The organism is Roseomonas fluvialis (assembly GCF_022846615.1).
GTDB lineage: Bacteria > Pseudomonadota > Alphaproteobacteria > Acetobacterales > Acetobacteraceae > Neoroseomonas > Neoroseomonas fluvialis.
Genome location: NZ_AP025637.1, coordinates 1,109,124 through 1,166,012, shown reverse-complemented (window position 1 = coordinate 1,166,012; position 56,889 = coordinate 1,109,124). Strand labels below are relative to the sequence as shown.

The 56,889-nt window shown below is 69.4% G+C and carries 51 protein-coding genes and 1 tRNA gene (1 of these 52 cut by a window edge); 19 read left to right on the top strand and 33 right to left on the bottom strand.

Annotated features, from left to right (window positions below; genetic code table 11):
* Window positions 1-586: the 5' portion of a serine O-acetyltransferase gene (gene cysE / locus MWM08_RS05695; RefSeq protein ID WP_244458501.1), read on the bottom strand. Its footprint begins 68 nt before the window's first position; the window shows 586 of its 654 coding nt (coding positions 1-586); it begins with the start codon at window positions 584-586; its stop codon lies beyond the left edge, outside the window.
* A gap of 16 nt (window positions 587-602) precedes the next feature.
* The gene (locus MWM08_RS05690; RefSeq protein ID WP_244458500.1) at window positions 603-1,625 is read right to left on the bottom strand and encodes a cysteine synthase A; all 1,023 of its coding nucleotides are present in this window, start codon (window positions 1,623-1,625) and stop codon (window positions 603-605) included.
* A gap of 206 nt (window positions 1,626-1,831) precedes the next feature.
* Between MWM08_RS05690 and MWM08_RS05685 the strand changes: the two genes are divergently transcribed.
* The 4 genes from MWM08_RS05685 (at window position 1,832) to MWM08_RS05670 (ending at window position 8,050) form a co-directional block, all read left to right on the top strand.
* Window positions 1,832-2,566, top strand: a complete 735-nt coding sequence (locus MWM08_RS05685; RefSeq protein ID WP_244458499.1) for an ImuA family protein — start codon at window positions 1,832-1,834, stop codon at window positions 2,564-2,566.
* 266 nt (window positions 2,567-2,832) lie between these two features.
* The gene (locus tag MWM08_RS05680; RefSeq protein WP_244458498.1) at window positions 2,833-4,305 is read left to right on the top strand and encodes a Y-family DNA polymerase; all 1,473 of its coding nucleotides are present in this window, start codon (window positions 2,833-2,835) and stop codon (window positions 4,303-4,305) included.
* Window positions 4,302-7,523 carry an error-prone DNA polymerase gene (locus tag MWM08_RS05675; protein ID WP_244458497.1) on the top strand — a complete coding sequence of 1,074 codons (3,222 nt, stop codon included), beginning with the start codon at window positions 4,302-4,304 and terminating at the stop codon, window positions 7,521-7,523. Before MWM08_RS05680 ends, MWM08_RS05675 begins: the two co-directional genes overlap by 4 nt.
* A 65-nt stretch (window positions 7,524-7,588) precedes the next feature.
* Window positions 7,589-8,050, top strand: coding sequence for a hypothetical protein (locus MWM08_RS05670; RefSeq protein ID WP_244458496.1), 462 nt, complete (start codon window positions 7,589-7,591; stop codon window positions 8,048-8,050).
* Here the strand turns inward: MWM08_RS05670 and MWM08_RS05665 are convergent.
* The 11 genes from MWM08_RS05665 to MWM08_RS05615 form a co-directional block, all read right to left on the bottom strand.
* The gene (locus MWM08_RS05665; RefSeq protein ID WP_244458495.1) at window positions 8,022-9,995 is read right to left on the bottom strand and encodes an acetyl/propionyl/methylcrotonyl-CoA carboxylase subunit alpha; all 1,974 of its coding nucleotides are present in this window, start codon (window positions 9,993-9,995) and stop codon (window positions 8,022-8,024) included. The genes MWM08_RS05670 and MWM08_RS05665 overlap by 29 nt on opposite strands.
* Window positions 9,995-11,539 carry a carboxyl transferase domain-containing protein gene (locus MWM08_RS05660; RefSeq protein ID WP_341482868.1) on the bottom strand — a complete coding sequence of 515 codons (1,545 nt, stop codon included), beginning with the start codon at window positions 11,537-11,539 and terminating at the stop codon, window positions 9,995-9,997. Before MWM08_RS05660 ends, MWM08_RS05665 begins: the two co-directional genes overlap by 1 nt.
* Before the next feature lie 62 nt (window positions 11,540-11,601).
* A complete protein-coding gene (locus tag MWM08_RS05655; RefSeq protein ID WP_244458494.1) occupies window positions 11,602-12,774 on the bottom strand; it encodes an isovaleryl-CoA dehydrogenase in 1,173 nt (390 codons plus the stop codon).
* Window positions 12,771-14,354 (bottom strand): acyl-CoA synthetase, encoded by a 1,584-nt coding sequence (locus MWM08_RS05650; RefSeq protein WP_244458493.1) that lies wholly within the window; start codon window positions 14,352-14,354, stop codon window positions 12,771-12,773. The genes MWM08_RS05655 and MWM08_RS05650 overlap by 4 nt, the downstream gene beginning before the upstream one ends.
* A 74-nt stretch (window positions 14,355-14,428) precedes the next feature.
* Window positions 14,429-15,262: an ABC transporter ATP-binding protein gene (locus MWM08_RS05645; RefSeq protein WP_244458492.1), complete on the bottom strand. Its 834-nt coding sequence runs from the start codon at window positions 15,260-15,262 to the stop codon at window positions 14,429-14,431.
* Entirely contained in the window at window positions 15,262-16,548 is a 1,287-nt protein-coding gene (locus MWM08_RS05640; protein WP_244458491.1) for an ABC transporter substrate-binding protein, read from the bottom strand. Before MWM08_RS05640 ends, MWM08_RS05645 begins: the two co-directional genes overlap by 1 nt.
* A gap of 41 nt (window positions 16,549-16,589) precedes the next feature.
* Window positions 16,590-17,645, bottom strand: a complete 1,056-nt coding sequence (locus MWM08_RS05635; RefSeq protein WP_423816013.1) for a branched-chain amino acid ABC transporter permease — start codon at window positions 17,643-17,645, stop codon at window positions 16,590-16,592.
* Window positions 17,646-17,660: 15 nt separating this feature from the next.
* On the bottom strand, window positions 17,661-18,554 hold the full coding sequence (locus tag MWM08_RS05630) for a branched-chain amino acid ABC transporter permease (protein WP_244458489.1): 894 nt from the start codon (window positions 18,552-18,554) through the stop codon (window positions 17,661-17,663).
* Window positions 18,555-20,459 (bottom strand): AMP-binding protein, encoded by a 1,905-nt coding sequence (locus tag MWM08_RS05625; protein ID WP_244458488.1) that lies wholly within the window; start codon window positions 20,457-20,459, stop codon window positions 18,555-18,557. It lies immediately after the preceding gene.
* On the bottom strand, window positions 20,456-21,271 hold the full coding sequence (locus MWM08_RS05620; RefSeq protein WP_244458487.1) for an ABC transporter ATP-binding protein: 816 nt from the start codon (window positions 21,269-21,271) through the stop codon (window positions 20,456-20,458). The genes MWM08_RS05625 and MWM08_RS05620 overlap by 4 nt, the downstream gene beginning before the upstream one ends.
* Window positions 21,272-21,364: 93 nt before the next feature.
* Complete coding sequence (locus MWM08_RS05615) at window positions 21,365-22,111, bottom strand: glycerophosphodiester phosphodiesterase family protein (protein ID WP_244458486.1); 747 nt, start codon at window positions 22,109-22,111, stop codon at window positions 21,365-21,367.
* Between the two features lie 87 nt (window positions 22,112-22,198).
* Between MWM08_RS05615 and MWM08_RS05610 the strand changes: the two genes are divergently transcribed.
* The 8 genes from MWM08_RS05610 (at window position 22,199) to MWM08_RS05575 (ending at window position 32,539) form a co-directional block, all read left to right on the top strand.
* Window positions 22,199-23,383 carry a TRAP transporter substrate-binding protein gene (locus tag MWM08_RS05610; RefSeq protein ID WP_244458485.1) on the top strand — a complete coding sequence of 395 codons (1,185 nt, stop codon included), beginning with the start codon at window positions 22,199-22,201 and terminating at the stop codon, window positions 23,381-23,383.
* 2 nt (window positions 23,384-23,385) lie between these two features.
* The gene (locus MWM08_RS05605; RefSeq protein WP_244458484.1) at window positions 23,386-26,277 is read left to right on the top strand and encodes an ATP-binding protein; all 2,892 of its coding nucleotides are present in this window, start codon (window positions 23,386-23,388) and stop codon (window positions 26,275-26,277) included.
* 73 nt (window positions 26,278-26,350) lie between these two features.
* Entirely contained in the window at window positions 26,351-27,226 is an 876-nt protein-coding gene (locus tag MWM08_RS05600; RefSeq protein WP_244458483.1) for an alpha/beta fold hydrolase, read from the top strand.
* Window positions 27,223-28,107 carry a DMT family transporter gene (locus MWM08_RS05595; RefSeq protein ID WP_244458482.1) on the top strand — a complete coding sequence of 295 codons (885 nt, stop codon included), beginning with the start codon at window positions 27,223-27,225 and terminating at the stop codon, window positions 28,105-28,107. The genes MWM08_RS05600 and MWM08_RS05595 overlap by 4 nt, the downstream gene beginning before the upstream one ends.
* Before the next feature lie 79 nt (window positions 28,108-28,186).
* Entirely contained in the window at window positions 28,187-29,167 is a 981-nt protein-coding gene (locus tag MWM08_RS05590) for a Bug family tripartite tricarboxylate transporter substrate binding protein (protein ID WP_244458481.1), read from the top strand.
* A gap of 25 nt (window positions 29,168-29,192) precedes the next feature.
* Complete coding sequence (locus tag MWM08_RS05585; RefSeq protein ID WP_244458480.1) at window positions 29,193-30,077, top strand: MBL fold metallo-hydrolase; 885 nt, start codon at window positions 29,193-29,195, stop codon at window positions 30,075-30,077.
* A 64-nt stretch (window positions 30,078-30,141) separates the two neighbouring features.
* Window positions 30,142-31,317, top strand: coding sequence for an acyl-CoA dehydrogenase family protein (locus MWM08_RS05580; RefSeq protein WP_244458479.1), 1,176 nt, complete (start codon window positions 30,142-30,144; stop codon window positions 31,315-31,317).
* Between the two features lie 4 nt (window positions 31,318-31,321).
* Window positions 31,322-32,539, top strand: a complete 1,218-nt coding sequence (locus tag MWM08_RS05575) for a CaiB/BaiF CoA transferase family protein (RefSeq protein WP_244458478.1) — start codon at window positions 31,322-31,324, stop codon at window positions 32,537-32,539.
* Here the strand turns inward: MWM08_RS05575 and MWM08_RS05570 are convergent.
* From MWM08_RS05570 to MWM08_RS05535, 8 genes are all read right to left on the bottom strand, one after another.
* Entirely contained in the window at window positions 32,526-33,338 is an 813-nt protein-coding gene (locus MWM08_RS05570) for an enoyl-CoA hydratase-related protein (protein ID WP_244458477.1), read from the bottom strand. The two genes, MWM08_RS05575 and MWM08_RS05570, sit on opposite strands and share 14 nt — an antisense overlap.
* Window positions 33,339-33,350: 12 nt before the next feature.
* Complete coding sequence (locus tag MWM08_RS05565) at window positions 33,351-34,196, bottom strand: SDR family oxidoreductase (protein ID WP_244458476.1); 846 nt, start codon at window positions 34,194-34,196, stop codon at window positions 33,351-33,353.
* A gap of 1 nt (window position 34,197) precedes the next feature.
* Window positions 34,198-34,998 carry a crotonase/enoyl-CoA hydratase family protein gene (locus MWM08_RS05560; RefSeq protein WP_244458475.1) on the bottom strand — a complete coding sequence of 267 codons (801 nt, stop codon included), beginning with the start codon at window positions 34,996-34,998 and terminating at the stop codon, window positions 34,198-34,200.
* A gap of 63 nt (window positions 34,999-35,061) precedes the next feature.
* Entirely contained in the window at window positions 35,062-36,027 is a 966-nt protein-coding gene (locus MWM08_RS05555) for a Bug family tripartite tricarboxylate transporter substrate binding protein (RefSeq protein ID WP_244458474.1), read from the bottom strand.
* A 16-nt stretch (window positions 36,028-36,043) separates the two neighbouring features.
* On the bottom strand, window positions 36,044-36,544 hold the full coding sequence (locus MWM08_RS05550) for a GAF domain-containing protein (RefSeq protein WP_244458473.1): 501 nt from the start codon (window positions 36,542-36,544) through the stop codon (window positions 36,044-36,046).
* Window positions 36,545-36,575: 31 nt separating this feature from the next.
* Window positions 36,576-38,162 carry a DHA2 family efflux MFS transporter permease subunit gene (locus MWM08_RS05545; protein ID WP_244458472.1) on the bottom strand — a complete coding sequence of 529 codons (1,587 nt, stop codon included), beginning with the start codon at window positions 38,160-38,162 and terminating at the stop codon, window positions 36,576-36,578.
* Window positions 38,155-39,297 (bottom strand): HlyD family secretion protein, encoded by a 1,143-nt coding sequence (locus MWM08_RS05540; protein ID WP_244458471.1) that lies wholly within the window; start codon window positions 39,295-39,297, stop codon window positions 38,155-38,157. Before MWM08_RS05540 ends, MWM08_RS05545 begins: the two co-directional genes overlap by 8 nt.
* Complete coding sequence (locus MWM08_RS05535) at window positions 39,278-39,760, bottom strand: MarR family transcriptional regulator (RefSeq protein WP_244458470.1); 483 nt, start codon at window positions 39,758-39,760, stop codon at window positions 39,278-39,280. The genes MWM08_RS05540 and MWM08_RS05535 overlap by 20 nt, the downstream gene beginning before the upstream one ends.
* Window positions 39,761-39,984: 224 nt before the next feature.
* On the opposite strand from MWM08_RS05535, the gene MWM08_RS05530 reads away from it, so the two are divergent.
* The 3 genes from MWM08_RS05530 (at window position 39,985) to MWM08_RS05520 (ending at window position 42,964) form a co-directional block, all read left to right on the top strand.
* On the top strand, window positions 39,985-41,067 hold the full coding sequence (locus tag MWM08_RS05530; protein WP_244458469.1) for a hypothetical protein: 1,083 nt from the start codon (window positions 39,985-39,987) through the stop codon (window positions 41,065-41,067).
* Window positions 41,068-41,983: 916 nt separating this feature from the next.
* On the top strand, window positions 41,984-42,241 hold the full coding sequence (locus MWM08_RS05525; RefSeq protein ID WP_244458468.1) for a hypothetical protein: 258 nt from the start codon (window positions 41,984-41,986) through the stop codon (window positions 42,239-42,241).
* Between the two features lie 39 nt (window positions 42,242-42,280).
* Window positions 42,281-42,964, top strand: coding sequence for a hypothetical protein (locus MWM08_RS05520; protein WP_244458467.1), 684 nt, complete (start codon window positions 42,281-42,283; stop codon window positions 42,962-42,964).
* Here the strand turns inward: MWM08_RS05520 and MWM08_RS05515 are convergent.
* Window positions 42,955-43,278 (bottom strand): PilZ domain-containing protein, encoded by a 324-nt coding sequence (locus MWM08_RS05515; protein ID WP_255751404.1) that lies wholly within the window; start codon window positions 43,276-43,278, stop codon window positions 42,955-42,957. The two genes, MWM08_RS05520 and MWM08_RS05515, sit on opposite strands and share 10 nt — an antisense overlap.
* A gap of 570 nt (window positions 43,279-43,848) precedes the next feature.
* Between MWM08_RS05515 and MWM08_RS05510 the strand changes: the two genes are divergently transcribed.
* From MWM08_RS05510 to MWM08_RS05500, 3 genes are all read left to right on the top strand, one after another.
* The gene (locus MWM08_RS05510) at window positions 43,849-44,034 is read left to right on the top strand and encodes a hypothetical protein (RefSeq protein ID WP_244458466.1); all 186 of its coding nucleotides are present in this window, start codon (window positions 43,849-43,851) and stop codon (window positions 44,032-44,034) included.
* A 71-nt stretch (window positions 44,035-44,105) separates the two neighbouring features.
* Window positions 44,106-44,390 carry a hypothetical protein gene (locus MWM08_RS05505; RefSeq protein ID WP_244458465.1) on the top strand — a complete coding sequence of 95 codons (285 nt, stop codon included), beginning with the start codon at window positions 44,106-44,108 and terminating at the stop codon, window positions 44,388-44,390.
* 34 nt (window positions 44,391-44,424) lie between these two features.
* The gene (locus tag MWM08_RS05500) at window positions 44,425-44,682 is read left to right on the top strand and encodes a hypothetical protein (RefSeq protein ID WP_244458464.1); all 258 of its coding nucleotides are present in this window, start codon (window positions 44,425-44,427) and stop codon (window positions 44,680-44,682) included.
* A gap of 767 nt (window positions 44,683-45,449) precedes the next feature.
* Here MWM08_RS05500 and MWM08_RS05495 read toward each other — a convergent pair.
* The 8 genes from MWM08_RS05495 to MWM08_RS05460 all read right to left on the bottom strand — a co-directional run bounded on the left by MWM08_RS05495 (window position 45,450) and on the right by MWM08_RS05460 (window position 53,180).
* Window positions 45,450-45,525 (bottom strand) — tRNA-Lys (locus MWM08_RS05495).
* A gap of 86 nt (window positions 45,526-45,611) precedes the next feature.
* Window positions 45,612-46,757 carry a rod shape-determining protein RodA gene (gene rodA, locus MWM08_RS05490; protein WP_244458463.1) on the bottom strand — a complete coding sequence of 382 codons (1,146 nt, stop codon included), beginning with the start codon at window positions 46,755-46,757 and terminating at the stop codon, window positions 45,612-45,614.
* Entirely contained in the window at window positions 46,754-48,655 is a 1,902-nt protein-coding gene (gene mrdA, locus MWM08_RS05485) for a penicillin-binding protein 2 (RefSeq protein ID WP_244458462.1), read from the bottom strand. Before mrdA ends, rodA begins: the two co-directional genes overlap by 4 nt.
* Complete coding sequence (locus MWM08_RS05480; RefSeq protein WP_244458461.1) at window positions 48,652-49,209, bottom strand: rod shape-determining protein MreD; 558 nt, start codon at window positions 49,207-49,209, stop codon at window positions 48,652-48,654. The genes mrdA and MWM08_RS05480 overlap by 4 nt, the downstream gene beginning before the upstream one ends.
* Before the next feature lie 11 nt (window positions 49,210-49,220).
* Complete coding sequence (gene mreC / locus MWM08_RS05475; RefSeq protein WP_244458460.1) at window positions 49,221-50,087, bottom strand: rod shape-determining protein MreC; 867 nt, start codon at window positions 50,085-50,087, stop codon at window positions 49,221-49,223.
* A gap of 67 nt (window positions 50,088-50,154) precedes the next feature.
* On the bottom strand, window positions 50,155-51,198 hold the full coding sequence (locus tag MWM08_RS05470) for a rod shape-determining protein (protein ID WP_244458459.1): 1,044 nt from the start codon (window positions 51,196-51,198) through the stop codon (window positions 50,155-50,157).
* 147 nt (window positions 51,199-51,345) lie between these two features.
* Window positions 51,346-51,600: a hypothetical protein gene (locus tag MWM08_RS05465; RefSeq protein ID WP_244458458.1), complete on the bottom strand. Its 255-nt coding sequence runs from the start codon at window positions 51,598-51,600 to the stop codon at window positions 51,346-51,348.
* Complete coding sequence (locus tag MWM08_RS05460; protein WP_244458457.1) at window positions 51,600-53,180, bottom strand: 2-isopropylmalate synthase; 1,581 nt, start codon at window positions 53,178-53,180, stop codon at window positions 51,600-51,602. The genes MWM08_RS05465 and MWM08_RS05460 overlap by 1 nt, the downstream gene beginning before the upstream one ends.
* A gap of 305 nt (window positions 53,181-53,485) precedes the next feature.
* Between MWM08_RS05460 and MWM08_RS05455 the strand changes: the two genes are divergently transcribed.
* Entirely contained in the window at window positions 53,486-54,454 is a 969-nt protein-coding gene (locus MWM08_RS05455; RefSeq protein WP_244458456.1) for a Bug family tripartite tricarboxylate transporter substrate binding protein, read from the top strand.
* A 27-nt stretch (window positions 54,455-54,481) separates the two neighbouring features.
* Here MWM08_RS05455 and MWM08_RS05450 read toward each other — a convergent pair whose 3' ends face one another.
* Genes MWM08_RS05450 through puuE form a run of 3 tightly spaced genes read right to left on the bottom strand, consistent with a single transcriptional unit; the run spans window position 54,482 to window position 56,696 of the window.
* A complete protein-coding gene (locus MWM08_RS05450; RefSeq protein ID WP_244459908.1) occupies window positions 54,482-55,441 on the bottom strand; it encodes a tripartite tricarboxylate transporter substrate binding protein in 960 nt (319 codons plus the stop codon).
* Window positions 55,441-55,755 (bottom strand): cupin domain-containing protein, encoded by a 315-nt coding sequence (locus MWM08_RS05445; RefSeq protein WP_244458455.1) that lies wholly within the window; start codon window positions 55,753-55,755, stop codon window positions 55,441-55,443. The genes MWM08_RS05450 and MWM08_RS05445 overlap by 1 nt, the downstream gene beginning before the upstream one ends.
* Before the next feature lie 11 nt (window positions 55,756-55,766).
* Window positions 55,767-56,696: an allantoinase PuuE gene (puuE, locus tag MWM08_RS05440; RefSeq protein ID WP_244458454.1), complete on the bottom strand. Its 930-nt coding sequence runs from the start codon at window positions 56,694-56,696 to the stop codon at window positions 55,767-55,769.
* Window positions 56,697-56,889 lie beyond the last annotated feature (193 nt).

Here is a 56,889-nt window from a genome sequence, read left to right as displayed (position 1 = left end):
GCATCACCGCCAGTTGCTCGCCGACCGGGTCCTGGTCGGGGTCGGTCAGGCCGTAGCCCAGCGTCGGGTCGGTACAGATCGACCCTGCCGGCGGGCGGGCCGGGATGCCGACCACGGTGCAATCCCGCGGCACGTCCTTGGTCACCACGGCATTCGCGCCGATGCGCGCGCCATCGCCGATGGTGATCGGCCCTAGCACCTGCGCCCCCGCACCGATCGCGACGTTGTTGCCGATGGTCGGGTGCCGCTTGCCCGGGCTGCCTGACAGCCCGCCCAGCGTCACGCCATGATAGATCAGCACGTCGTCGCCGATCTGCGCCGTCTCGCCGATCACCACGCCCATGCCGTGGTCGATGAACAGCCGCCGGCCGATGGTCGCCCCGGGATGGATCTCGATGCCGGTCAGGAAACGGCCTATATGGGAGACGAAGCGCGCGAGGCCCTTCAGGCCCCTCCGCCACAGCGCATGAGCCATGCGGTGCCACAGCACGGCATGCAGCCCGGCGTAGCATAGCACGGCCTCAGGCCAGGACGGCCGGGCCGGGTCACGGCTTCGGATGGCGCGGGCGAGTTCGGTGATTTCCATCGGTGCCCCCGTCGCGTCAGGCCAGCCACGGCGGCACGGGCAGGCCCTTGCCGCGCAGGAAGTCCGGGTTGAACAGCTTGGACTGGTAGCGCGCGCCGCCATCGCACAGGATGGTCACCACGCGGTGCCCAGGCCCGAGCGCCTTCGCGACCTTGATCGCCGCCGCGACGTTCACGCCCGCCGACCCGCCGATCGAGATGCCCTCATGGATCTGCAGGTCGAAGACCTGCTCGAGCGCTTCCTCGTCCGTCACCTGCACGGCGTCGTCGATCAGCGCGCGGTCGGGTTCGAGGTTGCCGGGGACGCGGGCGGCCTGGCCGATACCCTCGGTGATGGAACTGCCTTCGGGCTTCAATTCGCCGGTCTTCACCCAGGAATAAAGCGAGCTGCCCATCGGGTCGGCGAGCACGATGCGCGCGCCGGGCTTGCGGGCCTTGAGCGCGCGAGCCACGCCGGCCAGCGTGCCGCCGGTCCCGCAGGAGCAGGTGAAGGCGTCGATATGCCCGCCGGTCTGGGTCCAGATCTCGGGCCCCGTCGTCGCCTCATGCGCGCTGCGGTTCGCCAGATTGTCGAACTGGTTGGCGTGGACTGCGCCCATCTCCTCCGCCAGGCGGCGGCTGTAGTGGACGTAGTTGCCGGGGTCGGAATAGGGCTTGGCCGGGATCAGCCGCAGGTCGGCGCCGATCATGCGCAGGAAGTCGATCTTCTCGCGGCTTTGCGTCTCGGGCACCACGATCACGGCGCGATAGCCGCGCGCATTGGCCACCAGCGTGATGCCGATGCCGGTGTTCCCCGCGGTTCCCTCGACGATGGTGCCCGGCTTGCCCGGGGTCAGCAGCCCGCGCTGTTCGGCATCAAGGATGATGCCAAGCCCTGCGCGGTCCTTCACCGACCCGCCGGGATTCATGAATTCCGCCTTGCCCAATATCTCGCAGCCGGTCGCCTCGCTGGCGCGGCGTAGGCGAATGAGGGGCGTGTTGCCGACCGCACCCTCGAAGCCATCCACGATGCTGGTGGAAGGGGGCGGGGTTGCATCCATGGTCGGGCGTCCTTGCGTACCGGTTGATGATGGTCGGTTGCCCGGACGGGCCGGACAAGGGGCGGGAAACCCTTTCTCCTGAGAGCATTATCTGCAGAAACTCTTGGCGAAGTGCGCCCTCACGACGCGAAACCATCCACGGTCCTTGACCTTTGGCCCGGCAATACGAGAACATAAAGCGAACATCAGCGGCCCTCCCCCAGGCCATGTCCAGCCCCCCGAACGCCCCCCCGCTCGACCGCCCTGCCCTGCTCTCGGCGCTCCGTGCCCGCATCGCGCGGCTCGAACGTGCGGGTGCGTCCGAAGCCCTGGCCACGCGGGGGGAGGACGCCATCCCCCTGTCCCCCGCCATCGATTCCGGCCTGCCCTGGGGCGGCCTGCCGCGCGCCGCGCTGCACGAGATCCTGGCCGCCGAACCCGGCGCCGCCGCCGGATTCGCGGCCCTGGTGCTGGGGCGCGCCGGGGGCACGGTGCTCTGGATCGCCCCCGATCCCGATGCCTGGCCACCCGGCCTGGCACGCTTCGGCCTCTCGCCCACCCAACTGGTGCTGGTCCGCGCGCCACGTGCGCAGGACGCGCTCTGGGCCATGGAGGAAACCCTGCGCTGCCCGGCCGTCGGCGCCGCGCTGCTGATGACCGGCGCGCTCGACCTCACCGCCGCCCGTCGGCTGCAACTGGCGGCCGAGGCGGGCGGCGTGCTCGGCCTGCTGCTGCGCCCGGACGAGGACGGCGCCGCCCCGACCGCCGCCCTGACCCGCTGGCGCATCGGCGCCGCCCCGTCCGACAGCACCAGCCAGCACGCCATCGGCGACCCGGCCTGGAACCTCGATCTGCTGCGCTGCCGCGGCGGCCGACCGACCACCTGGCGCGCCACCTGGCACGGCAGCGACCTGGTGACCGAGGACGGGACAGGCACGGTCACCACACGGCGGCGGGCATGAGGCGGCGGTGTTGCAGGCCGCCGCGGTTGGGGAAGGGTGCGACGGGGGGCCAGCCCCCCGCCCCCCCCGCTGGGGGCATACGCGCCCCCAGACCCGCGGGATTCTTGATGGGGGTGGGAGAGGGAGGGGCTCGCGGGCACGCCCTCGATCACGCGCGTACCCTGCCCCTCCCTCTCCCACCCCCATTGATCGCGGGGTCCGGGGAGGCCGCAGCCTCCCCGGCGGGGGTCCAGGGGGCAGCGCCCCCTGGCAGCGCCATCCCCAACGTGGAGCGCCGCACCCTCGCCCTCCTCCTGCCTCACCTGCCGGTCGAGCGCCTGCGTCGTCCCGGCCCTGTCACCGTCTGGGCGCAGCGTGGGGCGCGGCGGGTGGTTGTGTCGGTGAGTGCCGAGGCGGCGTCCGCCGGGCTACGCATCGGCCAGGCGCTGGCCGATGCGCAGGCGATCCTGCCCGGGGTGGTGCTGGTGCCGGAGGATCCGGCCGCGGATGCCGCGGCGCTGGAGCGATTGGCGCTGTGGTGCCTGCGCTTCACGCCGCTCGTAGGGATCGAGGGCACGGATGGGTTGCTGCTCGATATCACTGGCGTGGCGCATCTGTTCGGGGGTGAGAAAGCGTTGCGGGCGGAGGTGCTGGGACGGCTCGCGCGGCTGGGGCTGACGGCGCGGGGGGCGGTGGCGGGGATGCCCGGGGTGGCGTTGGCGCTGGTGCGGGCGGGCCGCGGCGGTGTGGTGGCGCCGGGGCTTGAGGAGGCCGCGGTGAAGCCGCTCTCGCTGGCGGCCTTGCGGCTGGAACCGGCGCTGGTGAGCGCTCTGCAAGGGCTGGGCCTGCGTGATGTGGGCAGCGTCGCGGCGCAGCCGCGCGCGGGGCTGGTGCGGCGCTTCGGCGCCGGCCTGGCGCGGGCGCTGGACGAAGCGCTGGGGCAGGCCGGTCGGCCGATCTCCCCCATTCGCACGCCGCCCGAGATGCAGGTGGCGCAGGATTTCGCCGACCCGGTGGTGACGCGGGCGGGGATCGAGGCGGCGCTGGGCCTGCTGCTGGACGCGCTGTGCCGCGCGCTGCGGGAGGCCGGGCGCGGTGCACGGCGGATGCTGCTGCGCGCGCATCGCGTCGATGGCGCGGTGCAGGAGGTCGCGATCGGCACGGGGCTCGCCACGCGCGACCCGAAGCATCTGGCCCGGCTGTTCCACGGGAAACTGGAACGGCTGGAACCGGACTGCGGCTACGACCGGATCACGCTGGAAGCGCCGGTGGCCGACCCGCTGACCGGCGTGCAGGACGGTCTCGGCACGGCAGCGCGCGCGGGGCGGCAGGCGGAACTGGCGCAGTTGCTCGACCGCTTGGCGCAGCGCCTGCCGGTCTGGCGCCTGGCGCCGCGGGCGAGCCACTGGCCGGAGCGGGCCATGGCGCGGGTGAACCCTTTCGAGCCGGTAGAGGTGCCGGACCCATGGGTGCCGAGGCCGCGTCCGGTGCGCCTGCTGCGCCGCCCGCCCGCGCTGGAGGTGATGGCCGAAGTCCCGGACGGGCCGCCCTTCCGGCTGCGACTCGGCCGCGCCTGGCAGCGGGTGGTGCGTGCCGAGGGGCCCGAGCGGATCGAACCCGAATGGTGGCGGGACCGACCCGACCGGCTGCCGCGCGACTACTATCGGGTCGAGCTGGAATCCGGCGTCCGGCTTTGGGTCTGCCGGGCCGGGCCGATGGGGCCGGACGCGCGCTGGGTCCTCCACGGGCATCTGCCGTGACGGCCTTCGCCGAGCTGGGTGCGCTGACGAATTTTTCCTTCCTCGAAGGCGCATCGCATCCGCACGAGATCGTGGGCACGGCCAAGGCGCTTGGCCATGCGGCGATCGGCGTGACGGACCGCAATTCCTTCGCCGGCGTGGTGCGGGCGCATGTCGCGGCGCGGGACGAAGGGCTGCGTTTCGTGCCCGGCGTAAGGCTGTGTCTGGATGACGGCTTCGACTACCTCGCCTGGCCGACGGACCGCGCGGCCTGGGGGCGGCTGACGCGGCTGCTTTCGGCGGGACGCATGGCGGCACCGAAAGGTGAATGCCGCATCGACCGCGCAGCGCTGGTCGCGCATGCGACGGGCAGCGTCATGGCGCTGGTTGTGCCGGAGGAGATCGGGCCGGATTTCGCGACCAGGCTGCGCGCCGATGCGACTGCGCTGCACCCGCATCTGGCGCTGCCGCTGTTCTGCGCCGCCACGCATCGCTTTCGCGGCGATGACCGCAAGCGGCTGGATGCGCTGGCGCGGATCGGGCCGCCGCTGCTCACCGCGGGCGGGGCGCGCTTCCATGCGCCGGAGCGCCGGCGGCTGGCGGATGTGATGACCGCCATCCGCCTGCGTACCACGATCGATGCGCTTGGTCTGGCGGCGGAAGCGAATGCCGAGGCGCATCTGAAGCCGCCGGCCGAGATGCGGCGCTTGTTCCAGGGGCACGAGGATGCGGTGGCGAACACGCACCGCGTCGTCGAAGCCTGCCACTTCAGCCTGGATGAGTTGAGCTACGAGTATCCGAAGGAGGTCCTGGACGCAGGGCGCACCGCGCAGGAGACGCTGCACGCGCGCGTGGAGCAGGCGCTGGCCGAACGCTGGCCGAACGGGCCATCGGCGAAGCTGCAGCGGTTGCTGGATGAGGAACTCGCGCTCATCCAGCAGCTCGACTACGCGCCGTATTTCCTCACGGTGCACGAGATCGTCCGCTTCGCGCAAAGCAAGGGCATCCTGTTCCAAGGGCGCGGATCAGCGGCGAATTCGGCGGTCTGCTACGTGCTCGGCATAACCGCGGCGGATGTCGAGGCGCATGACCTGCTGTTTGCCCGCTTCCTGTCGACCGCGCGCAACGAACCGCCCGACATCGACGTGGATTTCGAACACGAACGGCGCGAGGAGGTGATCCAGCACATCTACGAACGCTACGGTCGCGACCGTGCAGCACTCTGTGCCACGCTGAACCGCTACCGCCATCGCGGCGCGATCCGCGAGGTCGGCAAGGCGCTCGGCCTGACGGAGGACATCACCGCGGGCTTGGCCAAGGCCGTCTGGGGCCCGCGCGGGGATCGCGACATGACCGAGGTCGCGGCTGAGAAGGGACTCGATGCCGCCGCCGACCCGCGCCTAGCCATGGCGATCGAACTGGCGGAGGAGATTCAGGATTTCCCGCGCCACCTCTCGACCCATGTCGGCGGCTTCGTCATCACCGAGGGACCGCTGGTCGAACTCGCCGTGGTGTCCAACGCATCGATGGCGGATCGCACCACCCTCGAATGGGACAAGGACGACATCGAGGCGCTGCGCATGATGAAGGTCGATGTGCTGGGGCTGGGGATGCTGACCTGCCTCAGGCGCGGCTTCGACCTGATCGCGCAACATCACAGCACGCGCATCGGGCTGCGGGATCTGAAGCCAACCGATCCGCGCGTCTACGACATGCTGTGCAAGGCGGACGCGGTCGGCGTCTTCCAGGTAGAAAGCCGCGCGCAGATGAACATGCTGCCGCGCCTCAAGCCCCGGAAGTTCTACGACCTGGTGGTGGAGGTGGCGATCGTCCGCCCTGGGCCAATCCAGGGCGACATGGTGCATCCGTATCTACGGCGAAGGGACGGGCTGGAACCGGCCGACATCCCCTCCCCCACCACGGGCGATCCGAATGAGCTGAAGGCCGTGCTGCAGAACACCTTCGGCGTACCGCTGTTCCAGGAACAAGCGATGCGCATCGCCATCGTCGCCGCCGGCTTCACGCCGACCGAGGCGGATGCGCTGCGCCGCGCCATGGCGACCTTCCGCAACGAGGGCAAGGTCGCGGCGTTCCGGCAGAAATTCATCGGCGGCATGCTCGCGCGCGGCTACCCGGAGGATTTCGCCGAGCGCTGCTTCCACCAGATCGAGGGCTTCGGCAGCTACGGCTTTCCGGAAAGCCACGCCATGTCCTTCGCCCTGCTGGTCTATGCGAGTGCGTGGGTGAAGTGCCACCACCCCACGGTCTTCGCGGCCGCGCTGCTCAACAGCCAGCCGATGGGCTTCTATGCGCCGGCGCAGATCGTGCGCGATGCGAAGGACCATCGCGTCGCGGTGCGCGCGGCGGATGTGGCAACGAGCGACTGGGACTGCACGCTGGAACCCGAAGCCCGCAGCGCGGAGGGGCTGGCGCTGCGGCTCGGGCTGCGGCTGGTGAGCGGCTTCGGCGAGGAGGCGGCGCGGCGCATCGTCGCGGCGCGGGCGGCGGCACCCTTCTCGTCCATCGCGGACCTGGCGCGGCGCGCGCGGCTCGACCGCGGCGACCTCGAGGCCCTGGCCCAGGCGGATGCCTTCCGCGGCCTGGGGCGCGACCGCCGCGCGGCGCTGTGGGATGCCGCGGCTCTGTCCAGCCCGGCCCCGCCGCTCGCCTCGCATGATGGCACCGAGACCGCGCCCCGCCTGCCGCGCGCGACCGCCGGCGAGCAAACCGTGCTGGACTACGCCGGCACCGGGCTGACGCTGCGCGCGCATCCGATGGCGTTGCTGCGCCCCCAGCTGGATGCGCTGGGACTGGCCGATACGCGCGCGCTGAATGCCGCACCGCAGGGCCGCCGTTTGCGCCTGCCCGGCCTGGTGCTGGTACGCCAGCGTCCCGGCAGTGCGAAGGGCGTGGTGTTCTTCACCGTGGAGGACGAACACGGCATCGCCAACCTGGTGATGTATCCCGACACCGCCGAGCGCTTCCGCGCCGCCGTCGTGGCCTCGCGCCTGATCGTGGCGGAAGGCCGCGTGGAACGGCATGAAGAATCCGCCGTGCCGATCATCCATCTGCTGATCGCACGCGTTGAAGATCGCTCCGACCTGCTGGACGGTCTGCACCTGATGGAGGAGGCGCGCTGGGAAGCGACCATGGCCCGCGCCGACGAGGTGCGCCGGCCCCACCCGCGCGACGATCCACGCGCACGGGTGCGGATGCCGCCGAGCCGGGATTTCCACTGACAGGCCATTATTGCGAATAATTATCACTTGCGCTACGTCTGGGACCCGCAGCGCAAGGAGCCCACATGGCGACGCACGGACTGCCCGACTGGCCCTGGGCTGGCGCACCGACCGACGACCTGCCGCCGCCCGAACACCTGCTGCTCGACGCGTTGCGCGCCTGGCATGCGGCAGCCCGCGCCGGGCTGGCCCCGCTGCCCGCCATGACGATGATCCTGGCGACCGAGGACGCCGCCGCTGCCGTGCCGCCGCTCGATTCGCTGCTGCGCGCCGCGCCGATCGCCGCCGGCTGCGCCCTGTGCCCCCGCGTGGCCCCGCAGGAAGCTGCTCTTCTGCTCGCCTGCGCCCTGGCGCAACGCGGTGCCCGCAGCGAGGCGTTGGCCGCCCTATTGCGCCTGCTGCCGCTGCGCGCGGCGTATGAGGCGATGCCGCCGGCCATCCACCTGGGCTGCGCGCTGCGCCGCGCCGGCGTGCTGCTGCGCCACCCGATCCGGGAGGCTATGCGTCCTCGACCGGCGCGAGGGTGACGATCTCGGTCCCTTCCTCGACGCTGTCGCCTGCTGCGCAGCCGAGATGCGTGACCACGCCATCCGCCGGTGCGCTGATGCGCAGTTCGGTCTTCATCGCCTCCAGGATCGCGACAAGCTGGCCGCGCACGACGCGATCGCCGACCGAGACCAGCATCTGCACGACGCGGCCCGGGATGGGTGCGGACAGACGGCCTTCCGCGGCCGCATCGCCGCCGAGCGGCGCGTGGGGATCGACCAGGCGGAGGTCGTAGTCCTCGCCGCCGAAGGTCAGTGCAATGGCGTCACCATCCACCGTAAAGGGCACACGGTGCCAGACCCCGTCGATCGCGGCGCGAAGGTCGACCGAAAGGTCGGCTCGGACCGAGATGGGCGTACCGCCATCGACAACCACCTGCATCGCGCCGCGCCGCCGGCGCACCAGCACGCGGCGCAGGCGCGCCTCGTCTCGCAGCAGGAGAAGCTGTTCTCCCTCGCCGAACAGGCGGAAACCCAGGCAGACATCCCAGGGGGAGGCGCTTTCGATCCGCAGGCGCAGGCGCTCCAGATAGACCGCAGCGAAGGCGGCGAGCGCCCGTGCGGGGGTCTCGCGCGGCGGCGGGATGAGCTCCGCCGCGTGGCGAGCGATGAAGCCGGTGTCGAGTTCCGCGGCGCGCATGGCCGGATGTGCCGTCAGGCGCCGCAGGAACCCGAGGTTGGTGCTGAGGCCGGCCACCTGCGTTTCGGTCAACGCGGTATGCAGCCGGTCCAGCGCGGAGTCGCGATCCGGCGCGGCGGCGATCACCTTCGCGATCATCGGGTCGTAATGCGGCGTGATGCGGTCGCCATCGCGGACGCCGGTGTCCATGCGCACGCCGGGGCGCTGCGCAGGGCCGAAGAAGCGCGAAAGCCTGCCGATCGAAGGGCGGAAATCGGCGCCGGGGTCCTCGGCATAAAGACGAACCTCGACAGCGTGGCCCATGGCTTCGGGGGCTTCGTCCAGGGGTAGTGGCTCGCCGGCGGCAATACGCAGTTGCCATTCCACCAGGTCGAGGCCGGTGATCATCTCCGTCACCGGGTGTTCGACCTGCAGGCGGGTGTTCATCTCCATGAAGAAGGCGTCGTCGCCCTCGACGATGAATTCGATCGTGCCGGCATTGACGTAGCCGACGGCGCGCGCCGCCGCGATCGCCGCATCGTGCAGACGTTCGCGCAGTGCGGGCGCCAGGTCCGGCGCAGGCGCTTCCTCCAGCACCTTCTGGTGCCGGCGCTGAACCGAGCAATCCCGCGTGTGCAGATGGATGGTGCGGCCCTCGCTGTCAGCGAAGACCTGCACCTCCACGTGGCGCGGCTTCTGGAGGTAGCGTTCGAGCAGCACCCGGTCGTCGCCGAAGGCCGCCTTGGCCTCGCGGCGCGCGCCGGCCAGTTCCTCGCGGAATTCGGCGGGCGAGAGGACAGGGCGCATGCCCTTGCCGCCGCCGCCCGCGCTCGCCTTGATGAGCACGGGAAAGCCGATGCGGGCGGCTTCCGCCGCGAGGTGATCCTCTGACTGGTCCTCGCCATGGTAGCCGGGCACCACGGGCACGCCAGCTGCGACCATCAGCGCCTTCGATTCTGCCTTGCTGCCCATGGCGCGAATGGCGGCAGGCGGAGGTCCGACGAAGGCGATCCCGGCGGCCGCGCAGGCTTCTGCGAAATCGGCGTTCTCGGAGAGGAAGCCGTAGCCGGGGTGGATCGCTTCCGCGCCCGTGGCCTTCGCGACGGCGATGATGCGGTCGGCGCGCAGATAGCTCTCACGCGCCGCGGCCGGACCGATGGGATGCGCCTCGTGGGCCAGCGCGACATGCAGAGCGCCGGCATCGGCTTCGCTGAACACCGCGATGCAGCGAATGCCCATGCGCTGTGCCGTGCGCATGATGCGGCAGGCGATCTCGCCGCGATTGGCGATCAGCAGGCTGCGGAACATCACATGCGGAACACGCCGAAGCGTGTTTCCTCGATCGGGGCGTTCAGAGATGCGGCCATCGCGAGACCAAGCACGTCGCGCGTGTCGGCCGGGTCGATGATGCCGTCGTCCCACAGACGCGCAGTGGCGTAGGTGGGGTCCCCTTCACGTTCGTACTTCTCGCGGATCGGGGCCTTGAAGGCGTCTTCCTCCGTCGCCGGCCAAGTGCCGCCGCGTGCCTCGATGTTGTCGCGCCGCAGCGTGGCGAGAACACTGGCGGCCTGTTCGCCGCCCATGACGGAAATGCGGGAATTCGGCCAGGTGAACAGGAAGCGCGGCGAATAGGCGCGCCCGCACATGCCGTAGTTGCCGGCACCGAAGGATCCGCCGGTGATGACGGTGAACTTCGGCACATTGGCGCAGGCGACGGCGGTGACCAGCTTCGCGCCATCCTTTGCAATGCCGCCGGCCTCGTATTTCCGCCCGACCATGAAGCCTGCGATGTTCTGCAGGAACAGCAGCGGAACGCCGCGCTGGCAGCACAGTTCGACGAAATGCGCGCCCTTCTGCGCGGATTCCGAAAACAGGATGCCATTGTTGGCGAGGATGCCGACCGGCATCCCCCAGATGCGCGCGAAGCCGCAGACCAGCGTGGTGCCGTAGCGATGCTTGAACTCATCGAGTTCGGACCCGTCGACGATGCGAGCGATGATCTCGCGCGCATCGACCGGGGTACGCAGATCAGGGGGAATGATGCCGTGCAGTTCCGCCGGATCGTAGCGCGGCGGTGTCGGAGCGCGCAGGTCGAGCATCGCGCGCGGACCGCGACCAAGATTGCCGATGATGCGCCGGATCATACCGAGCGCGTGCATGTCATCCGCCGCGTAGTGGTCCGCCACGCCGGAAAGCCGCGTGTGCACGTCGGCGCCGCCAAGGTCCTCGGCACTGACGACCTCTCCCGTCGCGGCCTTCACGAGCGGTGGGCCGGCCAGGAAGATCGTGCCCTGATCGCGCACGATCACCGCCTCGTCGCACATCGCGGGAACGTAGGCGCCGCCTGCGGTGCAGGAGCCCATGACCGCCGCAACCTGCGGAACGCCGGCCGCCGACATGCGCGCCTGGTTGAAGAAGATGCGGCCGAAATGGTCGCGGTCCGGAAAGATCTCGTCCTGGTTGGGGAGGTTCGCCCCGCCGGAATCGACCAGGTAGATGCAGGGCAGCCGGTTCTGCTGCGCGATCTCCTGTGCACGAAGGTGTTTCTTCACGGTGATCGGGTAGTAGGTACCGCCCTTCACCGTGGCGTCGTTGGCGACAATGACGCATTCGCGCCCCAAAACGCGGCCAATGCCGGTGATGATCCCGGCACCGGGAACCTCCCCGCCATACATCCCGTGCGCGGCCAGCGGCGATAATTCGAGAAAGGGCGCGCCGGGATCGAGCAGTCGTTCCACGCGTTCGCGCGGCAGCAGCTTCCCCCGCGCGAGGTGCTTCTCCCGCGCGGCGGGCGGTCCGCCCGCGGCCGCCTCGGCGGCGCGCGCGCCGACTGCGTCCAGCAGGCCGCGCATGGTCGCGACATTGGCGCGGAAGGACTCCCCGCGTGTGTCAACGCTGGATGAAAGCACGTGGCTCACGCCGTCTCCTTGAAGAGCTCGCGGCCGATCAGCATGCGGCGGATTTCACTGGTGCCCGCGCCGATCTCGTACAGCTTCGCATCGCGCAGCAGCCGACCCGTCGCGTTGTCGTTGATGTAGCCGTTGCCGCCGAGGATCTGGATGGCATCGAGCGACGCCTTGGTGGCCGCCTCCGCGGCGAACAGGATCGCGCCCGCGGCATCCTTACGCGAGGTCCGCCCCTGGTCGCACGCACGCGCCACAGCATAGACATAGGCGCGGCAGGCGCTGAGCTGCGTGTACATGTCGGCTAGCTTGGCCTGGATCAGCTGGAACTCGCCGATCGCCTGGCCGAACTGCTTGCGTTCATGGACATAGGGCACGACCAAGTCGAGACAGGCCTGCATGATACCGAGCGGCCCGGCAGCGAGCACGGCGCGTTCATAGTCGAGCCCCGACATCAGTACGCGGACGCCGCCGCCGACCTGACCGAGCACGTTCTCCGCCGGAACCTCGCAGTCCTCGAACACCAATTCGCTGGTCGGCGAGCCGCGCATGCCGAGCTTGTCCAATTTCTGCGCAGGCCTGAAGCCCTTGAAGTCGCGCTCGACGATGAAGGCCGTGATACCCTTGGGACCGGCCTCGGGGTCAGTCTTGGCATAGACCACCATCGTCTCCGCGTAGTGCGCGTTGGTGATCCACATCTTGGTCCCGTTCAGCACGTAACGGTCGCCGCGCTTGTCGGCGCGCAGCCGCATCGAGACCACGTCGCTGCCCGCGCCGGGCTCGCTCATTGCAAGTGCGCCAAGGTGTTCGCCGGTGATCAGCTTCGGCAGATAACGGCGCTTCTGTTCCTCGGTGCCGTTGCGGCGGATCTGGTTGACGCAGAGGTTGGAATGCGCGCCGTAGGACAGGCCCACAGAGGCGGAGGCGCGGCTGACCTCCTCCATGGCGACACAATGCGCGACATACCCCATGCCGGCGCCGCCGTATTCCTCCTCGACGGTGATCCCGTGCAGGCCGAGCGCGCCCATCTCCGGCCACAGGTGGCGCGGGAATTCGTCGGTGCGGTCGATCTCGGCGGCGATCGGCGCGATGCGCGCATCGGCGAAGGACCGCACGCTGTCGCGCAGCATGTCGATCTCGTCACCCAGGCCGAAATCCAGCATGGGGATCTGGTTTGCACTCATGTCGGTGTGTCCGCGAGGGATGTGGCTTTCTCGGCGAGTTCACGACGCAACGCGCCGCGCATCACCTTGCCGGTTGCGGTCAGCGGCAGGGACTCCAGGAAGACCACGCGCCGCGGGTACAGATGCGCCGCGAGCCGTGTCCGAACGAAGCCCTGGATCTCGGTGGCGAGCACGTCATCGGCAACCATGCCGTCGCGTAGCACGATCGCGGCAGTGACATGTTCGGTGCGCAACGCGTCAGGCACGCCGACCACGGCGGCGAGCGACACCGCCGGATGGCGCAACAGGCAATCCTCGACCTCTCCGGGGCCGATCCGATAGCCGGCCGAGGTGATGACGTCGTCGGCGCGCGCAACGAAGCGAATGTAGCCTTCATCGTCCGTGACGCCGGTGTCGCCGGTGACCAGCCAATCGCCCTCGAACTTCGCGGCGGTCGCCTCGGGATTGTTCCAGTACCCCAGGAACATCGCCGGATCGGGGCGACGAACCGCGATGCGGCCTTCCTCGCCGGGTGCGCACGCCACGCCCGCGGCGTCGATCACCGCGACGTCATGGCCCGGCACGGGCCGGCCCATGAAGCCGGGCTTCACCGGCATCAGCCCCGCGCAATTGGCGACGACCAGGTTGCATTCAGTCTGGCCGTAGAATTCGTTGATGGTGAGGCCGAAGGCATGGCGCCCCCAATCGAGCGTCTCGGCGCCAAGCGTCTCGCCACCGCTGCCGATGCTGCGCAGGCGATGGCCGAAGCGTCGCGGGTCGGGCACCTGGCGCATCATGCGCAGCGCTGTCGGCGGCATGAAGGCATTGCGCACCTGGTGGCGGGCCATCAGGTCGAAGGCGCGCTCCGGATCAAATTTGGCCATGCGGTGAGCCAGCACAGGGACGCCGTGGAAAAGCGATGGCAGCAGGACGTCCAGAAGCCCGCCGATCCAGGCCCAGTCGGCTGGCGTCCAGAACAGGTCGCCAGGGTGCGGGAACATCTCCTGCGGCATCTCAACGCCCGGAAGGTGGCCGATCAGGGTGCGATGCGGGAGCAACGCGCCCTTCGGCGATCCCGTCGTGCCGGATGTGTAGATGATCATCGCTGGATCATCTGCAGAGGTATTGTGGGGCTCGCATGTGTCGCTGGCGCGCTCGGCCTCTTGCCAAAGCGACAACGCGCCAGGACGCGCGCCATCGGCGTTCAGTAACGTCCGCAGGTCTGGCAGGCTTTCGCGCAGGTGCGCGAGCGCCGTGAGCCCGGTGTCGTCGGTCAGTATCGCGGCCGCACCGCTGTCGCGCAGGCGGTATTCCAGCGCATCCGGTCCGAATAGCTGGAACAGCGGCACGGCGATGGCACCGATCCGGTAGATGGCGAGGTGTGCGGTCGCTGCCTCCGGCCCCTGCGGCAGCAACACCGCGACGCGGTCGCCGACACCGATGCCCCGCGCCCTGAGCACGTTGCCCAGTCGCGCCGAGGCCACGCGCAGCGCATCGAAGGTGATGCGCTCGACGTCACCGCCCGCGCTCTCGTGCACCAGCGCGATCCGACCGCTGCCATCGGCCCAACGGTCGCAACAGGCAACCGCGATGTTAAACATCGACGGCACCGACCAACGGAAACGCGCAACCAGTTCCTCGTAGGTCCTGGCTGCCGGAAGAATAGCCGCTGCAGTCACAGCCAGCGCTTCCGTCGCTTGTAGGATTTCAGGTTGCGAAAGGACTTCCGTTCGGCGCCATGGCCACCAAGGTAGAATTCCTTGACGTCCTCGTTCTCCGCGAGCGAGGCGGCGGTGCCGTCCAGCACCACCTTGCCCTGCTCCATGACGTAGCCGTAGGAGGCGACGGACAGCGCCATGCGCGCATTCTGTTCGACCAGCAGGATGGTGATTCCAAGGTCACGGTTCAGGCGTCGGATGATGCCGAAGACTTCCTTCACCAGCAGCGGCGACAAACCCATCGAGGGTTCATCCATCAGGATCAGCTTCGGGCGTGCCATGAGGGCGCGGCCGATTGCTAGCATCTGCTGCTCGCCGCCCGAGAGGTAGCCCGCGAGCCCGGTGCGCTCACGCAGGCGCGGGAAGTAGTCGAACACCATGTCGATGTCGCGACCCACCTCGCCGTCGCGGCGCGTGAAGGCCCCCAGGCGCAGGTTCTCGATGCAGGTCATGTCGGAAATGATCCTGCGGCCCTCCATCACCTGGAAGATGCCGCGGCGCACGATCCGGTCAGGATCGATGCCGTTCAGGCGCTCACCACCGAACAGGATGTCGCCACGGGTAACCTGGCCTTCCTCAGTCTTGAGCAGGCCCGAGATCGCCTTCAGCGTCGTGGACTTGCCCGCGCCATTGGCGCCGAGCAGGGCAACGATCTCGCCCTGCGGCACAACAAGCGACAGGCCGCGCAGCACGAGTATGACCTCGCTGTAGACCACCTCGATGTTCTTCACCTCGAGGAGCGGCGGGGCGGCCTCGGCCCTCGCCACTGGTTGCTGCGCGGCGTCGCTCATCACCAGCCGAGCCAGTCGGCGCGGCGCGGCAGGTCGATGGTTGCGACCGGCTGCAGCGCCATGGTGCCGGCGGCCATCAGTTCCTGCACGCTGCCTTGGGCCGTGTTGCCCGTCACGCGCGCCCGGTACAGCGCGACGCGCATCGTGCCGCGATGATCCTGCGCAGTGAACGTCGACGGGGTGCAGACACCCTGGAAGCCGGCGGGCACCCAATCGCGCCGCGCGTAAAAGCCGTCGCGGATGCGTTCGCCAGTAACCTGGCCGCCATTGGCGGCAGCGGTCTCCATCGCCTCCACCATCAGCATCGCGGCGCAGGCGCCGGCCAGGTAGTGCACGGGGCGATAGGCGGTGCCAGCCTGGTCGGAGACACGGCTGATGGCGCGCAGCGTCTCCATGCCAGAAGCATTGCCTCCCCAAACCACGCCCGTGCGGACCGGGAACACCACGCCGTCGGCGGCGGTGCCGGCGGCCTTCATGGCGTTCTCATCCATCCCCCAGACGTTCCCGAGGAACTGCACCTGCACGCCGACCGTCTGGCAGGCGCGCAGCACCGAGATGTTCGACCCAGCCGTGTTGCCTAGATACGCGTAGTTTGCACCCTGGTTGCGCAGGGTCAGGCACTGGGCGGTGTAGTCGCCGGGCGTCAGCGCGAACTGGATCGCGGGCAGAACCTCAAACCCAAGTTCACGCGCGAGCGTCTCGCCGGCTTCCTTCGGACTGTTCGGGTAGGGGTGGTTCGCCCCCATGTGGACGTAGCGCGGCCGGCCCTGCTGGCCGCGCGCGCGCCAATCATCCGCCGCCCATTGCAGCATGCCGCGCAGCGCGTCGGAGTAGGACGGGCCGAAGAAGAAGTTGAACGGCGCCGGTTCCACGCCCTGCCGGCGCGACGTCCCTCCGGCATCCGTCAGCGCGGCCGAGTATGACCCAGAGATATACGGGATCCGGTCGCGCGTGACGAAGCGAACCAGCGCTTCCGTATCCGCGGTGCCCCACCCCTGGATGGCGACCACGCGCTCGCGCTGCGCCCAGGACTGGTACTGGCTCACGGCGCGCGGCGCCTGGTAGCCGTAGTCAAAACCGGAAACCGCGAGGCGTCGGCCGGCAACGCCATTGCGCGTCTGGTTCACCCAGGCGAGCGTATCCGCGACACCCTGGCCGTAGGGCACGCCGACATCCGACGTCGCGCCAGAATTGTCCATCAGGTGGCCGACCGGGATCGGTGCTTGGGCGAAGGCCGGCGCCGCGGCGAACAGGGCGCCGGCGAGCAGGGGAAGCGGAAGCCTCATGGTCAGTCTCCTCCTTGGATGTTGTGGGCCGTTGGCCGGCCTCAATGCGAGAACGGGTAGAGTTTCCAATACGCCTTGATCATTTTCCAGCGATGCGCGAGCCCATCGGGCTCGAAGATCAGGAAAAGGATGATCGCCGCACCGATCGCCATCTCCCGCAGGAAGGAAATGGACGCGCCGATCCTGAGTGCGCGGTCGATGGCACTGCCCGCGAGAAGGTCGGCACCGGCCTGCACGATCTCGGGCAGAAGCACCATGAAGGCCGCGCCCATCATGCTGCCCATCACCGATCCCAGCCCGCCGATGATGATCATCGCGAGGAATTGGATCGAGTAGAGGATGTTGAAGGCCTCAACGCTGACAAACAGCAGATAGTGGGCATAGAGCGCCCCGGCCACGCCCGCGTAGAAGGACGCGATTCCGAAGGACAGCGTGCGGTAGTAGGCAAGGTTGATGCCCATCATCTCGGCAGAGAGGTAGTGGTCGCGCACCGCGATCAACGCACGCCCGTCGCGAGTCCGCATTAGGTTGGCGGCGGCGAGGAACAGGATCACGACATGCGCAAGGACGACGTAGAAATACGTCTCCTCCCGATCCAGGCGCAGGCCGAACAGTTCGTAGGGCTCGGTCACGCGCCCGGCCACGCCGCCGGAGAACCAGCGCGCGCGGGCGAAGAAATCCTCAAGGATGAACTGCGCGGCGAGCGTCGCGATCGCGAGGTAGAGCCCCTTCAGCCGCGCCGCCGGCGCCCCGAACACCAAGCCGACCAGGGCGGTCATGATCCCCGCCCCCCAGATCGCAATGGGCACCGGGACATGATATTCAACCAACAACGCTGAGGCGAAGGCGCCGAAGCCGAAGAAGGCGGCGTGGCCGATCGAGATCTGCCCGGTGAAGCCCACCAGGATGTTCAGCCCCAACGCTGCGATGGCGCTGAACCCGATCGTGATCAGCAACCCGAGTTCGTAGCGCCCGAACACGAGCGGCGCCGCGCACAGCAGTCCTACGCCGACGATCGCGGCGATGCGCGAATTGCGCGTCGGAAAGATCGTCGTGTCGGCGCGGTAACTGGTGCGAAAGTCGCTCGCCGGGGTCATCGACGTCATGCTGCGTCAGACCCTCTCGATGTTTTTCGTGCCGAACAGCCCGTAGGGCTTGATCAGCAGGATCAGGATCAGCGCGTAGAATGGCGCGATCTGGTACATGTTCCCCCAGTTGAGCCATTGCGCGTCGACGTACTGCGCGAGGTTTTCGAGCACGCCCACGATCAGCCCGCCCAGCACCGCACCGACGATGGAATCGAGCCCGCCCAGGATCACCGCCGGGAAGACCTTGATGCCGTAAAAGGACAGAGCCGAGGAGACGCCGTTCACCACGCCCACCACCACGCCCGCGACCGTCGAGACCATCGCCGAGATCGCCCAGGACATCGCGAAGACTTTCGGTACGCTGACGCCGAGCGACTGCGCGACCTGCTGGTCGAAGGCCGTCGCGCGCATCGCCAGCCCGTGCTTCGAATAGCTGAAGAACCACCAGAAGCCGAGCATGATCAGGGCCGATACGCCCAGGCTCGCGAGGTAGACGGTCTGAACCTCAAGGCCCATGACGCTCACGCGCTCGGCGGTGAAGATCGGCGGGAACGGCTGCGCAAAGACGCCGAAAATCCACTTCATTAGCGCCTGGAAAAAGATCGACAACCCGACCGTCGCCATGATGACGCTGATGACCGGCTCACCGATCAACGGCCGCAGCACGATGACCTGCAGCAGGATCCCGAACAGCGTCATGAAGGCGAGCGTGACCAGGAACCCTGCCCAGAAGGGCAATTGCCATGTCGTCAGCATCCACCAGCAGACCCAGGCGCCGACCAGCAGGAATTCGCCCTGCGCGAAGTTCACCACCTGGCTCGCCTTGTAGATCAGCACGAAGGACATCGCGACGACGCCATAGAGCGCGCCGACGATGAGGCCGTTCAGCACCAGCTGAAAAAGCAGTGTCGTGTCCATTCAGGCGACCTTCCTGTGGTCCGTCGTGCCATCCATGCGGATCACGCGCAGGACGGTCCGGATGCGCTGCTTCGTGCCGTCCTGGAAGGCGATGGTGGTGTCCACGGGGATGGCGTCCTGTCCCGCGTAGATCGCCTCGATGATGTCGCCGTACTTCGTGTTTATCACGCCGCGGCGGACCTTGCGCGTGCGGGTGAGCTCCTCGTCATCGGCGTCGAGTTCCTTGTACAGTAGGACGACGTCACGAATGCGCTGCGCCTCGGGCAGGGATGCGTTCACCTGCGCCACCTCGGCGCGGATCTTCTCCAGCACCTCGGGCCGCGCGGAGAGGTCCGTGTAGGTGGTGAAGGCGATGCGCTCGCGCTCCGCCCATTTGCTGACAATCGGGAAGCGGATGCAGATCATGGCCGCAAGGTGGGGACGCTGGTCGCCGAGGATCACCGCCTCCGCCACGAAGGGGCTGAACTTCAGCTTGTTCTCGATGAACTGCGGCGAGAAGCGGTTACCGCCGGACGTCGTCGCAATGTCCTTGATGCGGTCGATCACCACGAGCTGGCCACGCTTGTCGAAGTATCCGGCATCGCCGGTATGCATCCAGCCGTCGCGCATGTCGGCCACATCGTCCAAGCCGAGGTAGCCGGCGAACATGTTGGGATGCCGCGTGACGATCTCGCCCACGCCGTTCTGGTCGGGTTCATGGATGCGCAGTTCGATTCCGTCGCCGAAGGGCACACCGACGGTGTCGAAGTCGACCTCCTTCGCCCGATGGATCGTGTAGGCACCGAGCGATTCCGTCTGCCCGTAGATCTGGCGCAGCGGCACGCCCAGCGCCTGGAAGAAGCGGAAGGTATCCGGCCCAAGGGCCGCACCGCCGGTCGCCGCCGAGGTCAGGCGCGTGAAGCCAAGTCTGTCGCGCAGGGCTCGGAACAGCAGCGCGTCGGCAATCGACGACCGCCCGCCGGCCTTCAGCGCATCAAGCCCCATCCGCATCCCGGCCGCGAAGGCGCGCTGCTTGAGCGGCGATGAATCCATCACGCGCGCGCGCACATCCGCCGCGATCGATTCCCACAGGCGTGGTGCGAACAGCACGAAGGTCGGCGCAATCTCCCGGAAATCGGCCATCATCGTCTCGGGTTCCTCGACGAAGTTGACCTTCATGCGCGCGATCAGGCCCCAGCCGAGGACGTAGATCTGTTCCATGATCCAGGGCAGCGGCAGCACCGAGACGTATTCGTCCTGCGGCCCTTTCGGATCTACCGTGAGATACGCCTCGCAGTGCCGGATCAGCGCGCGTGCGCTGAGTTGCGCGAGCTTCGGCCGCGCCGTCGTGCCAGACGTGGTGCACAGGATCGCGACATCCTCCCCATCGGTCGCGTCCACGAGGCTGTCCCACAGGCCCGGTTCCGCGGCGGCGGCGGCCGCACCGCGCTGCAGCAGGTCGGCCATCGAGATCAGGCGCGGGTCCTCGTGCTTGCGCATGCCGCGCGGATCGCAATAGACGATGTGGCGCAGGCTCGGCAGCTGGTCCGACACATTGAGCAGCTTGTCGACCTGCTCCTCATCCTCGGCGATCACCGCAACCGCGCCGCTGAAGGCCAGCAGATAAGACACTTCGTCATCCAACGCGTCGCGATAGATGCCGAGCGACCGTGCACGCACCGCATGCGCTGCGATCTCGCCCATCACCCAATCCGGCCGGTTGTCGCCGATCAAGGCCACGACCTCGTGGCGCTGCAGGCCCAGCGTACGCAGCCCGAGGGCAATGTCCCGCGTTCGCATCGCGACCTGCGACCAAGTCAGCGCCCGCCAGATGCCGAATTCCTTCTCGCGCATCGCGATGTCCTGGCCGTGCTCGCGCGCGTTGCGGCGAAGCAGGCGCGGCAGCGTGAGGTCGGCCGTGGTCATGCCGTGGCAGGCTCGCTCTCGTCGTGCACGACCTCGTCGGCCTCGCCCAGATAGGCGCGCCTCACATGCGGGTCTGCCAACACCTCGGCCGGTGTACCGGCGGCGATCCGCTTGCCGAAATCCAGGACCATGACGCGATGGCTGATGTCCATAACCACGCCCATATCGTGCTCGATCATCAGCACGGTCATGCCCCATTCTTCGTTCAGGTCGACGATGAAGCGGGCCATGTCCTCCTTCTCCTCGAGGTTCATGCCAGCCATGGGTTCGTCCAGCAGGATCAGCTTCGGCTTTACCGCGACCGCCCGCGCGAGTTCGACCCGCTTGCGCAGCCCGTAGGAGAGCGTGCCGGCGATCGCCTTGCGCACGTGCTGGATCTCGAGGAAGTCGATGATCTCCTCGACCTCGCGGCGATGGGTCAGTTCTTCCCGCTGCGCACCGCCCAGCCAATAGGCCATGCCCCGCACGAAGCCGGACCGCAGAAGGTGGTGGCGCCCGACCATGATGTTGTCGAGCACCGTCATGTGCCCGAACAACGCCAGGTTCTGGAAGGTGCGGCCAATGCCAAGGGCCGCGCGGCGGCTGGTGGAGGTGCGCGTTATGTCGCGGCCGTCGAACAGGATGCGCCCTTCGGTCGGGCGATAGCGGCCGGAGACGCAATTCACCATGGAGGTCTTGCCCGCGCCGTTTGGGCCAATGATGGAAAAAATCTCGCCCCGGCGGACATCGAAGGCGACATCGGTCAGCGCCCGGACGCCGCCGAACCTCAGACTGACGCGGTCGGCGACAAGAATCGGCGCCTCGGCCTCCACTCGACGTACCCTCCCAGGGCTTGGTTCTCCGGGGAGGTTATGGGTCGGCGGGCCTTCGTGGCAACTTTCATGCGCAGGGCAGCAGCACCGGGTTCAGCGCGCTCCGCGAAGGGCGATCGCAAGCGGCGGGTCATCGGTCGTCAGGACATCGACCCCAAGGTCCAGCATGCGCCGGATCGACGCCTCGTGGTTCGCGCCCCAGACCGATATGCGCAGACCTGCCGCCCGCAGCGCGGCGCAGGCCTCCGCATCGAGCCGGGACTGGTGCACGCCGATTTCCGGAAACCCGTAAGCCTTCGCGACCGCAATGGTCCCGCGAAGCCCAAGCCCACGCCAGGTGACGTCCTCGAGCAGCCACGCCACGCCGGCGAGCCCGCCGGCCGCGGCTGCCGCGGCTGCCACCTCCGCGTCGAAGGCAATGATCCAGGTTTCGGCGCGCACACCCTTGCGGTCGAGCGCAGCCAGCACGCGCGGCACGAGGCCCGGATAGGCACGCCCCTGCGCGTCCGACTTGATCTCAACCCGCGGCGCGACGGCGGTGCCGGCCAAGGCGTCCAGCATGTCGTCCAGCAAGGGCGGCGCTTCGCCGCCGCCCCCCTTCACGTGAAGGCTGCGCAGTTGCGCGGCGCTGAGCGCGGCCACGGCACCGGCGCCGTTGGTCGTGCGGTCCAACGTTGCATCGTGGAGCACCACGACCTCGCCATCCGCCAGCGCGTGTACGTCGCACTCCGCCTGCTCCAGCGGCAGCCGCGCGGTTTCGCGAAATGCCGTGAGGCTGTTCTCGGGCCAAAGGAATGCGCCGCCGCGATGGCTCGCAATGGCGGTGGGGTGATGCGTCATGAAGCGGACCTCTAGGGGGGATCGGCGTGGGCTGCGTCGCCGGGCCCGCATAGGACCAGCAGCGCCTCGGTCTGCCCACGACAACCTTTGGGGCAGGCGGCCGACCTGCTAAGCTCATTAACGGGATGTGTGACACTTTCCTCGCATAAGTGGCAAGCTTCGCACAGCATTGCACCCCAGGAGGTGTCGATGGCCAGAACAGCGGGATTGCGGCGATGGATCAGGCACACGCTGGCTGCGCTGCTGATGATGTCGCCTTCCGTGGCATGGAGCCAGGCCGCTGGGCCCGCCGACGCGCCTCTTCGCCTGAAAATCGTGGGCGGCCTGGCGGATGTCAGCCAATACCTGCGCTATGAGGAGCCCTTCTGGCGCCGCCGCCTACCCGAGGCCTCTGGTGGGCGCATCCAGGCCGAAATCGCGCCCTTCGACCGCAGCGGCATTCGCGCGCAGGAGATGCTTGCACTCATGCGGCTGGGTGTCGTGCCGTTCGGGACGGCGCTGCTCGCCATCGTCAGCACCGAGGAACCCGAGTTCAATGCGGTCGACCTGCCGACGGTCAATCCGGACATGACGGCGCTGCGCCGCACGGTCGAACTGTATCGTCCGCATCTGGAGGAACTGCTCGCCGAGCGCTACGACGTGGAATTGCTGGCGGTCTATACCTATCCGGCGCAGGTGCTGTTCTGCCGGTCCGCCTTCAGCGGCCTGTCCGACCTTGCCGGGCGGCGCATACGCACGTCCTCGGTCGGTCAGTCCGAGATGTTCGCCGCCCTCGGCGCGACACCCGTGGTGATACCCTTTGGCGAGACGCTGGCCGCGCTGCGTTCCGGCGTCGTGGAATGCGCCGTGACCGGCACGCTTTCCGCCAATGCGATCGGCCTGCACGAGGTCACGTCGCATATGCACGGCATGGCTATCACCTGGGGCTTGTCCATCTTCGGCGCCAACCGCGCCGCCTGGAACGCCCTTCCCGATTGGGCCCGCACCCTGATCCGCACCGAACTGGCAGGGCTCGAGCGTGAAATCTGGGACGCGGCCGAGATCGAGACCGGCGAGGGCTTTGCCTGCAACGCCGGCCAGGCAGCTTGCACCAATGGGCGACGCGGCAATGTCGCCATCGTCCCGGTGACCGAGGCCGACCAGGCACGCCGCCTGCGCCTTCTGACGGAGACCGTGCTGCCCGGCTGGGTGCGCCGCTGCGGCGAGGCCTGCGTCAACGCCTGGAACACGCGCCTCGCGCCGGCGCTCGGCGTGACGGCACAGCCCGACTGACGATGCAGAACACGCGGTTTCTACGCCGCGCCGTTTTCGTCGGCGCGGTGATCCTGCTGCTGGCGCAGACGGCTGCGACGATGATGATCATCGGGCGGGCCCGCGAGGCGCAGATCCGTGGCGCGCAGGAGACCGTCGAACGCATCAGTATCGCGACTGAGGCATCGATCAATCGCGCCTTCGTGCAGGTCGACGCCATGCTGGCCGGGCTGCCGGCCATGCTCGCACCCTTCGCGACGAACGGGCAGATCGACACGGCGTCGGTGAACCGCGTGCTCAGGCAGTTCATCAACCAGAACTTCACCTATCGGGACATCCTGCTGCTTGGCGCCAACGGGCTGCCGGTGGCCACTGCCCTGCCGGTCTCCCGCCGCCGACGCCTGCCGCTGCCCGTGGAGACAGGCTTCTCGGAGCTCGCCGCGGCCAGCGGCGGGGTGTCGATCGGCGGCCCGGTACAGAACCCGAGTACGGGCGAGTGGTCCCTGTTCTTCGCGCGCAACGTCACCATCGTGGGGCTCGGGCCGGTCCGGGCGGTTGCCGAGGTGCCGCTGCCCTCGGTGCGTTCGCTGCTCTCCGCCGCGGGAGAGAGCCCGGGCCTTCGCACGACACTTGAACGTGACGATGGCGTGCTGCTCGCCTCGGTGCCTCATGACGAGTCACGCATCGGCCAGCAGCTCGCCCACGTCTCGGGCCTGCCGAATGGTCGTGCGACGCTCGCGATCAGCCGCTTCAACGGTCAGGAGGTCTTCGTATCGGCGCGTCCGACGCTTTATCCAGCGCTGGTGGTCAGCGCGACCATCGAGGTGGATGCCGCGCTCGCGGGCTGGTATCGCGACCGCGTCCGTGCGCTGGCGGTTTCGTCCATCCTCGGGATCGTCATCATCCTGGTGGCGCTCGCGCTGATGGTCATCTTGCGCCAGCGCGGCAAGGCCGAGGACGAGCGCGCCAAGGCCCGGCAGACGCTGGAAAGCGCGCTCGAAGCCATGTCGGACGGCTTCGTGATGTTCGACGCCTCAGATCGCCTGATCGCGTGCAACAGCCGCTACAAGGATTTCTACCGCATAAGCGCGCCCTTCATCCAGCCCGGCAACACCTTCGACGACATCATGCGCGAAGGCGCGCTGCGCGGTCAGTACCCGCAGGCGGGCGACGACATCGAGGCCTTCCTGGCCGAGAGCAAGGCCTTCCACCTGAGCAACCAGCCGCCGATGGAACGCCTGCTGCCCGATGGCCGCTGGGTGCTCATCACCGAACGTCGCACGCCGGATGGCGGGACGGTCGGCATCCGCACCGACATCACCGCGCTGAAGCGCGCCATGCAGGAGCTGGCCGGGGCACGCGATGCCGCGGCCGCCGCCGGCGAGGCGAAAAGCCGCTTCCTGGCGCGCGTCTCGCATGAGCTTCGCACGCCGCTGAACGGTGTCCTGGGCTTCGCGCAGGTCCTGCTGCACGATCCCCGCCTCGCGCCCGACCAACGCGAGCAGGTGAAGACCCTTCACGAGGCCGGGCGCCATCTGCTGGACCTGGTGAACGGCCTGCTCGACCTGTCGAAGATCGAGGCCGGCCGACTCGACCTGGCGCCGCAGCCGGTCGCGCTGCGCCCCCTGCTGGAAGGCTGCTCGACCCTGCTGGCGCCGGAGATCTCCCGCAAGGCGCTGTCCTTCGAACTGGAACTCGACCCGCAATTGCCGGCCGCGGCATTGCTCGACCCGATGCGGACCCGGCAGCTGCTGCTGAACCTGCTGTCGAATGCGGTGAAGTTCACGCCGGCGGGCGGGCGCGTCGAACTGCGCGTCCGCGGCCTGGGCGACGCGCAGATGCGTATCGAGGTCACCGACACCGGGCCGGGCGTGCCGGCCGACAAACGCAACCTGCTGTTTGAGGATTTCGTGCAACTTTCGCCCAACGGTGGTGCGGATGGCCAGGGGACCGGCCTGGGGCTCGCCATCTCGGCCCGGCTCGTGGCACTCATGGGCGGGTCGATCGGGTGCGACGAGCGTCCGGGCGGCGGAGCGCTATTCTGGATCGAACTCCCACTTCGACCCTGCGCGCTCATCGATGAGGAAGCGCCGCCGATGCCGAACCCCGCAGTCGATCCAGCCCTGCCGACGATGCACGTCCTGGTGGTCGACGATGTTCTCGCGAACCGACAGATCGCACAGGCCATGCTGCGTTCAGCCGGTCACGAGGTCACGCTGGCCGAGGATGGCGCGACGGCACTTCTGGCACTTGAACGTCAGCGGTTCGATGTCGTCCTGATGGACCTCCAGATGCCCGGCATGGATGGCTTCGAGACGACGCGCCGCCTTCGGGCGCTGCCCCCCCCGGCCTGCGACGTCCCCGTCATCGCGCTCACCGCATCGGTACTTCCGGACCAGGTGGAAGCGACGCGTCGTGCCGGCATGGATGGCCACCTGGGTAAGCCGCTCGACCGCCGCGCGCTGCTCGACCTCGTGCAGCAACTGCCGCAACGCAAGACGGTGCCCGCCGCGGCGGCGACCGAACCGGCGGCGCCCTACCTCGATTCCTCTGCGCTCGACATCCTGGAACGCGAACTCGGGCACGCGGCTCATGGGATCCTTGCGGAATTCGTGGGTGAGGTGCGCCGCTCGCTGGCGCTGCTGACCAATGCCTCCGCGTCCGAGAAGGCGGATGCCGGCCATGTCCAGCACGCGGCCCATCGCCTCGTGGGCGCGGCACGGACGCTGGGCGCGAGCCGCCTTGCGATCGAGGCCGAGGCGCTGCAAAAGGCCGCGCGTGGCGGCGACCCCTCTCCCGACCTGCAGGTCGCCGTCATCGCCGTAGCGCGCGAGACGCTGCCGAGCCTCGAACGCCGGCTCGGCGTCGAGGATGTCGCGGCGGGCCCGCCGGTGAAGACCGTCACCGCGGCCTGACCGCCGGCGCCAGCCTGGACTGCCGCCACGCCTGTCCTAGGATGCCGGCGAACGCTACGGGAACGTCCTGCGCATGGCCTTGCTCGCCTGGTCCACGAACTCTGCGCGCGAGGAGCCGCATGCTGCCCTGCGCGCCATGGCCGAGCTGGCGCGGCGCACCGAGACCCCCTGCGCGGACGGCGCCCTGGTGTGGCGCGCCTGGGGCCAGGGGCGTCCACTCGTGATGCTGCATGGCGGGTCCGGGTCATGGCGGCACTGGCTTCGCAACATCGCTGCCTTCGCCACCCAGCGGATGGTGATCTGCCCCGACCTGCCGGGCCTGGGCGACAGCGACATGCCCCCGCCGGGGGCCGGCCCCGAGGCCATCGCGGCCATCCTGCGCGAGGGCCTGCGAACCGTGCTCGGCGCGCAGGACTACGACCTGGTGGGATTCTCCTTCGGGGCGCTGTGCTCCGGGCACCTGGCCGCGATCGATCCAGACCACTGTGCGTCCTTGACCATCGTGGGCGCCGGCGCGCTCGGCTTCGTGCGCAGTCCGACGGAACTCGTGAAGGTCCGTCAGCTGGAAGGCGCCGACCGCGAAGCGGCCAATCGCCATAACCTGGCCGCGCTGATGTTCGCCGACGCCGCGCGCATCGACGAGGTCGCGCTGGCGATGCAGGACCTTCACACCCGCCGCGCAAGGTTCAAGAGCCGCGGCTGGGCCAGCACCGATTCGCTGAAGCAGGCGATCCTGCGCAGCCGCGCGCCGCTGGGCGCGATCTATGGCGACCAGGACGCCATCGCCCGCCCGCATGTGCAGTTGCGCCTCGACCTGGTTCACGAGATGCGGCGCGGGGCTCGGACGGAAGCGATCGCGGGCGCGGGGCACTGGGTCGCCTACGAGGCGGCCGAGGCCTTCAACGCCGCGCTCGCGCGCATCCTTGCCCGCGAGACGAGCGCGGCGTGACGGCGCCCCCGGCGCGCCCCGGCCGCGCCGCCACGTTGCGCGGCATGGCCTGGATGGTGCTGGCGGGCTTCTTGTTCTGCCTCCTGAACGCAATAGCTCGGCGCCTCGCACAGGAACTCGATCCGTTCCAGACGCAGTTCCTGCGCTACCTGGCGGGTCTCCTCGTGTTGCTTCCGTTCATGCTGCGCACCGGGCTGCTTGCATGGCGGCCGCACAGTATCAGCGGCCAGGCGTGGCGCGGCGCGGTGCATACCGCCGGGCTTCTCCTGTGGTTCTGGGCGCTACCGCACGTGCCGCTGGCGGACATGACCGCGATCGGCTTCACCGGTCCGATCTTTATCATGGCGGGCGCCGTGGTCTTTCTCGGCGAGCCCATGGTGCGCGCGCGATGGATCGCGGCTGCGATCGGCTTCCTGGGCGTGCTGATCGTCGTGGCGCCGCAGTTCACGGGCAGCGGGGATGGATTCTGGTCGCTGGTCATGCTGGCCTCGGCACCGCTTTTCGCGGCGTCCTTCCTCATCACGAAGGCGCTGACGCGACGCGACCGGCCGGAGGTGATCGTCGCCTGGCAGGCCATCACGGTCGCGGTCTTCACCCTGCCCTTCGCCGTGCCGGGCTGGACCTGGCCGACGGCGGAGCAGTGGGGCTGGTTCCTGCTGACCGGGCTGCTCGGCAGTGCCGGGCATTGGTGCCTGACGGAAGCCTTCCGCATCGCCGACATGTCGGCCACGCAGCCGGTGAAGTTCGTCGACATGATCTGGGCGGCCGCGCTCGGCTGGCTGGTGTTCTCCGACGTGCCGGCAACGACGACCTTCGCGGGCGCCGCCGTCATCTTCGTCGCGACCACCTGGATTGCCCGGCGCGAGGCGCGCAGGCGCTGACGCGGCACCTTGCGCGCGCGCCGCGTCCGGCGGATCGTCGGACAGGGCCGCGGCAGTCAGGACGGCCCGGGAGGAGCGGATGACGTTCACCAACCGACCGGCACTTGCGCGGCGCACCCTGGCCGGCGCCCTGGTCGCCATGGCCAGCCCGGCCCTGGCGCAGGACGCGTGGCCCAACCGGCCGGTCCGCCTGGTCATTCCCTTTGCGCCGGGCGGGCCGATCGACACGGTGGGCCGGATGGTGGGCGAGAGGCTGCGAGAGAAGCTCGGCCAACCCTTCGTGATCGACAACCGCGCCGGTGCCGGCGGGTCGATTGGCCTGCGCGCCACGGTGCAGGCGCCGCCCGATGGCGCGACCTTCGTCCTGACGTCCTCCTCACTTGCGATCCTGCCGGCGATCTACGCCAACCTGGGTTTCGACCCGCGAACGGACCTCACGCCGGTTTCGCTGGTCGCGGAGATCGCCACCACCATCGCGGTGCGCGCGGACCATCGCTTCGGCACGTTGCAGGCTTTGGTAGCGGAGGCCCGGGCGAAGCCGGGCACGATCACCTACGGCACCTCCGGGATCGGGTCGTCCAACCACCTGTCAGGCGCAATGCTGGCAGCGACGGCGCAGATCGACCTGGTGCACGTGCCCTATCGTGGCGCGGCACAGGCGATGAACGCGCTCTATACCGGCGAGATCGACGTGGTCTTCGCAAGCACGGTGGAGACGCTGGCGCACGCCCGCGAAGGCCGCGCGCGCATCCTGGCGGTGACCACGGCGCAGCGGATCCCGGCCCTGCCGGACGTGCCCGCGGCGCTCGAAGCCATTCCCGGCTACATCGCGCCCAACTGGTTCGCGATCGCCGCGCCGAAGGGGCTGCCGGCGCCGATCCTGGCGCGCATCTCGGCCGAACTGGCGTCATTGCGCACCGATGCAGATTTCCGCGCCCGCTTCGCGACCCTCGGCGCAGAGCCGCTGATGAGCAGCCCCGAGATACTCGCCGCCCGCCTGGCCGAGGACGTGCCGACCTGGCGCCGCGTGGCCGCCGAGGCCGGCATCCGCGCCGAATGACCCACTGACCGAAGCAGGACACGACATGCGCAAGCTCACCATCGGCGACGTCACCATCACCAGCATCATCGAGCGCGACGGCCCGTGGCGCGCACCGGAACTCATGTTCCCCAAGGCCGCGGCGGCACCTGACCTGCTCGCCGAACACCTGAAGGAGGTCGAGCCCGAGACCTACGACGCTGCCTCGGGCAAGATGGTCATCACCTACCAGACCTATGTCGTGCGCACGCCGCACCACACCATTCTGGTCGACACCTGCACGGGCGACGACAAGGGCTACCCCGCGCCGATGGACTTCCCGAAGCAGCCCTGGCTCGACGGTCTGAAGGCCGAGGGGCTGGGCTTCGACGACATCGACTACGTGCTATGTACCCACCTGCACATCGACCATTCGGGCTGGAACACGGTGCTGCGCGACGGGCGCTGGGTGCCGACCTTCCCCAAGGCCAAGTACGTGTTCCACAAGCGGGAATACGCGGCGTGGGAAGCCTCGACCAAGGCCGAGGAGACGCGCCCGGGCGGTGGAGGCAACGTATTCCGCTTCAATTGCGAACCGGTGGTCGCCGCCGGCCAGGCGCTACTGGTGGATGACGATTTCCAGTTGGATGACCGCATTACGCTGCAGCCCACGCCCGGCCATTCGCCCTGCCATTGCTGCGTGCATATCCGCAGCGGTGGGCAGCATGCGGTCATCACCGGCGACCTGATGCACCACGCGTTGCAGGTGCACCAGCCGGACTGGTCCACGGTGTTCTGCTGGGACCCGGCCGAGGCCGAGGCGAGCCGGAAATCCTTCATCGGCCAGGTGGCGGGCACCGGAACCAACGTACTACCGATCCACTTTCCGAGCCCCTCGGTCGGGCGCATCGAGGCCCAGGGCGACCGCTTCCGTTGGCGCTACGTCCGGTAGCCCCACATCGCTTGACGCCGCCGGCCCCGAGTGGTCGGTATCGCCCCGTTCGGAGGATCGCATAATGGACCATAACCAGCCCTACGCCGCCACCGAGGAGACCCGCATGCTGCGGGATCTGGTTGCGAAGTTCGTGGAACGGGACCTGATGCCGATCGAACCGACGGTGCTCAAGCGCGAGGCCTCCGGCGGCGGCTTCAAGCTGTCGGCGGAGGAGGAGGAGACGCTCCTCGCCCGCTGCAAGGAGCTCGGCCTCTGGGGTCTCGACGTGCCGGAGGAATTCGGCGGCGCCAACCTGCCGTTGCTCTCGCTGGCGGCGGTCGAGGAGGAGATGGCGCGCGCCTGCGTGCCCTTCACCATCCCGCCCGACAGCCCGAACCTGCACATGATGCTGCAGGTCGCGAGCCCGGTGCAGCGCGCGAAGTACCTCGACCCCTATGCACGGGGCGAACAGCGCTCGGCCATGGCGATCAGCGAGCCCGGCGCCGGCGGCGACCCCGCCGGCATGACCACGCGCGCGATGCGCGAGGGCGACGAGTGGGTGATCAACGGGCGCAAGATCTGGGTCTCGAACGTGCCGCGCGCCGACTTCATCATCCTCATGGCGCGCACCGGCGACGGCAAGCGCCAGGACGGCATCACCGCCTTCATCGTCGAGAAGGGCACGCCCGGCTTCGTGATCGAGCGCGCCATCCCGATGGTGGGTGGGCGCACGACCTACGAACTCGTCTTCGAAGACTGCCGCGTTCCGCACGAGAACGTGCTGGGCGAACTGGGCCGCGGCTATGCGCCGATGCAGCTGCGCCTGAACGTGCGCCGCATGCAGATGGGCGCGCGCTGCGTCGGCATGGCGCGCCGCGCGCTCGAGATGATGGCCGACCATGCGCAGAACCGCGTGACCTGGGGTGTGCGCCTGGCCGACCGCCAGGCGATCCAGTGGTTTGCCGCCGATGCGGTGATGGAGATGCACGCCTGCCGGCTGATGGTGGAGGACCTGGCCCGGAAGCTGGATGCCGGCGCCGACGTGCGGACAGAAGCCTCGATCCTGAAGGTGCGCGCGACCGAGATGGCGCAGCAGGTGCTGGACAACGCCATGCAGACCCTCGGCGCCATGGGCGTGACGAAGGAACTGCCGCTGCAGCTGATGCACCAGCAGGTGCGGCTGATGCGCGTGTACGAAGGCCCGTCGGAGGTGCATCGCAGCGCGATCGGCCGACGCGCGCTGGGCGGGAAGGTCTGACGCCATGACGCGGCCGCTCGAGGGCATTCTGGTCTTGGACCTCGGGCATATCTACCAGGCGCCCTACGCCGGGTTCCTGATGGCGATGGCGGGCGCGACCGTCATCAAGATCGAACCGCCGACCGGCGAGCCGCTGCGACGGCGCGCCATGGTCGCCGGCGGGTCGGTGCCGATGGCCATGTTGAATTCCAATAAGCGCGGCCTGTCGCTCGACCTCAAGAACCCGCAGGGGCGCGAGGTGTTCCTCCGCCTGGTCGATCGTGCCGATGTGGTGATCGAGAATTTTTCCCCCGGCGCGATGGATCGGCTGGGGCTGGGGCATGAGGCGCTGCTGAAGCGCAACCCGCGAATCATCTACGCCGCGGGTTCGGGCTACGGGCAGACTGGGCCGGACAAGGACCGCCTGGCCATGGACCTGACGGTACAGGCCGCGGTCGGCGTGATGCACACGACCGGCTTCCCGGATGGCCCGCCGACCAAGGCCGGCCCGACGGTCTGCGACTTCCTGGGCGGAACTCACCTGTACGGCGCGATCATGACCGCGCTGTTCGCACGCGAACGCGCCGGCAAGGGGGGCTTCGTCGAGGTCGCGATGCAGGATGCGTCGTATTCCACGCTCGCTTCGGCCATCGGCATGCATTTCGGCGGCATGCTGAAGAAGGATGTCCCCCCGCGCACCGGCAACAGCCATGCCGGCATGGCGATGGCACCCTACAACGTCTATCCGGCCAGCGACGGATGGATCGCCATCATCGTTGTCACGGAAGGGCATTGGGACCGTCTGCTGGGCGCGATGGGCGAGCAGGCGCTGATCGGCGACGAGCGCTTCCGCACGAACCCCGACCGCGTGAAGCACATGGCCGAGGTGGACCGCCTGGTTACCGCATGGACCTCCAGGCACACGCGCGCGGAGCTGGAGGCCCTGACCCGCCAGCACGGTGTGCCTGCTGCCCCCGTGCGAACGCTCGAGGAAGTGCTGGAAGATCCCGGCATGCACGAACGCGGCATGCTGCGCTGGGTCGATCATCCCGAGGTCGGGCGCGTGGTGCTGCCGGCAACGCCGCTGCGGATCGAAGGCGCACCGCCGCCCGAATTCGAACCCAGCCCGTTCCTGAACCAACACGAGGCCGAAGTGCTCGGCGATCTGCTGGGCATGCAGGAGGCCGAGCGCGAGGCGGTGCGTGCGGCCGGCGGCCTGGGGCCGCGCTTCAACGCCCAGTGAAGTTCGGCTTGCGGCGTTCGAGAAACGCGCTCGCACCTTCGTGCCGGTCGGCCGTGTCGATCGTCGCTGCCTGCTCGGTCTCTGCCAGTTCGATCGCCGCCGAGAGCGACTGCAGCGGCGCCAAAGCCAATTGCCGGCGGATGACGCGCAGCGATCGGGGCGAGCAGTTCTCCACCATGTCCGCGACATAGGCGCGCACGGCATCGCGGAACCCGTGGGCAGGCAGCACGCGCACCAGGCCCATCGCCTGCGCCTCCTCCGCCTGGATGGTGCGGCCCGACAGCAGCAGGTCGGCCGCATTCATTGGGCCGATCAACCGCGGCAGCATCCACGCGCTGCCATGTTCGGCAATCAGCCCGCGTCGCGGGAAGGCGGCGGCCAGCTTCGCCCCCGCGACCATGAAGCGCAGATCGCAATACAACGACACCGCCAGACCCACGCCCGCGACCGCGCCATTGATCGCAGCCACTACAGGCCTGCCGATATTGAGAATGTAGGAATAGCGGCGCGCCAGATCCTCGACGGGCGGATCGCCGCCCGGCGGGGGCGTCACGCCAACGAAGCGCGGCAGCGGCGGTCGCCCGCCGGCGATGCGCGTCACGTCGGCGCCGACGCAGAAGGTGCTGCCCGCCCCGGTCAAGATGATCGCGCGCACCGCGTCATCCGCCGCTGCCAGCGCGAAGGCCTCGCGAACTTCGGCCTCGGTCTCCGGTGACCAGGCGTTGCGCTTCTCCGGCCGGTTCAGTGTGATGGTGGCGATGCGGTCCGCCACGTCGTAGGTCGTTTCCACGAAACGCATCGGTGCGGTCCCTCAGCGCGCAGGCGTGCGGGCGCGTTGCGCGGCCCAATCGGCGTCGGTCCAGTCCAGCATCTCCTGCGCGCCGGCGCGCGCGCCGCCCAGCAACCTCCGCCCGCCATCCGCCACCACACATTCGCCCGTGACGTAGCCGGCGTGGTCCGAGACCAGGAAGGCGGCGAGGTCGGTCAGTTCCTCATGCTTGCCGGCGCGACGCAGCGGCACGCCGGCATGCTCGACGCCGCCAGGGCGCAGGCGTGCGACCGCGGCCTCAGTCGGGAAGGTGCCGGGTGCGATCGCCACCAGGCGAATGCCGTGCGGGCCCCATTCCACCGCGAGGCTCTGCGTCATGGCCAGAAGGCCAGCCTTGGCCATAGCGGAGGGCGCGGTGAAGGCACCCCCCTGCAGCGCCGACAGCGTCAGGATGGACAGCACGACGCCGGGCTGACCGGCCTCGATCCAACGCCGGCCGCAGCCAACGGTGCAGTAGGCCGCCCCATGCAGCGTGGTGCCCAGCACCGCATCGACCGCGCGCGCCGAGAGCCGATGCGTCTGCGCCAGAAAATTCGCCGCGGCGTTGTTCACCAGGATGTCCGCCGGGCCATCGCGCCAGACATCGTCGAGCATCGCCTCAACCGCCACGGCATCGCGGATGTCACAGGGATGCGTCGTCACGACGGCGCCGGGAACGTCGGCGCGGAAGGCATCAACAGCAGCATCCAACACCGCGCCGCGCCGCCCGCAGATCGCCAGCGACGCGCCCAGTTCCAGGAACCGCCTACCGATGCTGCGCCCGAGCCCGGTGCCGCCGCCCGTCACCAGCGCACGGCGTCCGGCCAGCAGCCCGGGCGCGAAGGCCATCTCAGGCGCCCTTGTAGGTCGGCTTGCGCTTCTCGCGCATCGCCGCCAGCGCCTCCTTGTGGTCGTCCGTGGTGTGCGCCACCGCCTGCATGGCCGAGGACATTTCCAGCACGGTGTCGAGCCGGTTGTTCCACGCTTCGCGCAGCAGCCGCCGCGCCATGCGCACGGCCTGCGGCGGGTTGGCCGCGATGCGCGCGGCCAGGGCGCGCGCCGCCGGGATCAATTCGGCATCCGGCACCACGCGGGAGACCAGCCCCGCCGCCAGCGCCTCCTGTGCAGACAGGGTGTCGCCTGTCAGCGCCATCTCCGCCGCGCGCGCGAAGCCGACCACGCGCGGCAGCAGCCAGGCGCCGCCATCGCCGGGGATGATGCCGAGCTTCACGAAGGATTCCGCGAAGCGCGCGCTCTCGCCGGCGATGCGTAGGTCGCACATGCAGGCGAGGTCGCAACCGGCACCCATGGCCGGGCCATTCACTGCGGCGATCACCGGAAGTTCCAGGTTCTCGATCAGCCGCGGCAGGCGCTGGATGCCCCAGCGGTAGTAGCCGCGGGCCTGGGCGGGCGTGCGTTCCTTGGCCCCGCTCGCAGCCTCGCCCATGCGCCGTACATTGCCGCCAGCGCAGAAGGCGGTGCCGGCGCCGGTCAGGATCGCGACGCGGACCTCCTGCCCGGCATCGAGCGCCGAGAGCGTATCGAGGAGCGCATCCTGCATCTCGGGATCGAGCGGATTGCGCGATTCGGCGCGGTTCATGGTGAGAAGGGCGATACCCTCCTCGATCTCGACCTTCAGCGGCGCGTCCATCTGCGTTTCCCCAAGTTCAGGGGGCCGAGGATGGAACGCGCCGACAGGCGCCGCAAGAAGTGCTCAGGACGCCTCGATACCCAGGCGGCGGATCAGCGCGCCCCACTTCTCGGCATCCGCGCGCAGGCGTTGGGCGAAGGCGTCGGTGCTTTCGGGTGCCACTTCCACGCCCATGCCGGCGAGGCGGTCCTTCACCTCGGGCAGCGTCATGACGCGATTCAATTCCGCGTTCAGGCGCTGCTGCAGCGCGGGCGCCATGCCCTTCGGGCCGAAGGCGCCGTACCAGACCGCCATCTCGTAGCCCGGCACCGCCTCGCCGACGGTTGGAATGGTTGGCTGGCGCGACCAACGCGCCGCCTCCGTCACCGCCAGAAGGCGCAGACGCCCGCCCTCGACATGCGGCATGGTCTGGGTGGCCGCGCTGAAGAACAGCTGGGTCTGGCCGGCCACCGTGTCAGTCACCGCCGGCTGCCCGCCGCGATAGGAGACGTGCACCATGCGGATGCCGGTCATGTTCTCGAACAGCGCGGCGCACAGGTGGTTGGTCGAACCCGGCCCGGCGGAGGCGTAGGCGATCTTCTCCGGATTCGCGCGGGCATAGGCGATGAACTCGCCCAGCGTCTGTGCCGGAACCGAGGGATGCACCACCATGGTGTTCACCGCGAAGCCGAGCATCGACAGCGGCGTGAAATCGGCCACGCCGTCGAAGGGCATGGTGCGCATCAGCGCGTGGTTCATCGCGTGCGTGGACATCGACCCGAACAGGATGGTCTGCCCGTCCGGCACCGCCTTCGCCACGAGGTCCGAGCCGATATTGCCGCTCGCACCCGTACGGTTCTCGACCACCACGGGCTGGCCCAGCGCCTGGCCGAGCGGTTCGGCCACGATGCGCCCTAGGATGTCGGTGGTGCCGCCTGGCGCCCAGGGGATGACAAGGCGAATCGGCCGCGTGAATGCCGTCTGCGCCAGTGCCGGCGTAGCGATAGCAAGCGGTGCGGCCAGCAGGCCCCGGCGTCGAAGCGAAATCATGGCGGTCTCCTGTGATTCAGGCGGCGTCGATGGTCAGCAGCGCCGGAACGGCCAAGGCGGCGAAAATCACGCCGATCGCGACATCCGCCTCGGTGAAGGGGGTGGTGGCGCGCAGCAGGTTGACGGTGCCGAGCGTGCGGCCGTTCCAGCGCACCGGCAGGTTCATGGCCGTGGTCAGGCCCATAGCTGCGATCTTCTCATGGTCGGGATACGCCCAGGCGATGTCGGCGGGGCCCGCACCGATCCAGGGCGTGCCATCCACCAGCACGCGTCGCGTCCAGGGATGGTCCCAAGTCACCGGCTTGTAGCCCGAGACCGGATAAGCGGCCGGATCGCTGCTGTGCGCGCGTCGGTTGCGACCGGCTTCGGCGTCGTGGCGCATGACGGTGAAAAGCCGATGGCCGATGGCCGCCGCCGTGCCGTCCTGTAGCGCCGCGAACAGTGCGGAGGGCTGTCCGGGCAGCGACAGCGTGGTGGCGGCACTGGCAAGGGCGGGCAGTGGTTCGATGCGCGTCATGCCGCCGTCATAGCGCAGCCGCCGACGAACTTCATCCCACCGGTCGGCGCCGCATGATCGCGACCGGCACCAGCGCCAGCACGCAGATCAGCGCCACCGCCAGGAAAGTGTCGCGGAAGGCGAGCATGCTCGCCTGCGAGAGCAGCATCTGGCCAAGATACTCGTGCGCCATTGCCTGGCGCATCCCGTCCGCGATGCCGTCCTGCGCAAGCAGGCGCTCCACTTCCTGCAGCACCTCGCGCGTGGCGCCGTGGCCGTCCTGCGTGGCAGTCAGCGCCTGCGCGTGCAACTGGGTGCGCCGTTCCAGGAGGATCGACAGCAGATTGACGCCGAGCGCGCCACCGAATTGCCGCGCGAAATTCACCGCCCCCGACCCCTGCCCCACCCAGCGTGGCGGCAGCGCGCGCAACGCGCCGGCATTCATGCTGGGCATCGCCAGGCCGAAGCCGATGCGCCCGACCAGGATCCACAGCGCGAGGGTCCAGAAGGCGGTGTCGGTGCCGATGCCCGTCATGAGCCAAGCCGAGATCCCGAACAGCACCAGCCCGACGCCGATCGGCCCGAAGGGCGGAACACGGTCCGCGATGCGCCCCGCGATCGGGAAGACCAGCACCATCGCAAGGCCCGCCGGCATCAGCAGCAGCCCCGCGCGCGTCGCCGTATAGCCCTGGATGGTCTGTACGAACAACGGCGCGAGGTAGGTCGACCCGAACAGCGCCGCGCCATACACCACGCCGACGGCGGCCGAGCACGCGAAGCCGCGCACCGCGAAAAGCCGAGGGTTCAGCATCGGCGTGTCCGTGCGCAACTCCCACAGCACGAAGCCGACCGTGGCCGTGGCTGCGACGCACAACTCCACCACCACGCGATCGGAACTCCAGCCCTCGCGCTGGCCGCTCGCGAGGCCGGTCAGCAGCGCCAGAAGCGCAACCACCAGCAGCGCGAAGCCTGGCCCGTCGAAGCGGCGCCGCGCGCCGTCGCGCGTAGGCCCCGGCAGGAACACCAGGCCCAGCACCAGGCCGAGCAAAGCGAAGGGCACGCCCAGGAAGAACACCGCGCGCCAGCCGAACTCGTCCACGATCACGCCGCCCAGCGTCGGCCCCAGCGCCGGCGCCATCACCACGCCCACCGCATAGAGGCCCATGGCCGATCCGCGCCGATCCGCCGGAAACACCTGGAAGATGATCTGCATGCCGAGCGGCTGGACCATCCCCGCAGCGGCCCCCTGCAGCACGCGCCCGGCGATGAGCACGCCCTCGTTCGGCGCAGAGCCCGACACGATCGAGCCCGCCACGAACATCGCGATGGCGGCGGCATAGGTCAGCCGGCAGCCGAAGCTGTCCACCAGCCAGCCGTTCAGCAGCATGGTCGCCGTCACCGCCGCCAGGAAGGCCGTGGCGATCAGTTGCGCATGGTCCTGCCCGATGCCGAAGGCACCCATCACTTGCGGCAGCGCAACATTGACGATGGTGGCCGACAGGATGGTGGCCACGGTGCCAATCATCGCCGCGAGCGTCACCAGCCAGCGATAGGGGGCGCCCCAGCGCGCCTGGAGTTCCGCGATGCCAGGCCCCGCCCAGCCGCCGGACCAGGCCGGCCCGGCGGTCGCGTCACTCACGCGCCAGGGCCTCGATCTCGACCATCATGCCCGGCCGCAGAAGCCCGTCAGCATCGCCCGGCGCGAGCGCGATGCGCACGGGCAGGCGTTGCGTGATCTTGGTGAAGTTGCCCGACGGATTCGGGCTGGGTAGCAGCGCGAATTCACTGGTTGCGGCCGCGCCCACACGTTCGACCGTTCCTTCGAAGCGGCGTGAGGGATAGGCATCGACGCGGATGCGCACCGGCGATCCGGGACGGAAGTAGCGGATCTCGGTTTCTTTGACGTTTGCCTCGATGCGCACGCGGGCGGGGTCGTGCACCATCAGGAGGCGCTGGCCGGGTGTCACGTATTCGCCCGCATCGACGAAGACGCGGTCCACCACGCCGTCGAAGGGCATCGTGATGGTGCGATCGCGGATCTCTAGCGCGATCCGGTCGCGCTGCGCCGTAAGCTCCAGCTGCAACGGGCCCATCGAATCGAGCTGTCGGCGCAGCACCGTCAGTTCCTCTCGCGCGGCCCCGGCGGTGGCGAGCTGCGCCTCCACGTTGCGGATCTCCGCCGACACAGCGAGCACGCGCTGCGTCGCGGTTTCGAGCAACGATCGGGTCTGTTCGTAGCGCTGGCGCGTGCCGCTGCCGGTTGCCATCAACTGCCCGGCGCGGGCGAATTCGCCCTCGGCATACAGGCGCTCGGCCTCGGCCGCCGGCAGGGCGGATCGCGCCGCTTCAAGCCGTGCGCGTTGTGCGTCTTCCTGGCTGCCGGTCTGGCGGTCCACCATGCCGAGGCGCGCTTCGAGTTCCGCGCGGCGGGCGGCGATGCCCGCGAGCCGCGCCTCAATCTCGCGCAGCGTGAGTTCAGCCTCACGGCTGTCGATGCGCAGCACGACCTCGCCGCCGCGCGGCGTGTCGCCGGCGATCACGCGCAGTTCGGTGACCCATCCTGGGAGGCGGCTGGCGAGCGCCACCATGTCGGCGGCAATGCGGGCATCGTCTACGAAGACCGTGGTGAACTGTCGGTGCAGCCAGGCAGTACCGCCGGCCAGGACACAGAGCAGCGCGGTGACCGCCGCGGCGATGCGCAGGCGGCGGCGGCCGCTGCGGCCCGGCGGCAGGAGGGTCGTGGTCGAGGTGCCGCTAGCGGGGCCGATATCCACTGGATGGGCCCTCCTCGGCCCTCGCGAGACCTTCCGCCACGCGTTGCAGCACCGCGAGGCATGCGGCGAGATCGGCCTCCGGGATGTCGGACAGGATTTCGGCGCGCACGGCGGCGGCCTCGGCCTCTATGCGCATGACCATGGGCCGCGCCGTCTCGGTCAAATGGATGGTCTTGGCGCGCCGATCATGGGCGACCGCGCGTCGGGCGACAAAACCCTCGCGCTCCAGCCAGTCCAAGGTCCGAACCAGGGTCGGCGCCTCGATCGCCAGGCGGGCGGCCAAGTCCTTCTGGGTGGTGCCGTCGCCACGGCGCGCAAGGCTCAGCAGCACGAGCCAGCGGGCCTCCGTCAGGCCGAAGGGTGCGATCCGCTGGTCGAGCCTCAGGCGCCAGCGCCTGGCGATCTGGGCGATCGCGACGCCAAGCAGCCAGCGCGTCTGGGCGAGGCCGGGACCATCGGGCATCCGGCCATGCTAGACCCGAAGGAGAGCCGGCGAACAGGTAGGCTGCTAAACATTTCCCGGCGACCGATTACGGGCAGCGCTGCGCGGAGCGCCCGCTGCACGGCATTACGTCCGCGCCGTTGCTGCACGACGATGGCACGGTCCGCGCAGCCGAAGGCTACGATGCTTAGACGCGCCTATGGTGCGAGTCCGTCCCGCCCGTCGCCGTGCCTGAGCGCCCGACCTTGGACGAAGCCGCCGCCGCGCTGGCCGTGCTGCGCCGACACTTCCGCAGCTTCGCCTTCGCGGACGCGACGCGGACCAATGACCCCGATGGTTCCTATGCGGTGTCGGTTGTGGATGTGCGGCAACGACCTGGCGCGGACGAATCCGCCTTCCTTGTCGGGCTGCTGTCGGCGGTGTGCCGCGCCTGCCTTTGGCTCGCGCCGGGCTTGCTGGCGCGGGCACCCGAGTATTCCGGCGCGGGGACCGGCAAGGGGCTGTTGGTGCGCGCCGCCTGCGCCGTCGCGTATGGGCAGCAACCGCAAGCGATCACGGCAGGCGCGACCGGCGAGGAACTCGACAAGCGACTGACGGCGGCGCTCATGGAAGCGGGCGCGGCGCTGAAATCCGACGTTCTGGCGTCCGCGATCACGGAACGCCCGGCCGCGGTGCGCCCCCTCGGGCAATCCAAGACTGTGCGCTTGAACCCCACCGCCTGGGTTGCCGTGACAGGGAACGGGGTCCTTCTGTCGGAGGATTTGGCGCGACGGTTCCTCGTGGTGGAACTCGACGCCGGCTTGGAGGACCCAGAGGCGCGGGATTTCCGTGGCGACTTTGTGGGGGACACGCTCGCCGCCCGTGATGTGCTGTTGGGCGCCGCGCTGACCATCTGGCGGTGGGGCCGCCAGCAAGGTGACACGCTGCCGGCAGGGCGGCCGCTTGGCTCGTTCAATCAATGGGCGCGCTGGTGTCGCGATCCGCTGGTTGCGCTTGGGTGCCAGGACCCCGCGGCGCGGGTCGCGGACGCGAAGGCGAAGGACCCCCGCCGGCAGGCGGTGGCGGAAATCTTCACGGCGTGGTGGGCGGCGCACCGCGGCCATCCCGTGACCGTGGCGGACTTGGCCGAGCCGGTGCGGATGGCGGCGGACCCGATGGGCCGCGGCCGGCAATACCTCGCCGCCCGCATCCGTGCCCTGGACGGCACCCGCGCCGCGGGCTTCGTCCTGACGCGCAGCCCGAGCACTGGGAAATGGGAGCCGGACCGCTACGGGCTGGCCGAGACCACCGCCGCGACCTCGCCCGGCCCGGTGGAAGGCGAGATATGAGCGCGCACCCGTCGCGGCGCGAAGCCTGGGGGGCGGCAGGGCATAGGAGTCATAGGGGGCATAGGCGCCGGCCGCCCGCAAACCGTTGGAAACCTTGGGCGGTCGCGCGCCCTATGCCCGCCGATGCTCGGAAGCATAGGCCCGACCATCGGGCGACCATAGGCGAGCATAGGCGCTCGGAAACTGGCGGAAAACCTAGGGCGCGCCCCTATGACCCCTATGACCCATATGCGTCCGGCACCTTGGGCCGCTTGCGTGTCGCGGGGGTGCGCGTGAGTGCGGCGACGCTGATAGCGCGAGCCGAGGCGGTCGGGATGCGGCTGCGCCTGGACGAGGACCGGGTGCGGTTCACGGCGCCAAAGGACCCGCCCGCGGACCTGTTGGCGGACCTGCGCCAGAACCGCGATGCGGTGCGCCTGGCACTCGCGGCGCGAGCGTCGCCACACGCCGAGGCGCGCGAGGCATGGGGAATGACGGAAGGCGAGCGCACGGCGGCACTGGCGAGGCTAGAGGCCCCCGCGGCGGTTCCTGCGCCTGCAACGCCGCCCCCGCCGCCCGTGCCGCTGCGCACGCCGCCAAGGCCGGCAACGCCATGGTGGCAGATGCCCTACGGCGCCGAGCGCGGCGCCGCCTTCGCCGCAGCGCGCCGACAGCCTGGCGCCTGCCCGATGTGCGCCGGCCGGCGCTGGTGGTGCGAGGCCGGCGAGCCGGACACGGCGCGGCGCTGCGCGACGGCCACCTGTCCCCCACCGCCATTCGTGAGGTAACGCCATGACCACGGACCGCGCCCGCATGCTCGCTACTGCCGTGCAGCACCTGGGGGCGGCGAATGACGAACACGCCTTGCTCGCCGCCCGCTGCATTGCGCGGATAATCTAGGCCGAGGGCGTAAAGGCGAACGCCCTTTGCCTCCGCGATGGACGCGATCCTTGACCAGATGACGAAGCCGCGGGAGGCGCAAGGCTTCGCTGATCTTGGTCCCCGAGGGCGGCGCAAGCGCCTGGCGGAACTGTCGCAGCGCCATCGCGACGACGCCGCCAGCGCGGGGCGCATCGCGGAACTGCGCGCGATCCTCGCCGATGATCCGCGCGCGCCGGTGACGGCCGAGGATATCGCTTGGCTCGACACGCTTTGGACCGCGCCACCCGCCGCGCGCGCGAGGAAGGCGGGTTAGCCAAACGATTTCGGATTATCGGGCGAGCGGAGGCGAGGCATGGGCGGCTTTGGATCGGGAAGGACGGCGGGCAAGGTCACGGTGGAAGGCTGCCGGACGCTGAAACTGGACGTGAATCGGGTGACGCGGCGATTACGCGGCGCGCTCCGCGGCGCGGACACGGCGGCGCTGCCCGCGGTGGAACGCGCTGTCTGGTCATGGACGACTGACGGCGAGGCCGAACCTCGCGCCCGTTTGCTGGTGACGCTCACGCTGCACGCCGATCATGGGATGGCGCGGCTGCGATTCGACATGGACCAGCCGAGCCGCCGCACCGGCCAGCGCGACCAATCCGTGAGGCTGGAAACTACGCCCTGCCGCTTTGGCGGCGTGCGCTGGTGGTGGGTATGTCCGGCCACCGGGCGGCGCTGCGCGGTTCTGTATCTACCAAACGGCGGGCACCTGTTCCTGAGCCTCGGGCCGGGCGCGTATCGGCTCGGCTATGCGTCACAGAACCAAGACGCGATGGGGCGCAGGCATGGCCGCCTGCGTCGCCTGCATCGCAGGCTGGGCGGCGCCTACACCCATGCTGACGACGTGTTGCCGGACCGTCCGAAGTGGATGCGCTGGCGGACATACGAGCGCACATGGGCCGAGTGGGAAGCCGCCATGGAGCGGCACGAGGCGATATGGATGGAAGGCGCGGAGCGGATGCTCGGGCGATCTTGCGACGATCAGTTCTGAGACACGGGTTCCAACGCGCGCCGATCCTGCGCGGTGTGGGCGCTGATGCTCGCGATCGCGAAAGCGATGTGAGGCGTAAGGCGAACAAAGGCGAGGCCAACGCGATCGGGGGCGACAGAGATCACCCTCACCGGGGCTACGGCGGTATCGATAATCAGATGACCCTCCGCGCCGACCGCCACAATGTCGGGAAGCGCCTGCACGCCAGCGCCTCCCTCCGAAAGGTCGAGCAAGTTAACGGACCACGCGCGCCCCGCGAATTCCAAGCGCGCACCGCAGCACATTGGCTGGCGGTGCGTGCGGCGCCTGTCCATAGGCGCGGCACGGTGATCGAGCGCCAACGCTGATCCGGACCAAAGCGGGGGGTCAACCAACATGCTTCGCCTCCCTGCCAGCGAACAGTCGAGCAGTCCGAATGCCCGCGCACTTGCGCAGAGTTACACAACCCTTCCGTGTATTTGAAGGCCGCATGCGTAGAACCCGCCCGAAAAGCTGGAATCGCACGCAGTAGTGATCGGTCATTTCTTGATTTTTCCGCCGCAGTCTCGGCGGATGGAACTGCCGATAGCGTCGCCCCCGACGGGTGCGGGTGGTGGGCTCCCGACGCGCTAGCGGGAGCGGTTAGGCGCGGCGATTCTGGCGGCGGTGAACTGCAATCCCGAGGCGCGGGCAGTGCTGCGCCCGTGGGAGTGACCTGTCCCAAAAAACCCGCACGCGCAGGCGCCCGCGTGCGCATGCGGTTGCGGCCGTCCTTTTCGCTGGGCAGCCTCGCGCCATGCACCGAACATCGGCGTGTATATCCGCGGGTTAAGGTTCAGAACATGCCGACCGCCGCCAGCTCACCGCGGCGGAGGGGGGAGCGCCCGAAAGGAAGGAGCGTTTCAATGAATGACCCCGACCACGGCTTCCCGCTGCAACACCTGCGCCTTATGCGACGCGGACTGGCGGAGGCGATGAAGGACTCGACCGAGCCCCCGACCCATACGGAAGTCGCGACGCTCGCAGCGGTCCATCAGGCCATCGCAGCGCTGGAAGCGGTCATCGCCGAGCGAGCGCACGACCCGCGTTGAGCACCCCTCCGCCCCGCCCCCGACCCGCCAGCGACAATGGCAGCGCCTTCACGGGCGACGACGGCTCGCTGATGCTCGCCGCATACGAAGGCTGGCAGGCTGACGCGTATCGGCTGACGTTCGGCTGCGAAGGCGAGCACGGTTGCCAGCGGCGTACCGCCCTAGGCATCCGCCCGGCCATCGCGCGCTTCGGCCGCAGCATGACTGACCGCGGGATCGCCAAGCGCCTGCGATGCTCCGGATGCCGCGGCCGCAACATCGGCGTGCAGGTCACGACAGACACGCGCGGCACCGTCACCCGCGAGCGGGACGGGCCGGCGCCGGAGACGCGGGCAGACTTCGCCAGCCCTGCGTAATGCCTCGGTCACTACACGCGGCGATACTCACCCCATGACGCACGACCCCATCGCCGCGATGCGCCACCGCGCCCGCCACCACGCCGAGCAAGAGGCACGGGCCGAGCGTGAGGCCCTGGCCCGCCTGCTCACCGACCCCGCCTTGGTGCTCGTGACGCGGCGCATGGGCATATCCGACCTCGCCGCAGCCGCCACCACCGGGCGGATCGCAGCCGGGCCGATGCTGCGCCTACTGACGGCCGCAGCCGACCTCGCCGGGCAGGCGCGCGCGATAGCTAAGCGCAGCATCTAGGCGCCCCATCCCTCAGCGTGCATGGCACGCGTTATCGCACAGCGCACAGGTTGCACCGCAGCACGCGACGGTCCGTGTTCGTATCGTCACGGCTGCGACACCACGCCTGCCGGTTAGTGGCGGCGCCTATACGGCCGAATGCATAACCGCAGCATCGCAGTAGGCTTGTGGAGGCGTCGGTGTCGCAGTTGGTCGCCGGAGGTATTGTCGTGCTGGGGATCGTGGGCGTGTGGGTCTTGCTCCACGCCATCGGCAGCGCGCTCGCATGGGTTGCCCGGCGACAGGACCGGCGGGACGCCTAGGCCGGTGGTCGGCGCTGGCACTCAGCGTGTCGGTTTGCCCTATCGTTGACCGCCACCAAGCCGGAAACTCCCCCCAGCACGGCGGCGGCTGCGACCTCGCCCCCTGTCGGCGCGGAACCGCCGCACCAGGGTCCAATCTCCCGATAGCCCTCGGCCAAAAGGCGGTCTCGGCAGGCTCGGAATTGCGCCCCGTCTAGCGGGCCGCTGCCCTGTGGGCACCACCGACCAACGCCTTCCGCGTTTCTGAACTCAATTGCTGGCGCGTCCATGAGCCCGGCGGGTGGATGGTGATTGGCCACGCCGCACGCGCTCATCACGAGTAGCGACACAATGCCCAACGCCCGTATCCCGCCCTCCCGAGAACCTCGGCGAGGATACCGCGATCCGAACGCGGAACAACGCAGCTGCGGGGTCCGCATGGGGTCCGCAAGGATTTTCGAGGCTGTGGATAACTCGGCTGAGTGGTGGTGGGCGCCGTAGGATTCGAACCTACGACCCGCTGATTAAGAGTCAGCTGCTCTACCAACTGAGCTAGGCGCCCGCCCGGCCGGCCTGCGTGCCGGTTCCGAGGGGGGGCTGTTTAGCCGCCCCGCCGGTTTTGTCCAGCCCCTATGCGCGGGGCCGGCATCATTCCCGCATGGGTCCCATCTCGGCATCGCGATGCACATAGGCCGACAGCAACAGGCCGAAGCCCAGCATAACGGTCAGCATCGCAGAGCCACCGTGGCTGATCAGCGGAAGCGGCACGCCGCCCACCGGGATGGACCCGGTCACCATGGCCACGTTCACGAACACATACAGGAAGTAGTTGGTGCCGAGGCCGATCGCGAGCAGCCGTCCGAACTGGTGCCGGCTGCGGAAGGCCACGAGGTAGCAGAACGCGACCACCAGCATGAGCATCGTCAGCGTGGTCAGCGCGCCGACCAGGCCGAATTCCTCGGCGATCATGGTGAAGATGAAGTCGGTCTGCTTCTCGGGCAGGAAGTTCAGGTGCCCCTGCGTCCCCTGCAGGAAGCCCTTGCCCCACATGCCGCCGGACCCCAGCGCGATCTTGGACTGGATGATGTTGTAGCCGGCCCCGAGCGGATCGCTCTCGGGGTCGAGGAAGGTGGTGATGCGCGCACGCTGGTAGTCGTGCAGGCGTTCATAAGCGATCGGCGCGGCAATGGCGCCGGCCGCGATGCCGATCGCGAACTTCCACCAGCGCATGCCCGCCGCCCAGAACACGGCCGCACCCACCATGCAGGTGATCAGCGCCGTGCCGAGGTTGGGCTGTTTCAGGATCAGCCCGACCGGCACCAGCACCGCAATCGCCGGCGGAATGAGGAACAACGGATTGCCGATGCGTTCCCAGGATGCGCGGTGGAACCAGGCGGCCAGCGCCAGCACCAGCATGATCTTCATCAGCTCGGAGGGCTGCAACTGGATAGGGCCGATGTCGATCCATCGCTGCGCGCCCTTGCCGATATTGCCGTGCAGCAGCACCAGCACGAGCAGCGCCACGGCGCCGAGGTACCCGACCCACGCGAAGCGGGCGATCAGCTTGATATCGACCAGCGCGATGCCAAGCATCACGACTAGGCCGAAGCCGAAACGGATGGCGTGCTTCTGGGCATAGGCGTCAGGGTTGCCGCTGCCCGCCGACAGCAGCGCGACGTAGCCGACCGCGGCCACGCCGCACAGCAGCACCACGAAGGTCCAGGGGATCTGCCACAGTTTCTCGAGGATGCCCGCGCCACGGTCGCGGGTGAGAAGCCGACGTTCGAAGATCATCGCCCGGCCTCCGCCACGCGCTGGCCGGGGCGGGCCGGCCCGAGCCGCTGGAACGCCTCGACCAGGATGTCGCGCGCCAGCGGCGCAGCCGCGCCCGACCCGCTCGATCCGTGCTCGACGATGACCGACAGCGCGAACAACGGGTTGTCGTGCGGCGCGTAGGCCACGAACAGCGCGTGAGGCCGCCACTCGCGCGGCACCTGCGAGACGTTGAAGCCGCGCTCGCGCTGTTCGCGCGTCACGCGCCGGACCTGGGTCGTGCCAGTCTTGCCCGCCATCTGACCGTATTGCGACGGCAGCCGGGAGGCACCCGCGGTCCCGCCGCCGTTCACCACGGCCCACATCGCCTCGCGGATCAGGCGCATGTCGGCGTCCGGGATGCCAAGGCTCGGCCAATCCTCCGGACGGCTGCCGCGGACCGGGCGCCCGCCGATCGCGCGCGTCAGGTGCGGTTGCACCGCCCGCCCGGTCGCCAGCCGCGCGGTCATGACCGCGAGGGACAGCGGCGTGAGCTGGTAGAACCCCTGTCCGATACCGTGCACGATCGTGTCGCCGATCGACCAGGGCCTGCCCTGCGCCTGGCGCCAGCCGCGCGTAGGCATCAAGCCACGACGCGCGCCAGGCAATTCGATCTCGAGGTCCACGCCCATACCAAAGCGGTTGCCCATGGCGGCAATGCGGTCGATGCCGACCCGGCGCGCCATCTCGTAGAAATACACGTCGCAAGAGGCCATGATGGCCGTGCGCATGTTCATCCCACCATGGCCGTTGCGGTTGTGGCAGTGGAAGCGGTTATTGCCGAAATCGAGGTGCCCGGGGCAGGAGACGATATCGCCCGGCCGCGCCACGCGCGCTTCCAGCGCGGCGAGAGCGACGATCATCTTGAAGGTCGACCCAGGCGCGTAGAGCCCGTTGGTCGCCTTGTTGATCAGCGGCGTGGTGCGCGCCGCGGTCCATTGCCGCCACTGCGCGGCGCTGACGCCAGAATTGAAGATGTTCGGGTCGAAGGACGGCTTGGTGGCCATGGCCAGCACCTCGCCGTTGCGTGCATCCAGCAGCACGGCGGTGGTGCCCTCGTCGATCTTCGCGCGCACCGCCTTCTGCAGTTCGGTATCGACGCTGATCTGGACGTCCTGGCCCGGAATGCCCTCCCGGCGGTCGAGCTCGCGGATCACGCGGCCCACGGCATTCACCTCGACCTGCACGGCACCGGCGCGCCCCCGCAGGATGCGGTCGTGGTGACGTTCGACCCCCGCGCGGCCGACCCGGATGCCCGGCAGCTGCATCAGCGGGTCGTCGCCAGCATCGGCTTCCGCGGGCGCCGCCACGTAGCCCACCACATGCGCGAGGTGCTCGGTCTCCGGGTAGATCCGGGTGGTGCCCATATCGACCGAGATGCCCGGCAGATCGGGGGCATTGACCTCGATCCGCGCCATTTCCTCCCAGGTCAGGAATTCGCGCAGGATCACCGGCACGAAGCGGCGGTTGCGGCGGACCTCCCGTTCGATGCGGGTCTTCTCGTGGTCCCCGAGCGGCACGATCTTCGAGAAGGTTTCGAGCGTCGCGCCAAGGTCGGCGGTCTGTTCGGCGACCAGCAGCGCGCGCCAGTTCAACCGGTTGCCCGCCACCACCTTGCCATTGCGGTCGAGCACGCGCCCCCGCGGCGGGGCGAAGAGCCGGGCGCTGACGCGGTTCTCCTCGGCCAAGGTCGCGTAGCGCGCGCCTTCCTCGACCTGCAGCCGGTACAGGCGCGAACCCAGGAAGGCGAAGGCGCCGAGCTGGATCGTGCCGAGCACGGCCGCGCGGCGCGTGAAGATGCCGCGGCGGCGTTCTTCTTCCTTGCGGATGCTGCGCTCGCCGCCCAGCAGGCCGGGCCCACCCCACGGGCGCCAGGTCATGGCGCGGTCTCCGCCTGGCGCATGGCTTCGTGTACACGGGCGAGCACCAGCGCGATGGCGGGGTAGAGGCCTGCCGAGAGCATCGCGGCGTGCAAGGCCGGCCCGAAGGGCGCGACGCGCAGCGCCAGCAGCGCCTGCAGCGCCCAGAACAGGGCTGCCGCCAACAGCGCCGTGGCACAGAAGACAAGCCACACCATCAGGAAGGACTGCCGCACCAGGAAGCGCCGGAACCGCAGCGCCGCCCCATGCACCCCCAGCAGCACCAGCACACCTGCGCCCAAGGGCGCCAGCGTCAGCAGGTCCAGCAGCAGCCCGAGCGCGAAGATCACCGGTGGCGACATCGCCGCCGGCCGGAACACGGACCAGAAGAACACGCAAGGCAGCGTCGCGGCGAAAACCGGGGATGGCAGGCTGACCGGCGCGGCAGCGAGCACCATCAGGAACCCGGTCGAAAAGCCAGGGAAGGCGAGGCGTGCGAAGGCATCGAGCCGGCGCAGCAGCCCCGGCGCGGGCGCCGGGCGCCCCTGGGGCGGACGGAAGGGGGGGCTCACCATGGCCGCGGGGATCAGCGCCGGCCCGGGCGCGGTTCCGGCCGCGCCACCGATTCGGGCGGCAGGATGCCCCGCAACCCGTAGTCGAACAGCCGCACCGCATCGAGCCGGTCCAGCCGGGCGAACAGCTCGACCTCCGGCGCGCCTTGCGGCGAAACCCGCACCACGCCAACCGGCAGCCCTGCCGGGAAGGCGCCGGCCTCGGCGCTGGTCACGATGCGCTCGCCCTCGACCGGCATGACGCCCTCGGGCCAATGCGACAAGCGCGGGCGGGCGCCGTTGCTGCCGGCCATGATGGCGCGCGCCCGACTTGATTCGAGCGTCACGGGGATCCGGCTGTTCATGTCGGTGGCGAGCAGGACGCGGGCGGAACGACTGCCCACCTCGGTCACGCGGCCGACGAAGCCGCGTTCGTCCAGCGCGACCTGGCCCTTCCGGATGGCATGCTGCGGGCCGGTCGCGAGTAGAACCGCACGGGCATAGGTGCCGCCGCCATCGGCCACGACCCGGGCGGTCACGAAGGCGGGCGCCGCCTCGGGCAGGAAGTTCAACTGCCGGCGCAGCAGTTCGTTCTCGGATTCCAGCGCCAGAGCCGCGGCCTGCCAGCGGCGGAGGCGTTCATTCTCCTCGCGCAGGATGGCGTTCTCCTCGCGCAACTGGGCCAGCGCCTGGACTTCCTCGACCGCGTTGCGGACCGCGCCCATCGGTTCGGCCAGGGCCGCGTAGATCGGGGAGAGCGCATCGGCCAGGTGGCTGCGCAGGCGCTCGGCCAGCAGTGCATCGGCCTTGCCAAGCAGCATCACGCCGAAGGCTGCCGCGATCATCAGCGGCAGCGACAGCCTTGCCAGCGCCTGCCGGAGCGGAATGCTCAGCCGGATCACGCGAGCCAGATCCCCCTGCCTGCCCTGCCCAGGCCCCGCGGCCTGGGCCACGGGGCTGGACGGCCCATCAATACATCGAAGTCAGGACGTGGCGAAGCCGCTTGATGTCCTCGAGCGCACGACCCGTCCCCAAGGCGACGCAGGACAGCGCTTCCTCCGCCACCACCACGGGCAGCCCCGTCGCATCCCGCAGCACCTGGTCGAGCCGGTTCAGCAGAGCCCCGCCGCCGGTCAGAACGATACCCTTGTCGACGATGTCGGCGGCCAGTTCGGGCGGCGTGTTCTCGAGCGCGACCTTCACTGCCTCGACGATCTGCGAGACCGGTTCGTACAGCGATTCCGCGATCTGGCGCTGGCTGACGACCACTTCGCGCGGCACGCCGTTCATCAGGTCGCGGCCCTTCACCTCGGCCACTGGCCCTTCCTCACCATCCTCGGGCGGGGCGGCCGCGCCGATCTCGAGCTTGATCCGCTCGGCCGTGCTCTCGCCGATCAGAAGGTTAAACTGGCGGCGGATGTAGGAAATGATCGCCTCGTCCAGCTTGTCGCCGCCCACCCGGACGGAACGGGCATAGACGATGCCGCCCAGGCTGATCACCGCGACCTCGGTCGTACCGCCGCCGATGTCGACCACCATGGAGCCCGAGGGCTCGGTGACCGGCAGGCCGGCGCCGATCGCGGCCGCCATGGGTTCCTCGATCAGCAGGACGCGGCGCGCGCCGGCCGACTCGGCGCTCTCCTGGATGGCGCGGCGTTCCACGGCGGTGCTGCCGGAGGGCACACACACGATGATCATGGGCGAGGCGAACGAGCGCCGGTTATGCACCTTGCGGATGAAGTGCTTGATCATCTCCTCCGCGACCTCGAAATCGGCGATCACGCCGTCGCGCAGCGGTCGGATGGCGGCGATGTTGCCGGGCGTGCGGCCGAGCATGAGCTTGGCCTCCTCGCCGACGGCGAGCACCTGCTTGCGGCCGCGCAGGTCGGATATGGCGACCACGCTCGGCTCATTGAGCACGATGCCTCGGCCCTTCACGTACACAAGCGTGTTCGCGGTGCCGAGATCGATGGCCATGTCGGCAGACAGGAAGCCGAACAGGCGAGAGAACATGCGTACCAGACCTTCCGACGGGGCCGCGCAGCAGGCGGTGGAGGCCGAGGCCGCCGTCGCGACTGTTGGGGCTTGAGAGGACGGGGGGCTTTACCCCCCCCGGGGCCGACGCTCAAGACGGATTCCCCCGCAAGGGGGTGGGCCGCGTCAGGTGAAAGGCGGCACCGGCTTGACCTCGCCCGGGCACAGCCCGCCCAGGTGGTGCAGGACCGTGGCGCGATAGGGGTGGCCGGGCGGGTCGGCCAGGCGCACCTGCCCAACCTTCGCCCTGTTCGGCGCGACCACGTCACGCACATCGCAGCCCTCAGGCTGCATCCAGGCGGTGCCGATCGGCGCCGCCCGCGCTTGCGCCTGAGCAGTGCCGGCCGCCACGGATGCGCCCACCACCGCGCGGGGGCGCATCAGGCGCGCAACACGACGGGGGGTTCCGTGCGTTCGCGCTTCACCAGCAGCTTGTTGAGGGCGTGCACATAGGCGCGCGCCGAGGCGACGATGGTGTCGGTATCCGCCCCCTGCCCGTCCACCAGCTTCCCCGCTTCCTCGAGCCGCACGGTCACGCGGGCCTGGGCGTCGGTGCCGCCGGTAACCGACTGCACCGCGTACAGCTTCAGGTTCACCTCGTGCGGGAAGGCGTTGCGCAGCGCGTTGAAGGTGGCATCCACCGCGCCGTCCCCGGCGGCCACGCCGTCCCTGGTCTCGCCATCCACCTCAAGGCTGATGGATGCCGTCGGCTTCGTCGCCATGCCGGTCGCGACGGTCAGCGCGGTCAGCTTGATGCGGTCGTTGCCGCGGACGATCTCGTCATCCACCAGCGCGGCGATATCCTCGTCGTAGACAACCTTCTTGCGATCCGCGAGGTCCTTGAAGCGGCGGAAGGCGTCGTTGAGCTGGTTGTCGCCGACCTCGTACCCCATGCCCTTCAGCTTGTCGCGGAAGGCCGCACGGCCCGAATGCTTGCCCATCACCAGCGAGGTGTTGGACCAGCCGACGCTCTCGGGCGTCATGATCTCGTAGGTCGACTTGTCCTTCAGCACGCCGTCCTGGTGGATGCCGGATTCATGCGCGAAGGCGTTGCGGCCGACGATCGCCTTGTTGGGCTGCACGTCAAAGCCGGTGATGGTGGACAGCAGCTTGGATGTCTTGAGGATTCGTTCGGTGACGATGTTGTTTTTCGCCGCGATGGCGTCCTGGCGCGTGCGCAGCGCCATCACCACTTCCTCGAGGCTCGCATTGCCGGCACGTTCGCCGATACCGTTGATCGTGGATTCCACCTGGCGGGCGCCGGCGCGGATTGCGGCCAGGGTGTTCGCGACCGCCAGGCCCAGGTCGTTGTGGTTGTGCGTGGACAGGATGACCTTGTCCGCGCCCGGCACGCGGTCACGCACCATGGTGAAGATGCGCGTCATGTCCTCGGGCAGGGCGTAGCCGACCGTATCGGGAATGTTGATGGTGGTGGCGCCCGCCTTGATCGCTGCTTCCACGCAGCGGCAGAGGAAGTCGGGGTCAGTGCGCGTGCCGTCCTCCGCCGACCATTCCACGTCATCTGTGTGCTGGCGCGCCAGCGAGACGCTGCTGGTGACCAGGTCCAGCACCTGCTCCGGCTCGAGGCGCAGCTTGACCCGCATGTGCAGTGGGCTGGTCGACACGAAGGTGTGGATGCGCTTGCGCGCGGCCGGCTTCACGGCTTCCGCGGCGCGCAGGATGTCGGCCGGCGCAGTGCGCGACAGGCCGCAGACCACGGGGCCGTCCTTGGCGAAGTGCTGCGCAATGGACAGTACGCTCTCGAAGTCGCCGGGGGAGGCGATGGGGAAGCCGGCCTCCATCACGTCGATGCCGAGCTCCCACAGGGCCTCGGCCATGCGCAGCTTCTCCTCGAGGTTCATGGAGAAGCCCGGCGACTGCTCGCCGTCGCGCAGCGTGGTGTCGAAGATGATGATGCGGTCGTCGGCCAGGGTGCCGAAGGAGGGATGGGTGATGGCCATGTCAGGCGTTTCCTGTGTGGCGATGATGTGGATGTGCGCGTTCGATCCCAGGTTCCCCTGAGCGATGTCCGGCCGTGATCAGCCGGGCGTCACGCCCAGGGGCGATTAAGTCGAAGGAGAAGGAGGCCGAGCGGCGCGCGCGCGGCGACCGGGGCGGAGAGCCCAAGGGTCAGACCGGCGAAGATGGCGCGCGTGATCATCGCAAGGACGGGACACTACGGCGACCGCCCGCCCCTCGCAAGCAGCGATGTTGCCCGCCTGTCCGGCCACGGGCAGGCTGCGGGCAACAACAACCGGAGGAAGCCATGCTGCGCCGGATCGCGCTCGCGCTCGTCGCGGGTATTATTGCCACGCCCGCCCTCGCCCAGGACTGGGTGCCCGACCGCCCGGTGCGCATCATCCTGCCCTTCCCGCCAGGGGGCGCCACCGACCTGATCGCGCGCATCCTCGCCGACCGGATCAGCCGGACCTCGCCACACCCCTGGGTGGTCGAGAACCGCTCGGGCGCCAACGGCAACATCGGCATGGAGGCGGCCGCGCGCAGCACGCCGGACGGCTACACGCTGGGCGCCTGCACCATCGGCAACTGCGCCATCAACCCGGCCATCTACGCCCGCATGCCCTACGACATCGAGCGCGACCTCGTGCCGGTGTTCTGGAGCGGCAGCGTGATGAACGTGGTGGCGGTGCACCCGTCGGTGCCGGCCACCACGCTGACGGAGTTCATCGCCTGGGCGCAGGCGAATCGCGGTCGGGTGAACTACGGGTCGTCAGGCTTCGGGTCTTCGAACCACCTGACGCCCGAACTGCTGAACGGGCGGCTCGGCCTCGGGCTCGTGCATGTGCCCTTCCGGGGCGGCGCGCCGGCACTGCAGGCGCTTCTCGCCAACCAGGTGCAGGTGATGATCGAGAACATCCCCACCAAGATCCAGGCGATCCGCGCCGGGCAGATCCGCGCTATCGCCGTCACCGGCGGCCTGCGCGACCCGTCCCTGCCCGATGTGCCGACCTTCGCCGAGGCCGGCGTACCGAACATCGTGGTGGAGCCCTGGTTCGGCTACATGGCGCCGCGCGGCACGCCCGCGAACGTAGTGGCGGGGCTCAACCGCATGCTGAACGAGGCCAATGCGGACACCGACGTGCAGGCGCGGCTGCGCGGCCTGGGCGTGCGCCCCGAAGGCGGCACGCCGGCGCGCTTTGCCGAGCATGTCCGCTCCGAGATCGCGCGCTGGCGCGAGGTGGTGGAACAGAACCGCATCGAGAAGATCGAATAGCGAGTCGCCAACCGGGCGATCGCCCGCCTATTGCGACCGCCCCTCGCGTGTCAGTTCCGCGATTAGCGGGCGGAGCAGGCGTTCCTCCTCCGCCCAATAGGCAGCGAAGGCGTCGGCACCCCGGTAGGTGATGGGGATCGAGAGCGCGCGCATCCGCTCCTCATGCTCCGGCGATGTGATCGCGCGTTGCAGCGCGCTCGCGAGGCGGTCGCGCAGGTCCGGCGGCAGGCCGGCCGGCGCCACGAAGGCACGCGTCGACCCGGCGATGATGTCGAAACCCTGGGCACGGGCGGTCGGCACGCCCGGCAGGAACGGGCTTTCCTCGGCCGAGAGCACCGCCAGCGCGCGCACCGCGCCCTGACGCATCTGCCCGCTAGCGGTGCCGACCGCGAAGATCGCGGCTTCGGTCTGGCCGCCCAGCAGCGCGGTCAGCGCGGGCCCCGCCCCGTTGAAGTGCACCTGGTTGAAGCGCAGCCCGGCCATGCGCTGCAGCCGGATCGAGGCGAGATGCTCGTGCCCAAGCTGGCCGTTGTCGGACATGCGGAAATCATCGGGCCGCGCACGGGATGCCGCGACCAGGTCGGCCAGGCTGCGCAACGGGCTGTCGGCGCGCACGGTGATGGCGCCCGGGTCGGTCACATGCAGCGCGAGGGGCGTGAAGCTCTCCCGCGTGAAGCCCGCCTGGCGTGACGCGTCCAGGTAGAGCGTCGTGGTCTGCGGCCAGAGCCCGTAGCCGATGGTCAGCCCATCCGGCCGGGCCCGCGCCACCTGCGCCATGCCGATCTGGCTGCCCGCGCCGGGGCGGTTGAGAACCACCACCGGCATGCCGAGTTCGCGCTCCAGCGCCGGGGCGAGCGCCCGCGCACCGATGTCGTTCCCCCCGCCTGGCGGATAGGGGACGATCAGTTCGAGCCGCCGCCCGTCCTGCGCCCGCGCGCCCCGCGCGGCGAGCAGCAACGGAAGCGCGAGCGTCGCGCGCCGGCGCATCACGCGCCCACCGGCTTGAAGTCGTAGGTGCCCACGCCCTGCAGGATGGCGAAGCGGCAGCGCCCGCCATCCTTCCCGGTGACGCGATGCGCACGCTTCGAAGGCACCGCGTACATCTGGCCGGGGTCCAGTTCGACCGTCTCGGTCGGCGCGCGGGTCTCGATCACCATCGGGCCATCCATGCACAAGAAGGTGTCGGTCACCTCGCTGTGCCAATGCCAGGGTACTTCCTGCCCTGCCGCGAGCGTGAGGATCTGCATGCGCAGGCCCGGTGCCTCAGCGATGAGTTCACGCTTCTCGAGCGGATAGGACATGGCGGGGCCCCTTACGGCTGCGGTGGGTGCGTGGCCCACCAGTGGCGGGCGATGTCGGCGCGGCGGCAGACCCAGACGTCCTTCTCGCGTGCCACCCGCGCGAGGAAACGCTGCAGCGCCGCGGCACGCCCCGGACGGCCGACCAGGCGGCAATGCAGCCCGACCGACATCATCTTGGGCTGCCCGGCGCGACCTTCGGCGAGCAGCACCTCGAAGGCATCGGTCAGGTGGTGTTCCCAGCCGCCCGGGTCGCCGAAGCCCGGCGGCACCGCGTACTTCATGTCATTGTTGTCGAGCGTGTACGGTATGACCAGGTGCGGCTTGCCGGCGGCCGTCACGTAATGCGGCAGGTCGTCGTCATAGGCGTCGGAATCGTACAGAAATCCGCCGTACTCCGCGACCAGGCGGCGCGTGTTGGGGCTAATGCGGCCGGTGTACCAGCCGACCGGACGGCTGCCGGTCAGGCGTTCGATGGTCTCGACGCAACGCGCGATCTCGGCGCGTTCCGCGGCTTCGTCCATCCCGTGATAGTCGATCCAGCGCCAGGCATGCGACGCCACCTCGTGCCCCGCCGCGGCGAAGGCGCGCGCGGCCTCGGGGTTGAGTTCCAGCGCACGGCCGACGCCATAGACGGTGAGCGGAAAACCCTGCGCCGCGAAGGCCCGCAACACGCGCCAAACGCCGGCGCGCGCGCCGTATTCGAACTGCGATTCCACGGTGCGGTTGCGTTCGCCCAGCACGGGTGAGCCGCCCGGGACTTCATGCAGGTAAAGCTCGCTGCCGGCATCACCGTTCAGCACGGTGTTCTCGCCGCCCTCCTCGTAGTTCAGCACGAAGGAAAGGGCGACCTTCGCCCCGCCCGGCCAGCGCGGGTCGGGTGGGCTGGGGCCGTAGCCCAGGAAGTCACGGGGGTAGTCGGTCTCGGCGGCGAGCATCGTCATGGCGCCGAGGCTGCCGGATGCGCGCGGCCCCGGTCAATCCAGCGTCCTTCGGGCGCCAGGCACTGACCCCGTCGGTGGGATCGGCGCCGAGTTCCTCGAAGCCCGCGGTCACGGCCCTCCGGACGGTGCGACTTCGCGGCATGACGGCTGCGCCGCCATTCGGCACGCCGTATTCGAGCGGATGCCCGCGCGC

Coding starts and splice junctions, on each gene's coding strand:
- MWM08_RS05690 (WP_244458500.1), bottom strand. CDS start 1,625: ATGGATGCAACCCCGCCCCCTTCCACCAGCATCGTGGATGGCTTCGAG.
- MWM08_RS05685 (WP_244458499.1), top strand. CDS start 1,832: ATGTCCAGCCCCCCGAACGCCCCCCCGCTCGACCGCCCTGCCCTGCTC.
- MWM08_RS05670 (WP_244458496.1), top strand. CDS start 7,589: ATGGCGACGCACGGACTGCCCGACTGGCCCTGGGCTGGCGCACCGACC.
- MWM08_RS05665 (WP_244458495.1), bottom strand. CDS start 9,995: ATGTTCCGCAGCCTGCTGATCGCCAATCGCGGCGAGATCGCCTGCCGC.
- MWM08_RS05660 (WP_341482868.1), bottom strand. CDS start 11,539: ATGCGCGGCCTGCTGGACGCAGTCGGCGCGCGCGCCGCCGAGGCGGCC.
- MWM08_RS05655 (WP_244458494.1), bottom strand. CDS start 12,774: ATGAGTGCAAACCAGATCCCCATGCTGGATTTCGGCCTGGGTGACGAG.
- MWM08_RS05650 (WP_244458493.1), bottom strand. CDS start 14,354: ATGTTTAACATCGCGGTTGCCTGTTGCGACCGTTGGGCCGATGGCAGC.
- MWM08_RS05645 (WP_244458492.1), bottom strand. CDS start 15,262: ATGAGCGACGCCGCGCAGCAACCAGTGGCGAGGGCCGAGGCCGCCCCG.
- MWM08_RS05640 (WP_244458491.1), bottom strand. CDS start 16,548: ATGAGGCTTCCGCTTCCCCTGCTCGCCGGCGCCCTGTTCGCCGCGGCG.
- MWM08_RS05635 (WP_423816013.1), bottom strand. CDS start 17,645: ATGACCCCGGCGAGCGACTTTCGCACCAGTTACCGCGCCGACACGACG.
- MWM08_RS05630 (WP_244458489.1), bottom strand. CDS start 18,554: ATGGACACGACACTGCTTTTTCAGCTGGTGCTGAACGGCCTCATCGTC.
- MWM08_RS05625 (WP_244458488.1), bottom strand. CDS start 20,459: ATGACCACGGCCGACCTCACGCTGCCGCGCCTGCTTCGCCGCAACGCG.
- MWM08_RS05615 (WP_244458486.1), bottom strand. CDS start 22,111: ATGACGCATCACCCCACCGCCATTGCGAGCCATCGCGGCGGCGCATTC.
- MWM08_RS05605 (WP_244458484.1), top strand. CDS start 23,386: ATGCAGAACACGCGGTTTCTACGCCGCGCCGTTTTCGTCGGCGCGGTG.
- MWM08_RS05600 (WP_244458483.1), top strand. CDS start 26,351: ATGGCCTTGCTCGCCTGGTCCACGAACTCTGCGCGCGAGGAGCCGCAT.
- MWM08_RS05590 (WP_244458481.1), top strand. CDS start 28,187: ATGACGTTCACCAACCGACCGGCACTTGCGCGGCGCACCCTGGCCGGC.
- MWM08_RS05585 (WP_244458480.1), top strand. CDS start 29,193: ATGCGCAAGCTCACCATCGGCGACGTCACCATCACCAGCATCATCGAG.
- MWM08_RS05580 (WP_244458479.1), top strand. CDS start 30,142: ATGGACCATAACCAGCCCTACGCCGCCACCGAGGAGACCCGCATGCTG.
- MWM08_RS05575 (WP_244458478.1), top strand. CDS start 31,322: ATGACGCGGCCGCTCGAGGGCATTCTGGTCTTGGACCTCGGGCATATC.
- MWM08_RS05570 (WP_244458477.1), bottom strand. CDS start 33,338: ATGCGTTTCGTGGAAACGACCTACGACGTGGCGGACCGCATCGCCACC.
- MWM08_RS05565 (WP_244458476.1), bottom strand. CDS start 34,196: ATGGCCTTCGCGCCCGGGCTGCTGGCCGGACGCCGTGCGCTGGTGACG.
- MWM08_RS05560 (WP_244458475.1), bottom strand. CDS start 34,998: ATGGACGCGCCGCTGAAGGTCGAGATCGAGGAGGGTATCGCCCTTCTC.
- MWM08_RS05555 (WP_244458474.1), bottom strand. CDS start 36,027: ATGATTTCGCTTCGACGCCGGGGCCTGCTGGCCGCACCGCTTGCTATC.
- MWM08_RS05550 (WP_244458473.1), bottom strand. CDS start 36,544: ATGACGCGCATCGAACCACTGCCCGCCCTTGCCAGTGCCGCCACCACG.
- MWM08_RS05535 (WP_244458470.1), bottom strand. CDS start 39,760: ATGCCCGATGGTCCCGGCCTCGCCCAGACGCGCTGGCTGCTTGGCGTC.
- MWM08_RS05525 (WP_244458468.1), top strand. CDS start 41,984: ATGGACGCGATCCTTGACCAGATGACGAAGCCGCGGGAGGCGCAAGGC.
- MWM08_RS05520 (WP_244458467.1), top strand. CDS start 42,281: ATGGGCGGCTTTGGATCGGGAAGGACGGCGGGCAAGGTCACGGTGGAA.
- MWM08_RS05515 (WP_255751404.1), bottom strand. CDS start 43,278: ATGGACAGGCGCCGCACGCACCGCCAGCCAATGTGCTGCGGTGCGCGC.
- MWM08_RS05510 (WP_244458466.1), top strand. CDS start 43,849: ATGAATGACCCCGACCACGGCTTCCCGCTGCAACACCTGCGCCTTATG.
- MWM08_RS05505 (WP_244458465.1), top strand. CDS start 44,106: ATGCTCGCCGCATACGAAGGCTGGCAGGCTGACGCGTATCGGCTGACG.
- MWM08_RS05500 (WP_244458464.1), top strand. CDS start 44,425: ATGACGCACGACCCCATCGCCGCGATGCGCCACCGCGCCCGCCACCAC.
- rodA (WP_244458463.1), bottom strand. CDS start 46,757: ATGATCTTCGAACGTCGGCTTCTCACCCGCGACCGTGGCGCGGGCATC.
- mrdA (WP_244458462.1), bottom strand. CDS start 48,655: ATGACCTGGCGCCCGTGGGGTGGGCCCGGCCTGCTGGGCGGCGAGCGC.
- MWM08_RS05480 (WP_244458461.1), bottom strand. CDS start 49,209: ATGGTGAGCCCCCCCTTCCGTCCGCCCCAGGGGCGCCCGGCGCCCGCG.
- MWM08_RS05470 (WP_244458459.1), bottom strand. CDS start 51,198: ATGTTCTCTCGCCTGTTCGGCTTCCTGTCTGCCGACATGGCCATCGAT.
- MWM08_RS05465 (WP_244458458.1), bottom strand. CDS start 51,600: ATGCGCCCCCGCGCGGTGGTGGGCGCATCCGTGGCGGCCGGCACTGCT.
- MWM08_RS05460 (WP_244458457.1), bottom strand. CDS start 53,180: ATGGCCATCACCCATCCCTCCTTCGGCACCCTGGCCGACGACCGCATC.
- MWM08_RS05455 (WP_244458456.1), top strand. CDS start 53,486: ATGCTGCGCCGGATCGCGCTCGCGCTCGTCGCGGGTATTATTGCCACG.
- MWM08_RS05450 (WP_244459908.1), bottom strand. CDS start 55,441: ATGCGCCGGCGCGCGACGCTCGCGCTTCCGTTGCTGCTCGCCGCGCGG.
- MWM08_RS05445 (WP_244458455.1), bottom strand. CDS start 55,755: ATGTCCTATCCGCTCGAGAAGCGTGAACTCATCGCTGAGGCACCGGGC.
- puuE (WP_244458454.1), bottom strand. CDS start 56,696: ATGACGATGCTCGCCGCCGAGACCGACTACCCCCGTGACTTCCTGGGC.